The sequence below is a fragment of the Rothia sp. 11254D007BW genome (genome assembly GCF_053548195.1).
Genome location: NZ_JBPWPK010000001.1, coordinates 857,584 through 915,254, shown reverse-complemented (window position 1 = coordinate 915,254; position 57,671 = coordinate 857,584). Strand labels below are relative to the sequence as shown.

The window sequence follows — 57,671 nt, the reverse complement described above, 5'->3', positions numbered from 1 at the left end:
GGCAGGCCCGCCGCCCTAGGTAGAGCGGATAGACAGGACGCCGCAGGGCGGCTTCTAGTTCTTCCAGGAGCGCTTTCTGGGGTGAAGCTAGGGCTACCAGAAAGACAGCATCCGCCAGGTAGTAGCGGGTACTGAGCTGGGAATTTTTGTCCTTACCGAACCAGTTACGGGCCGTGTGATAGTCGCGAGTCAGCTGACCTGGGTGGTCTACCCGCACCGCGAATTCAAGCTGGGCCAGGTCGTCTACGGGCTCTTGACGGTCGCGCCCCAGGGCGGCGGAAAGAAGCCCAATAACTCCTGACTTTGTAGGCTCGTTGTTGGTATGGCGGACCTTGAACCGGCTCTCAGCTCCCCAGGCCTGTAGCGGCGCCTTGAATTTGAGGAGTAGCGAGTACATTAGTCTGCCAGCACCTCGGAAAGATCGCTTTCAACTGCGGAAAGGAGTTCCTTGAGGTTTACGCCCTGGCCAAGGTTTTCTAGGGCATCCTTGAGGTCTCCTACTGCAAGAAAGTAGCTCTTGACGGGCTCCAGACCGTATGTTTCTGCCAGCTCCTGTGCTTCATGGGCTAGGGCAGTGGCTGCCTGGTAACGGCGGCCCTTCTCCGCGCTCTCCTTGACAGGGGTTTCAAAGGCATTGACGTAGGAAACTGGGCGGTCATCACGCAGGGTAACCACTACTGCCTCGGGCAGGGTGCGGTTAGCAAAGCTGTTCTGCTTGCCGGTGGGCATAGCGGTGATGAAGCTCTTGATGAACTGGGTTGCGGCCTCTACAGCGGCCTCCTTGTCACCCAAGTTTGCCTGTAGGCCGGTGAAGTTGATGTTGGCGTAGCGGTAGAGGGTGGAGGACATCATCTCGACGGTGCCAATCATGCCTGCGCCGGTTTCGTCTGCGTCGCGGACAACGTCATCGACTGCGGTGAAGTAGTCGAATTCAGGCTCTGACTCATGAACGCCAATAGCGTGGGCTACCTGGCAGGAGGCATCAACGTTGAAGTCGGGGGCGTCAGCAAGCATACGGCCAAAGAGGGCAATGTCAACGCTGTGCTGTTCGTCCAGGATTTTTTCTACATCCGCTTTTTTCAGTTTGCTGCCTTCAGCATCGATGATTGCCTGGGCCAGGCGTGAAATCTGCTGGTTGCTGACCAGCAGAAGATAACCGGATTCCAGGGTCTTCGGCGCCTCTTCTTCTTTCTTCTTTTTGGGCTCAGCCAGGGAAATTTTTACTGTTTTGAAAGCTTCTGCAACCTCGGAAAGAGCCTGGTCATAGTCGTATCCTTCAGAAATTTCCTGAATTTTGGTAACGACTTTTTCGGCTACTCGCTTGGTGCGGATTCCCATCTTATCGGTGTCGAGGTTGGCGACGAAGTCCTGACGAATAGCAGACTTCCAAGCCTGGGAAGAAACACGCTGGCGGGGTACCCCGCCAAAAACAGCAGACTTGGGGGAGCCCGTATCGTCGCGGTTGATGTTGGAGGGGGGAAGGGTCTGTAGGGCGTGGATATCGATGTAGAAGCTCATGATTTCTCCTTTTAGTTTCTTGGGTTAGTTGTTGGTAGAGGTATTTGCTGGGCGGCGAGTGTAGCCGTAGGCAAAGTCTCGGCTCCAGCGGGTAATGACTTTTGCACGGTGCCTGGGGTGCTGGAGCCAGTAGAGGTCGGTAGTGAACCTTCCATAGTCGAAGGTTAGTTCTTCCTGTTTGAGGAGCTGAACCAGGGAACGAGCGTGGTAGACGATACCGCTAAAGTTCCTTGCCTGAAGTAGGGCATCAAAGCGTTTTTTGATGGAGGGGGTGCGCTTTGCAACAAGCTGTCCTATTGAGTAACCAAAGCTAATGTCTTTGGTGTGCATGTTTCTTTGCTCTGATTGCTGGTGGACAGCGTAGAGGGTGAGGGCCATGTAGGTGGCTAGTTCACCGTAGCTGGCTTCGTCTCCTCGGCCTCGGTAGTTATCTGGAAAGTCGATATTTTCATCGCCGGTGAGGACATACTGCCAGGCTAGCGGGTTTTTAGCAGGATCTTGACCTACTGCTTGACGAAGGTCGCTCAGCTCTTTTTTGGACGCTGAGGAACCTGCATTGTGTCCTCCGTAGAGGCGATGGATTTTGTGGGTGACAAAGTTATAGAGGGTAGGTGTCACCGTCTCAGAAGGATGAGACATCGTTGCCTTCTTTCTACTGGGTTTTGTCTTCGTAGGCTAGAGGAAAAATCTTTTTGAACTCGCGATGGCAGGCTCGTTGGGCTGTTGCTGCACTGATGAGTTTGTCATCCTTGATCCTGCCGATGAGGGCTTTCGAGCTTGCACCGATGAGCATATTTTCTACTTCCCGTTTGAAGAAGGAAGAGGCAAGTTTCTGCCAGCTTTCCTTAAGCTCTTGTGGATTTGCTTCGTGGGTAACCTGGGAAAGCCAGATGCGGAATTCCTTTTCGAGCCTGTGAAGTACAGCTTCGGTTGCCGCTGGCTGGAATTCGTAGCTTTGACCGGCAGCTTCCAGCAGACTTCCGGCGAAGCGTCCCAGCTGGATTGCAGCGTCCATACTCTTTTGGGAGTTTTCAAGGATGGCTGCTGTATGTTCTGGGAATTCATCGGTTAGCAGGGCTAGTTCTACGGGAATTGATTCATCGATGGTGGATTCGATAACAGCGTTTTGGTTGCCGTAGACAACTCCTACTAGCTGGACCTGTACCTTCATATTGTGAGGAAAGTAGCGGCTGAGGTCTTGTATAGTTTGAGGTTTTTTGGGCGCGTATTCGTCCCCGCCTTGGTTAGGACTTAAGACCAGGAGAGCATCTAAGCCTCGCCAGAAGGTACGCTCCTGGTTGTGCTGTAGAGGCATCCAGATTTCCTGTCCCTTTTTAGACTGGTTTTTGCTGTAGCGAAGGCCGGTCCAGGGGTCTTCACAGCCGATGCCGTCTTGGAATTTCTCAGAAGCCTTATCTCCATTGGAGACAAGAACTCCGGTAACTTGACCGTTCTTGGGGAACAGCCGGACGCGCCGGGATTGCCAGGTGAGGGTGTCACAAGGTCCGGTAGGAGTGGTTATCTCTTTGGGGTAGCTTCTGGGGGCAGCGCCATCAAAGGGTTCTCGTTCCCAAACGGGTAAGTCATTGGCGATTTTGAAATCTTCCTCCCCGTTCTCGTTAATGGTCGGCTCAAAGAGTCGGCTGATAGGCAGGTTGAGGAGGAGAGTCTCAAAGATGTTTTCTCCGTGAAGAATAACCCTTCCTGTGGCGCCTTGCCAACCAACACCAATGGGATATCCTCGGCCACCTTTGACGCGCGGGTCACCTACTGCACCGGATTTAATGCCGGAATAGTCGTAGGCCTGTACAGTGATAAGCTTTCGGGCTGCATCGGCATAGTCTAGGGTTCCTTTGCCACTAGCTGCGCGCATGGAAAAGTGATCTGAATCAGAGTCTAGGAGAATGCGGGAAACAGGGGAGAAAGTGCTCTTTTCAGTATGTAGGTCTGCTACCTGCATGAAGGGGTGCTCTGGATGGAAGAGTTCAAAGTAGGGTTTGATGTCTTCATGCTGGAGGTAGTCCAGTACGAAATCAAAGTTGCCTACTTTCTTCTCTCTGAGGGTGGCTATCCAATTTCGACGGGCTTCAGTTCCAAAGGCTGCTAGGTCAAAGTCTTCGGCGTCTGCGAAGTGGAAGAAGGACGAGCGTAGAAGAATGGGCTCTAAGAAAGCCAGCATAGCGGAGTCTTCTAGTGCGCTTTCATGAGCAAGCTTGGTAATGGAATAGCCTTCGCGGAAGAGCTGCTCTAAAGAAACAAGTTCTAGCTCACCGGCTGTCTTCTGAACCTTAATCCAGGGTGAATCTACGAGATTAAATTGGGGAATGGTGTCTTCGCTCACTCTATCCTCCTAAAATTTTGTCTAGGGGCTGTGTGGGCGAGTCTTGATGGCGTCATCGCCCTGCGTTCTTGAGTAAGAGCCTAATTCTGTCTAGAGCGGCATGTCAAGGGGTTCTAGATATTTAATTTACAAGTTCATTACTTTTTGCTCTTCGGGTAGGATAAGAGTATCTCGTCTTCGCGAGGAGCATGAGGTGATCCCTGGATAGATACTTCATCTACAAGGGGTCATCACCGTATAGGCGGTGCTTTTCTAGGTTACATGAGGATTTTGGGTGGGGCTGTCGTTCACCTGCAGATTTACCCCCCCGACTCGAAGGAATATTGTGATACATTAATGATGAAGGTAATTTTTCTTCCCAGCGCTTCCAAGCATGGCTACACGGAAGCAGATGCCCTGTGCGCTATAAAGAACTACCAGCACTATCTTTCAGCCTTTGAACCTTCGCGCATAGCGCATCTACCAGACCCGAATCTCTACATCGGCCCAGCGCTCAACGGTGATCTGCTAGAGGTCTTTACCTACGTGATAGACCCTCAAACCGTTATCTTCCACTGTATGAAGTTACGGGGGAAGACCTACATGCGTGCTGTGCAAAACTCTGAGGAAAGGAGCTACCAAGGTGACTAAGGAATACAGCCTGGAGGAACTAGAGGCTATTGGCCAGAAGCTATCTTCTTGGGTGGAGTCTGACGAATATTTTGAAACTTTAGAGAACGCCCAATTCCAGGGCCGCACCTCCGAGGGGGTTGCTCAAGCGGAGGCAATAGTGCAGGCTGCTACCCGAGGCCGTCCTTCTCTCGCCGCAGAGATAGATGGCAAGTCTCCCACTATCAATGCGCGAGTAACCCCAGACCTTAAAGAACGCCTAGCAGCCTACGCAAAAGAGCGGAAGGTTAAGCCCTCTGTTGTGGTGAGAGAAGCCCTAGAACAATATCTGCCCCGTTCTGCCTAGTAGTTGACGAGCGCCCCGAAAGGATAACGCCACTGTGAAGACTAACCCTATCGAATCCTTATCTGCTGGTGCTCAAACTTTTTGGGCCAAGACAGGGCAGGAAGAATCACCCGCAACAGGAATGAGCCTAGCCCAGCATATGCTGGATAGTTCCCAGGTGGCCCACTATCTGTGGGAGAACTGGCTATCCGACGGCAGCAAACAGTGGATTCAAAAAAGCCTGAACCTTGAAGAAGCTGAAGCCCAAGCCCTTGTTTCCTGGTTGGTGGGAACCCACGATATTGGTAAAGCTAGCCCAGAATTCGCTGGGCAGCTAGATGCGCGTCAAAATATTGACCTTCTGGTTTACCGCCAAAGGATTGAGGACGCTGGGTATGACTTTATGCTAGACCTCACCAAGGTAACAGACCGTTGCCCTCACTCCCGCTACAGCTATAGCATTATCAGGCACTGGCTGGCACAGAAGTACCCTGCTGTTTCTGAAACAAGCGTCAACAGTCTGGCCCAGGTGAGCGGCTCCCATCACGGCAAACCTGCGGCCGCCTACGCTGAGGGCAGGGACACCGAGCTTGTTCAACGCGTCCTGCAAGACACAAAATTTAAGAACTGGCTAGAAGCCTGGGACGAGTTGCTCAGCTTCATCGAAAGAACCACGGAGGCAGGCCACGCTATCCTAAAAGCCTTAGAAAACGGCGGCTTGAAACCTGACCTCCAATTCTTCATTACCGGGCTAACCATCATGTGCGACTGGATAGCTTCCAACCCCGACTACTTCCCCTACGGGCAGGTTACCCACCAGGAAACCCGACCCCAAGAGGCCTTTGAAAAGCTAAACCTTAGCCAGCCCTGGCAACCTGAAGACCTCAGCGCTTTGAGCCCAGAAGAAATCTATTCCAGCAGATTCTCCCTCCCACCAGGTGCTACCCTGCGTCCCATGCAAAAGGTCGTAGTGGAGGCCGCCCGCTCCCTCCAAAGCACCGGGCTTATGTGCATTGAAGCCCCCATGGGCCAGGGAAAAACAGAAGCAGGCCTGGTTGCCGCAGAGATCCTAGCTCACACCACCGGCAAAAACGGCCTGATGTTTGCCGCACCCACCCAAGCCACCGCGGATGCCCTCTTTGACCGTGTCGCGGACTGGGGGCGAAAAGCCGCCCACGGTAACGAGACAATCTCCATGTTCCTTGGGCATTCAAAAAGCAATCTCAACGAAAATTTTAGTCGTATGCGGTTTGCAGGTATCCACGCTGATGAGGGGCGTAAAGGCCACCAGGAAGAGGCTCGGGTTATTGCGCATCAGTGGTTTTCCCGCAAGAAAGGAGTGCTCTCTAATTTTGTAGTGGGCACTGTAGACCAGGTACTGATGATGGCGCTCGCCAGCAAACATGTGATGCTGCGGCACTTGGGGTTGGGCGAGAAAGTGTTGGTTATCGACGAGGTTCACGCCTACGACGCCTACATGAATGTTTATCTTGAAAATGCCTTGGAATGGTTGGGCAGGATGCAGGCCCCCGTGATTCTGATGTCTGCTACCTTGCCAGGGGTAGCTAGGCAGAAGCTGATGCAGGCTTACGCTCGGGGGCTGGGTTTCCGTAAGTCTAAGCCAGGTGTGGTGCCTGCTAGGAGAAGTAGGCGCGGGGGAGCTGCTAAAGTCTCTCAGCCTGTTGTGGAGAGCGTGGATCTTTCCTACCCCGTGATTCATACAGTCTCCATTGAAAACGCGGGTGAACCCAGGAAGTGGGAGATCGAACAGCCTAAGGAACAACAGGAATTTTCACTCAGGCTCATTGATGATTCCTTTGCTGAGCTAGATAGTGTGCTTGCGCCCCTCGAAAATAATGGGGGATGTGCCGCCATTATCTGTAATACGGTGAGCCGGGCCCAGGAAGTCTATGAACACTTGCAGGGGATCTTTGCTCCGCATGAGCTGATGCTGGTACATTCTCGTTTCATTGCGCGCGACCGCGTCAAAAATGAGAAGGTGCTTGTTGAAGCTTTGGGCAAAAAGAGCCGTGCTGGAGCCGGGCGTCCCGAGCGTTTTGTGGTCGTGGGGACGCAAGTCATTGAGCAGTCTCTAGACATTGACTTTGACGTGATGATTACGGACCACGCCCCGGTAGACCTTGTACTACAGCGTATGGGGCGTTTGCACCGTCATGACAGGGCAGGGGAGAGGGCACCCCACCATCTTGACCCGGTGTGCTACGTGCGCGGTGTTCAAGAACTTGGAACTGAAAATGCCGCCCCTGTCTTTACTGAATCTGCTGAAAAAATTTATGACAGGTCGATTCTGCTATCAAGCTATGCCCAGCTGATGCCTTATTTTGAGGGTAAGAAACTTCAGATTCCTGCTGATATAAGCGCACTGGTGCAGGGCGCTTACTCTGCTCAGGCATCTGTTCCTGAGGGCTGGGCTGAAACCTACGCGGAGGCCGTCCAGGAATGGAAGAGCAAGGAAGCAGAGAGCCGGAGAAAAGCAGGCGCGTACTCTATGCGCCCTGGCTCAGGCATCGACTATTTGTGTGATTTCTTTGGTGAAAAGGGTGTAATGGGCGATGCCGATGAGCTGAAATCTCAGGCTAAAGTGCGTGATACGGACGATACCTTGGAAGTGCTGGTGGTGCAGTCGGACGATGGTGGCCAGACCTACCGGCCACTGGGTGATGAATACGTGGATCTAATGTTTGAGGCTGACGCTTTAGAGAAACCTGATTGGAAACTGGCGAACGTGCTCGCAGGGTCTTCTATCCGTTTGCCCTACCAGTTTGCGGATAAGGGGTGGGCACCTAACAAGAATCCTTTTGACCTGGCCCTTAAGGCTTTAGAAACGAATCAATTTTCTGCCTGGCAACAGCATCACCTACTGAAAGGGGAGCTGGTGCTTCTGCTAGATACCAATATGGAATGTTCCTTAGCCGGGTACAGGTTGCGCTATTCGCAGGAACTGGGCTTGGAAGTTCTTCGGGAAGCAGATTCGGGTATGATTATCGAGGGCTAGCCGGCTAAAAGTAAAGTAAATTTCCTTGTTGTCTCGGTGTTCTACCATGTCAGCAAGTGTGCTCCCCGCGTAGACGGGGATGAGCCGAACTACACCCCATTAATAACGCGCACGCGCACGTGCTCCCCGCGTAGACGGGGATGAGCCGAAATCCGGCATCAGCTGGATTAGCTCTTCAGGGTGCTCCCCGCGTAGACGGGGATGAGCCGTAGAACGTATCGAGGCCGCGTTGAAGGAGAACGTGCTCCCCGCGTAGACGGGGATGAGCCGGCAACCTGTTCAACGCTCAACCCCAGTAGCTCGTGCTCCCCGCGTAGACGGGGATGAGCCCACGATGTGCACCCCGGCTTCGGTAAGTTCCCCGTGCTCCCCGCGTAGACGGGGATGAGCCGGCGAGCGTGCGTGGATTTCAGCTAAGACCATTGTGCTCCCCGCGTAGACGGGGATGAGCCGATATTGCTGTAATCAATCGCCTCACCGGTATCGTGCTCCCCGCGTAGACGGGGATGAGCCGGACTGGCTCTATGACCGAACCCATCGTGAAGCGTGCTCCCCGCGTAGACGGGGATGAGCCGGAAGGTATCAGCGTTGTGCTGCTGGCCCCACTGTGCTCCCCGCGTAGACGGGGATGAGCCGCCCTCGCCTACGAGGTAGACCGGGATATCCGGGTGCTCCCCGCGTAGACGGGGATGAGCCGAAGTTGGGGACGTCGTCAAGGGAGAGCGGCTGGTGCTCCCCGCGTAGACGGGGATGAGCCGATGCTCGTTCGAAGCCATAAGAGTATTACCTCGTGCTCCCCGCGTAGACGGGGATGAGCCCGCCCCCACCGGAAGACGGTGAAGGCGTTGCTGGTGCTCCCCGCGTAGACGGGGATGAGCCGTGGACGCTCAAGTTCACCCGCTACCAGGACTAGTGCTCCCCGCGTAGACGGGGATGAGCCCGACGGCATGATCGCCGGGTACAACAAGCTCAAGTGCTCCCCGCGTAGACGGGGATGAGCCTGAGGGGTGAGGCAACTGTTCAATTTGGAACAGGTGCTCCCCGCGTAGACGGGGATGAGCCGATTTACCTGCATAAGGACTGGACGGCGACCGCGTGCTCCCCGCGTAGACGGGGATGAGCCGTCCGGTATCGACGGGTACTCCACCACCGCCCTGTGCTCCCCGCGTAGACGGGGATGAGCCGTAAGAATTTCCCACATTGCGGTAGAGGCCGGAGTGCTCCCCGCGTAGACGGGGATGAGCCGTAAGAATTTCCCACATTGCGGTAGAGGCCGGAGTGCTCCCCGCGTAGACGGGGATGAGCCGAAGCAGCAGAAGCGGCAGGCTGAAAAACGCCGGTGCTCCCCGCGTAGACGGGGATGAGCCGACGCCACCGCTCAGCGGTATCAGCGTCAGGGGGTGCTCCCCGCGTAGACGGGGATGAGCCGCTCTTCCATTCCGTAGATCCGGTCAGCAGCCAGTGCTCCCCGCGTAGACGGGGATGAGCCGGGTAAATCACCGCTTCGCCTGGATATCCAGACGTGCTCCCCGCGTAGACGGGGATGAGCCGGTGAAGAATTGCGGCACGCTCGGAGTCCGTGAGTGCTCCCCGCGTAGACGGGGATGAGCCGGACGGCAAGCACACCATCAAAATGGGCTGCTGGTGCTCCCCGCGTAGACGGGGATGAGCCGGCTTTGGCACAGTGGCCTATCCCTGACCAGGGGTGCTCCCCGCGTAGACGGGGATGAGCCGTCGAGGAGTAGCTGCCAGCGGCGCTTGGGGCCGTGCTCCCCGCGTAGACGGGGATGAGCCTACTCCCGCATGATACCGGTAGCCACATCATAAGTGCTCCCCGCGTAGACGGGGATGAGCCGGAGGTTGGTTTCTACCACCTGCTGACTGTTGAGTGCTCCCCGCGTAGACGGGGATGAGCCAGGGTGCAGCTTCAAAACCCTTACGGGGTCTTTGGTGCTCCCCGCGTAGACGGGGATGAGCCTGGTCGATGCATTCGAGTTGGCAATCAGTGTGAGTGCTCCCCGCGTAGACGGGGATGAGCCGAGGTTGAGATTCCGCTCGGGCATGAGCATGAAGTGCTCCCCGCGTAGACGGGGATGAGCCGACAGACCACGGTAGGCGAGGGTCTGCCAGACCGTGCTCCCCGCGTAGACGGGGATGAGCCGTACATGGAGGCCATCTAAATGCTGACCGTCTGGTGCTCCCCGCGTAGACGGGGATGAGCCGCTGCAAGCCACCGCTGAGAAAGCCGCCAAAGGGTGCTCCCCGCGTAGACGGGGATGAGCCGATAGCACCAGCCCCCAGCGCGAGAGCTAGCAAGTGCTCCCCGCGTAGACGGGGATGAGCCGGCTGAAGAATATCTCAATCAAAAAGGACGGTAGTGCTCCCCGCGTAGACGGGGATGAGCCGGCCACAGGGGTATCGACAGGCACCGTGACCAGGTGCTCCCCGCGTAGACGGGGATGAGCCGGTTGTGCGCGGTCAGAGCACTGTGATTGACCCGTGCTCCCCGCGTAGACGGGGATGAGCCCACGGATATGAAGTGGGCCCTGGATTATGACTAGTGCTCCCCGCGTAGACGGGGATGAGCCGATACCCGCCGGGTGCGTGAAGCGCTGGATGAGGTGCTCCCCGCGTAGACGGGGATGAACCGGCAACGTGGGTCATAATGACGGCATCCCAGTCGTGCTCCCCGCGTAGACGGGGATGAGCCCAAGGAAACCGGCACCATCATCACCACAGATCAGTGCTCCCCGTGTAGACGGGGATGAGCCGGCGGCGTCAACGTTTTTCATACCGTTCTCAGCGTGCTCCCCGCGTAGACGGGGATGAGCCTGCTTGCGGTGCCCTGGGGAATAGCTGCTGCGAGTGCTCCCCGTGTAGACGGGGATGAGCCGCGTCGTCATTCACGTACCCGGTGAGAGGGTCTGCGCTCCCCGTGTAGACGGGGATGAGCCGCCGTAGGTTCCTGCGCCGCCTTGGGCGAAGGAGTGCTCCCCGCGTAGACGGGGATGAGCCCATGTAGGGCTGGAAGTCGAAGATGTCCTTGTTGTGCTCCCCGCGTAGACGGGGATGAGCCGGACAATCTTGAAATGACCCCCGATGAACTGACGTGCTCCCCGCGTAGACGGGGATGAGCCGACCCATTGACCAGCAGACGAGTCCAAGTCTGGGGGATGAGCCGGAAGAAGTCTCTACGTCATTACCGTCAGAATCGTGCTCCCCGCGTAGACGGGGATGAGCTAGAACGTGAATCCTACCTACGGCTTATCTCAAGAGTGCCACCCGCGCGGACTGGGAAAGCCAGTAAGCAGGCTGGTTAGCCTAGCGGGCGCGGGCGGGTGCAAAAAGCCCGTAGATACCCAGCGCCCCGAGAGCTAGGACGGCCACACCGAATGGAACAGCTGTGGGGGAGTGGTCAGCACCGCTGGTCATAAAGGTATCAGCCAGCCCCATACCCATATGCCAGCCCCAGCCCAGAAAGAGCAGAAAGCAGGCGGTAGCTACTGCAAGAGAGCAGAAGCCGATAGCTCGCGTGGTGCTGTAAGAGGCCATGCCCCGTAACCACTCGTGCACGTTCGGTAGAGCGGCTAAAAGAAGCGCAACGATAAAGCCCCACACAATCACGACAAGGAGGCTAAACTGGTTAGCCTCGCTCAAGATGCTGTAAATCTCGCTGAGGGTGTAGCCTGGGGCTGTTGCTAGGGGGTTCCACCAAAAGACATGCAAACCGTAGTAGATAGCTAACACCAGCCCCAACCCGCAAAAGGAAAGAGGCAGACGGACGCCCGGGGTCGGCTTATCATGCACCCTGCTGGTTTTCGTTTCAGCGGATGTACTGTGAAAAATCTCGGTGATACCCACTCCCAATAGGGAAGCGGCACCTGCAAGGAAAGAAAGCACCGCCGCCCAGCTGATCATCGACTCAAGCTGAACTGAGGTCGGGTGGGGGAGCGTTATTGCTACCGAGGTGGCCAGCATAAACACCGCAGCGCTACCGATAAGAAACCACCGAAAGGCTACATTGAGTGTGTTTGCCACAGGCCTAGTTTGTGCCCGGTGCAGGCGTCCAGGGGAAACCGTCATGCCCCTATTGTGGCACGAGAACGCAATATATTAACGGCACATTTTCCTTGCCAAAGCCGAAAAGTCGCGCCCGAGCTGGGGTGGGCGTCCGCTCCCTGAAACATGCAGACGAAACATTTGCTTACGAACCGTCTTCAAAATATGTGAACAACGTGATACGCGGTACACTAAAAAGCAGTGGCCTCGTGCCCACCGGCTCAACAGCGAGCATCACACACCCGTCGCGCAGACGCGACGGTGCCCACAGGCGCACGAGCCAATCGCAAGACAGTGTCGAGAGGAGTCCCACATATGAGCACTGTGGATAGCTTCGGTTCAAAGGGCGTACTTTCCGTCAACGGAACCGACTATGAAATTTTCCGTCTAAAGGCAGTAGAAGGCTCACAGAAGCTGCCTTACTCCCTGAAGGTTCTACTCGAAAACCTTCTGCGCACCGAAGACGGTGCCAACATCACCGAAGGCCACATCAAGGCACTCGCCAACTGGGATCCCTCAGCGGAACCCGACACCGAAATCCAGTTCACCCCCGCCCGCGTCATCATGCAGGACTTCACCGGCGTACCCTGTGTCGTTGACCTTGCCACCATGCGCGAGGCCGTGAAGGAACTGGGCGGCGACCCCTCCAAGATCAACCCCCTGGCACCTGCCGAACTGGTCATCGACCACTCCGTGCAGATCGATACCTTCGGCACTGCCGACGCTATCACCCGCAACATGGACATCGAATACCAGCGCAACGGTGAACGCTACAAGTTCCTGCGCTGGGGTCAGACCGCCTTCGACGACTTCAAGGTCGTCCCCCCGGGCATGGGCATCGTGCACCAGGTCAACATTGAATACCTGGCCCGCACTATCATGGCCCGCGAAGTCGGCGGCGTACTGCGCGCCTACCCCGACACCGTCGTAGGTACCGACTCCCACACCACCATGGTCAACGGTCTGGGCGTGCTCGGCTGGGGCGTTGGCGGCATCGAAGCTGAAGCAGCAATGCTCGGCCAGCCCGTCTCCATGCTGATTCCCCGCGTCGTCGGCTTCAAGCTCACCGGCTCCATCCCCTCCGGTGCCACCGCAACCGATGTCGTCCTTACCATCACCGAAATGCTGCGCGAACACGGCGTCGTCGGCAAGTTCGTTGAATTCTACGGCGAAGGCGTAGGCCAGGTGCCCCTGGCAAACCGTGCAACTATCGGTAACATGAGCCCCGAATTTGGCTCCACCGCCGCTATGTTCCCCATCGATGAAAAGACCCTCGAGTACCTGCGCCTGACCGGCCGTAGTGAAGAGCAGGTCGCCCTGGTCGAGGCCTACACCAAGGAACAGGGCCTCTGGCACGACCCCTCCGTCGACGTCGAATACTCCGAGTACCTGGAACTGGACCTCTCCACCGTGGTTCCCTCCATCGCAGGCCCCAAGCGTCCCCAGGACCGCATCCTGCTCTCAGAGTCCAAGAGCCAGTTCGAATCAGACATCAAGAACTACGCCAAGGACGGCGAAACCGACAAGTCAGCCCAGGTCTCCATGGCAGACGGTCGCGAGTTCGAGCTCAAGAACGGTGCAGTGTCCATCGCCTCGATTACCTCCTGCACCAACACCTCAAACCCCTCGGTCATGATGGCAGCAGGCGTGCTCGCCCGCAACGCCGCAGCCAAGGGCCTGACCGCCAAGCCCTGGGTCAAGACCTCCATCGCCCCCGGCTCAAAGGTCGTCACCGACTACTACGAGAAGGCAGGCCTGCTGCCTGACCTCGAGAAGCTGGGCTTCTACGTTGTTGGTTACGGTTGCGCCACCTGCATCGGTAACTCCGGCCCCCTGGAACCCGAGATTTCAGAAGCCATCCAGAGCGAAGACCTCTCCGTCACCGCGGTTCTCTCAGGTAACCGCAACTTCGAAGGCCGTATCTCACCGGACGTTAAGATGAACTACCTGGCCTCACCGCCGCTGGTTATCGCCTACGCCCTGGCCGGTACCATGGACTTCGATTTCGAGAAGGACTCCCTGGGCACCGACGCCGATGGCAACGAGGTCTACCTCAAGGACATCTGGCCCGACCCCGAAGAAGTCCAGAAGATCATCGACGAGTCCCTCGACACCGAGATGTACAACAAGGAATACGGCACCATCTTCGACGGTGACGAGCGCTGGCAGGCCCTGGAGACCCCCACCGGCTCCACCTTCGAGTGGGACGAAAAGTCCACCTACGTGCGTAAGCCCCCGTACTTCGAGGGCATGACCATGGAAACCAGCCCCGTTGAGGACATCAAGGGCGCCCGTGTGCTGCTCAAGCTGGGCGACTCGGTCACCACCGACCACATCTCACCGGCTGGTTCCTTCAAGTCAGACACCCCCGCAGGTAAGTACCTGATCGAAAACGGTGTAGAACGCAAGGACTTCAACTCCTACGGCTCCCGCCGCGGTAACCACGAGGTCATGATTCGCGGTACCTTCGCCAACATCCGCATCAAGAACCAGCTTCTGGACGGCGTTGAAGGCGGCTTTACCCGCGACTTCACCCAGGGCGGCGAGCAGTCCACCGTCTACGATGCCTCCATGAACTACCAGGCAGCTGGCATTCCGCTGGTTGTTCTGGGCGGTAAGGAATACGGCACCGGTTCATCCCGTGACTGGGCTGCTAAGGGCACCACCCTGCTGGGCGTCAAGGCAGTTATCGCTGAGTCCTTCGAGCGTATCCACCGTTCAAACCTGATTGGTATGGGCGTTGTGCCCCTGCAGTTCCCCGCCGGTGAGTCCCACGAGTCACTCGGCCTGACCGGTACCGAAACCTTCGATATCACCGGCCTGACCGAACTGAACGAGGGCACCACCCCCAAGACCCTCAAGGTCACCGCCACCGCTGAAGACGGCAAGGTTACCGAGTTCGATGCTGTAGTTCGCATCGACACCCCCGGTGAAGCTGACTACTACCGCAACGGCGGCATCCTGCAGTACGTTCTGCGTAACCTGGTCCGCGGCTCCTAAGCTTTAGACCTAAGCCCTAGACCGCCTGCCGGTTCAAGACCTGTGGCCCCCACTTTCGAGTGGGGGCCACAGGCCTTTTTTGTCTGTTTTCTATAGAGTTGGGACCAGATAACTGTTCGAAGTATCGGTAGGCATTGAGGGTTTCGGGAGGAATCTGGTCCCTTGTGTGTGGCGGCGGGGACGGCGGCAGGGGCGGGGGTGGCTAGGTGAGCGGCTGAGTGGAGTTCCAGACCTGCCGCCACTTATCCGCTAGAGAATCAATATTTTCGTGGGCGTTCAAACCACTAGGCTGAGGCACGACCCAGAGCTGGCTCACCGGGTTCCACCCCTTGATCTGGGAGGTTTCCTGCTGCCCCAACTGAGCCTTCCTGTCACCAAAGGCCGTGCGGAAGGCTGTTATGCCAGCAATGGCTACAGCCTGGGGGCTATAGGTGTGGGTGAGTTCGATCAGCCGGGGGAGGGCGTCCTGCAGTTCCTGGGAGGTGAGCTCGTCGGCTCTTGCTGTTGCCCGGTCAACCAGATTGGTGATACCAATTCCCAGGTGGGCTAGCTGTTCCTCTACCTCGTCGCTCAAGCCGCGTGAAGCGTCCACCCTAGGAGTGACGATTCCGGCGCGATCCAGCGACGGCCAAAAGCGGTTACCGGGAAAGGCAAAGGGGGCGTTGACGGCGGACGTCCACAGCCCGGGATTGATGCCCACAATCAGCAGACGGAGGGGAGTGCCAGCTACGGGCAATCTGTCATCTAGGGTTCCGTTGACAAAGTTCTGGAGTTGCTCTCGAGTAGGGCGCTGGTCGCCTAGAGGTGAGGGGTGAAGAGTGCTCATGCCCTTACCCTACACGTACAAACGCCCCGCACAATCGTTGACTGTGCGGGGCGCTAGAGTAGCTAAAGCCTAGTTCGTCTTACTTGATGTCTTGAACCGGGATAGCACCGGTCTTTACATCGTAGTAGGTCTCCCAGAAATCAGCGTTCTTGATGCCGAGGGGTCGGGGGTCGAACATGGGGTCAAGGCCCTGCTTCTTCTGCTGCTCGTAGTCCTTGAGTACCTGTAGAGCGGGCTTCTGAATGACCAGAATACCCACGATGTTCAGCCAGGCCATCAGACCTACGCCGATATCGCCAAGGGCCCAGGCGGCACCTGCGGTGCTGACGCAGCCAATAACGGTTGCGGTCAGAATCAGCAGCTGCAGCAAACGCAACAGGGCATTGCCCAGGGTCTTGTTCTGCAGGTTACGGGTCAGGTAACGCAGGTTGGTTTCTGCCATGTAGTAGTAGGCCACGATGGTGGTGAAGGCGAAGAAGCCCAGTGAAACCGCAATGAAGATAGGGCCTGCACCGGGAATCAGAGTATCGAAGGCGGACTGTGCAAATGCCGGACCAACGGTGGCGCCTTCGGCTAGGTTACCCGAGCCTTCTGCCAGGACCGGGGTATCGGCTGAGCCGCCCTCATAGACGCGGTACATGCCGGTTGAAAGAATCAGGAAGGCAGTAGCGGAGCAGACGAAGAGGGTGTCGATGTAGACAGCCATAGCCTGCACGAAGCCCTGGGCTGCAGGGTGCTTAACCTCAGCGGCTGCAGCAGCGTGGGGGCCGGTGCCCTGGCCAGCTTCGTTGGAGTAGATACCGCGCTTGACGCCCCATTCAACGGCGGTGCCGATGATGGCGCCGAAGGTGGCGTGCAGACCAAAAGCTGATGAGAAAATCAGGTTAATAACCTCACCCAGCATATTGATGTTGACAAAGGCAACGATCATGGCCAGCACAATGTAGATGATGGCCATGAAGGGAACAACAACTGAGGCAAAGGTTGCGATACGCTTGACGCCACCTACGACGATGAAGGCCAGCAGGATGGTGATACCGGTGGCAGTCATCCAGGGGTGAACAGCGGGGAAGGCCCCCTGCATGGAGGTAGCAATACCGTTAGCCTGAACGCCGGGCAGGAAGAAGCCGCAGGCCAGGACCGTGGCAAAAGCGAAGATGGAGGCGTACACCTTGAAAAGCCCGGAGTACTTGGTGTGGCGGTAGGCCTTTTCGAAGTAGTAGGCCGGGCCACCACGGTATTCGCCGGTGACCTTATCGCGTTCCTTGTAAATCTGGCCCAGGGTGGACTCGATGAAGGAGGTGGAGGAGCCCAGGAAGGCCACGGTCCACATCCAGAAAACTGCACCGGGGCCGCCGAAAGCGATAGCGGTGGCTACACCTGCGATATTACCGGTACCTACGCGGCCGGCGAGTGACATGGCCAAGGCCTGGAAGGACGAGACGCCGTCCTTTGATGATTCGCCCTTGAAGGTTGCGCGAATCATGGTGGGAATCTGACGTATCTGGAGCAGGCGGGTGCGGATGGTGAAGTACACGCCAACAGCCAGGCAAAGATATACCAGAACGGGTGACCAGATAATGCTGTTCGCCCAATCGATTGCTGCGGTCATAGAAGAGATCCATTCGTGCGGGGCTAGTGGGGGAACTAGCCTGGTAATGATTCAGCGCCACTGTGACCTATAACTGTGTGCTGATGCACAGTGTGAGCTGTTGAACACTGATATTAGCGGCTCGTATATACATTTGAAAAGCGCCACGCGTAAGGAAACCTAACCGAAACACAAGCGCTACTTTTCTGCTCACACTATGAATCGCTAAACCTGCACTGAACGGGTAAAGTTACTTAATTGCAACACACTAGACTTTTGACCGGCTACCGCCGCCCACAGCTACAAGGACGTTGGGGCGAAGCTGGCCGGTGAACGGGGGAGTAATCGTGGGACTACTGAAAACTATTGGTGAGCCTAGCGACCTGAACGCTTTGAGCCCTGAACAGCTCACCGAGCTCGCCCAAGAGATTCGTGACTTCCTCGTTGCTAATGTCTCGCGGACCGGCGGGCACCTGGGCCCTAACCTGGGTGTTGTGGAACTAACCCTGGGAATCCACCGGGTTTTTAACTCCCCTCAGGACTCCATCGTCTTTGATACCGGCCACCAGTCCTACGTTCACAAGCTGGTCACCGGCCGTCAAAACTTTGAGACCCTGCGTCAAAAGGGAGGTATTGCTGGCTACCCCGAGCGCGCAGAATCTGACCACGACATTGTCGAGTCCTCGCACGCGTCCTCGTCCCTTTCCTGGGCAGACGGTATTTCCCGGGCCTATCAGCTCACCGGTCAGAAGGACCGCTACACCGTCGCCGTCATCGGTGACGGTGCGCTGACCGGCGGCATGGCCTGGGAAGCTGTCAATAACATTGCAGCAGATAAGAACCGCAAGGTCGTCATTGTGGTCAACGACAACGGCCGCTCCTATGCTCCTACCATCGGCGGTTTCGCCAACCACCTCGCTGCCCTGCAGCACGAACTGCAAAATAAGGTAGATAAGGTTCGCCTGGACTCCCGCTATGAGCGCACCCTGGCTGCTGCCCGCACCAAGCTACAAAACGGTGGTTCTGTGGGGCAGATGATCTATCGCGGTCTGCACGGCATGAAGGCCGGTATTAAGGACGTCATGGTGCCCGGCGGCATCTTTGAAGACCTGGGCATGAAGTATGTGGGCCCCATCAACGGGCACGACCTGGAAGCTGTAGAAACCGCTCTTGAATCCGCCAAAAACTTTGGCGGCCCCGTTATTGTGCACGCCATCACCGAAAAGGGTCACGGCTATGCGCCTGCCGTCAGCGATAAGGACGATATGTTCCACGCCGTCGGCGTCATCGACCCTGATACCGGTGAGGCCCTTGCTAAGTCGTCCGGAAAATCCTGGACCAGTGTTTTTGCCCAGGAAATCAAAGATATTGCCGATGAACGAGAGGACATCGTGGGCGTCACCGGCGCCATGCTGATTCCTGTTGGCCTCAAGCCTATGGCTGCCGCCCACCCCGACCGCGTCATCGACGTGGGTATCGCCGAACAGCACGCTATCGCTATGAGCGCGGGCCTGGCCTACGGCGGCCAGCACCCCGTGATCGCCCTCTACGCGACCTTCCTCAACCGCGGCTTCGACCAGCTGCTCATGGACGTTGCCCTGCACAAGGCCGGCGTAACCATCGTGCTGGACCGATCCGGCGTCACCGGCCCCGATGGAGCCTCCCACCACGGCATGTGGGACCTTGCCCTGCTGCAGTTCATCCCCGGCCTGCACCTAGCTGCCCCCCGCGACGCTGTAACCTTGCGCGAAGAACTCCGCGAAGCCGTCGCCATCGAGGACGCCCCCACCGTGGTGCGCTACCCCAAGGGCTCAGTGGGCGCCGACATCCCCGCACTTGAGCGTCTTGCAGACGGCACGGACGTCCTCGCCCGCCACGGCGAACCCAACCCTGAAAGCGGTCAGCGCGACGTGCTCCTCATCGGAGTCGGCGCCTTTGCCCGTCTCGCCCTCGACACCGCAGACCTACTCGCGGAGCAGGGCGTGAGCGTAACCGTCATCGACCCCCGCTGGGTCATGCCCGTACCCGCCAGCGTAGTAACCCTCGCCGGTGAACACCGCATCGTCGTTTCCATGGAGGACGGCGTGCGGGCCGGCGGCGTAGGCTCCCGCATCCGCCAAGAAATGCGAGCAGCTGGAATCGATACCGCCCTCAACGAACTCGGCCTACCCGCCGAATTCATCAAGCACGCCGAACGCGGCGAAATCCTCGAAGAAGTCGGGCTTACTCCCCAGAAAATTAGCGCCGATATTCTCGCGCAGCTCGCCGGGAACATGGTGCCCTTCGCCCGCACCGAAGGGGAGAAGCCGAAGCACACTAGCTAATCACTCGTGAATTATGTCGGGGTTTGCTTAAAAGGGAGGGGCGCAGGCTCACAGCGAAGCTGTTGGCTCGGGGCTGGCGTGAATCGCTTGTGAGCGTCAGCGAACCAGCGAGAGGGTCGACAGCGAGTGTGAGCCTGCGAACCCCAACCTTTTAGCTTAGGAAACCCAGATCCTTCCGTCCTTGACCTCCACCGTGAACTCGGGCAGGGCGGTTTCTGCCGGGCCGCCTTGGACCGAGCCGTCCTCCAGTGAGAATACTGAGGCGTGGCAGGGGCAGGCCATGGTCTTTTCTTTCTGCGCGTTCAGCTGGCAGCCCTGGTGGGTGCAGACCGAAGAGAAAGCGTGGAAGGTGCCCTCGGTCGGCTGGGTAATCATCACGGTCACCCCGTCGTTGTTGGCCTGGATGACGCCGCCTACGGGGACGTCCTCAACCGCAGCCATGTCGGTGGCCTGCGCCGGGCGGCCGTCGTTGGCGGTCAGGCTCTCAGACTCGCCAGAAGACCCGCAGGCAGTCAGCAGCGCGGCACCGGCGCCCAAACCCGCAGTTCCCGCTACCGCCTGGCGGCGGGTGAGCCCGCGCTCACCGGCCTCGACCTGCTCAGCGGGGGCGGGAGCGTCCTTGTTTTCCTTCTGACAACCACAGGTAGTGCACATAGTTGAACCTTACTTTGTAGATGAATGTCTAACCCGGGCAAAAACATCAGCCAGGTCAGGGGCTATAAGTTCAATCTGCCACTGGCGTGCCCCAAGTTCAAGCAGGGCTACCCTAAGTTCCTCAACGGACGACCCGGCAGGCGGGTCCCAGCACAGGCGGCGCAGCACATCGGGGGCAAGGACGTTCTCCTGCGGCATGTTTAGGCGCTCGCCCACAGCGAGTACCGCAGGTTTTGCCTCAGCAATGAGCAGGGCAGACTCGGGGCGCTTGACCTCCCACGCCTTCAGCGGCGGGGGGCCGGACGCCGGGGTCGTGAAGGGGACGGGCTCCGCCTCCTTCTTCGCGTCCGCCAGGGCCTTCAGCCAGCGCGGAGCCTCCCGTTTGAGAGCGCGGGTTTGAAAGCCGGGAATCTGCAAAATAGCCGGGACGGTGCGCGGCATCAGCCGGGCAGCAGTAATCAAGGAGGCGTCGGGCAGCAGGCGCTTGGGGGCAACGTCCTTCTTCTGCGCCAGGTGCTCACGCTCGTACCAGAGGTTCCGCAGGGCGGTGAGCTGGCGGCGGGTCTTCAAATCGCGAATGCCCTTAGTCTTGCGCCAGGGGTCGGGCTTCTCATCACGCTCAGGGTGCTCACACACGTAGCGGAACTCCTCAAGCGCGTAGGCCAGCTTGCCCTGGGCCCGCAGCTCATCTTCCACCGCATCGCGCAGATCAAGCAGAATGTCAACGTCGAGGGCAGCGTAGTTGAGCCAGGCTGCGGGAAGCGGGCGGTGGGACCAGTCCACCGCCGAGTGCTCCTTGGCCAGCTTGTAGCCCAGCAGGTTTTCCACCATGAAGCCCAAACCAACGCGCTCAAACCCGGCCAGGCGTCCGCCCAGCTCCGTATCAAAGAGAGCATCGGGGTACATGCCAAGGTCAGCCAGGCAGGGCAAATCCTGGGTCGCAGCGTGGAGCACCCACTCGGCCCCGGCCAGGGCGTCGTTAATCAGGGTGAGGTCATCAAAGCTCTCGGGATCAATCAGAATCACCCCGGAATTACCTCGCTTGAGCTGCACTAAAAAAGCCCGCTGACCATAGCGAATACCAGATGCGCGCTCGGTATCAACCGCCACGGGCCCGCTTTCTGCCGCCAGAATTTTAGCTACGCGGTGTAAGCCCCGCTCGGTATTAATGACGCTCGGGGTGCCTCCCTCAGGCTCATCGAGGTAGACCACATCGGGGATATTAATCCCCTCGGGTAAATCAAACTGAGAACCTGTTCCCCCTACAGGTTGCGCCACCATAAAACTCCCTCCCGGTGGAAAACTACCTCCCCATTATGCCAGGTTTTGCCCAGCCCTACCGGGGTGAGCGTTGTCCGCTCACCCATACCCCCCCGGGCAGAGAACCTACTCAGCTACCGGCTTCTCGTGCAGGGTCAGGCTGATGGAGTTAATGCAGTAGCGCAGATCGGTGGGGGTGTTATAGCCTTCCCCTTCAAAAACATGGCCCAGGTGCGAATCGCAGGCAGCGCAGCGCACCTCAACGCGCACCATGCCCAAGGAACGGTCCTCGATGTAGCGCACCCGGTCAGCGGCCAGTGGCTCAAAGAAAGAAGGCCAGCCGCAGTGGCTCTCAAACTTCTCGGTGGACCGGAACAGTTCTGTGCCACAGGCCCGGCAGGCATAGACGCCCTCGGTGGTGGTGTCCCAATATTCGCCGGTAAAGGCCCGCTCAGTACCGCCCTGGCGCAGTACGGCGTACTCGTCGGGCTTAAGGACCTCTTTCCAGTTCTTGGCGATAGCCCCAAGGCCGGGGAGTGCATCACTCATGGCGTGCTCACTTTCTTAACCGCGGTATTTCTTCACCAGTATAAGCGGGCGCTGGCCAGGCTTATTCCCGTAAACTAGGCACCATGGCTAGCACGCACGAATCTACCACCTCAGCTCGTACTCTCACCCTGGCCACCGTGGCTGGTGCCGCAGGGGCCGCCGGCGCAACCCTGGCCTTCGCTGCTGCCCTGGGTACCGCTGGGGTTGCCACCCACTTCGCCCGCAAAATTGTGGTTCCCCCCAAGGCCCCGGTGGAGGACGTCCGCGTGCACTCGGTGGGGTACAGCAGCGTTGAGATGAGCGAAGAACAGCCTCCCACCAGCATCCGTATCGACGCCACTGAACGCACAACAGCCCCCGGCCACTACGGCTTTTACTTCTCGGGTGGGGCGGGCTTTGCCCTACTGGGAGAGGTCATCTCTTACCTGCCCGCAGAAAACACGGTGGTACGGAGTATCGAAAAAATTTACCGGGGCGATATCGCAGGTATTAAGCGCGGACGCCTGACCGGCGTGGTTGCCACCGACCCCGCTATGGCCGGCTATCGGGCTGAAGATATTGAGCTGTCCCTGCCGGTAGGCCCCGCCCCTGCCTGGGTCGTACACCCCGGGGCGGCACTGGGCGAGCAAACAACGGAAGGCCAAGCAACTGACGAACCCGGTACCCCTGAACCGAGCGACACCTGGGCCATCATGGTGCACGGCATGGGAGCAACCCGCGCCGAAACCCTGCGCGCCCTCGACGCCACCCAGGCCCTGGGCCTCACCAGCCTGCACATGAGCTACCGCAACGACCGCGAAGCACCCGCCAGCGAAGACGGCCGATACGGTCTAGGCTTCACCGAATGGCGGGACGTCGAAGTCGCCATCGACTACGCCCTGGCCCACGGCGCTCGCAGCGTAGTGCTCTTTGGGTGGTCTATGGGCGGGTCAATCTGCATGCAGACCGCCGACCTGGCCCGTAACCGCCGGGCTATTCAAGCCCTGGTGCTGGACGGCCCTGCCCTGGACTGGCTTGAGCTCATCCAGTACCACACGCACCTGAACAAGATCCCGCTGCGCATCGGTCAGCTGGGTGTACAGATGATCACCCATCCCGCCCTCAGCACCCTCACCGGCCTGAAAGAACCCATCAGCCTGCAGCAGATTTCCTGGCCTCACCGGGCAAGCGACATCACTGTGCCCACCCTGATCATGCACTCGGTCGATGACACTTATGTGCCCTACCAGCCCTCACAGGCTCTGGCAGAGCTATCGCCCCTAGTGGACTTTGTACCCTTCGACAAGGCCCCCCACACCAGGGAGTGGAACGTAGACCCCCAGCTCTGGTTCGATACCGTCACCGGCTGGCTAAGCAGCCGCAATATCGGCGTAAGCCCCCTGCGTCAGCGCAACCAGGTCATCGGCAGCTAGCTCCACATCCAGGCCGCGCCGCCCTCCCGACACCAAAATCGTGTCAAAAAGCTGGGCAGTTTCGTCCACCAGGGTAGGGTGAGCCGTCTTCTGCCCCAGGGGAGAAATACCGCCCACCACATACCCGGTGCGCTTCTCCGCCACATCAGGGGCAGCCATCTTCGCAGACTTCCAACCCAGCGCAGCCGCAGCAGCCTTCACATTCAGCTTGCCACCCACCGGCACCACACAGACCGCAAAATCCTTCTCGTGGGTAATCATCAGGGTCTTAAAAACCTGCTCGGGGGAGCGGCCCAGCTTTTCGGCAGCCTCCAGACCAAAGTTGGTTTCACCGTCCACATGCTCATACTCGCGCACCTCAAAAGCGGTACCGGTCTGCTGCAACAGAGCCAGAGCAGCCGTAGCCGCCCCCTTCTTCTTCGCCTTCGCCACCGTTTCTCTTCCCTTTCACTCACGTCAATAGGTATGCACCTACCAGCCTAAAACGAGAAGCCGCCCACCGGCGTCCGCCCAGGGGCTGACCAGCAAATCTGTGAACAAGCCAACCGGCTTAGAGTCAGCCCCGCACTAACCCCACCGCAACATTGGGCAACCTGCCCACCAGCTACTAGACTGTGGGTGTACGAATCACCAGCGCACCGTCGCGCCCAAGGGAAAGACCACACGTGGCAACTTACACCCACCTCACCGACCGCACCCCCCACGTCTCAGCCGACGAACTCCTCTCAGGGTTCAGGCCCTCAGAACGCTTCGGTGAAGTGTCTTTCAATACCTACCGCCCCGACCCTGCCCAGCCCTCCCAGCAGGCAGCAGTCGACGCCCTGCGCGCCTTCGGCGAAACCATCAACCGCGGCGGATCAACCAGCGGCGGCGGCTTCTTCGGCAAACTCTTCGGGGGCGGCAAAAAGAAGGACGACACCAAAGCCGGCCTCTACCTCGACGGCGGCTTCGGCGTGGGTAAAACCCACCTGCTCGCCTCCCTCTGGCACATGGTCGAAGGCCCCAAAGCCTTCGGCACCTTCGTCGAATACACCAACCTGGTCGGAGCCCTGACCTTCCGCAAAACCGTCGAAGCCCTCTCACACTACAAACTGGTCTGCATCGACGAATTCGAACTCGACGACCCCGGCGACACCGTACTCATGTCCCGCCTCATGCGCGAACTCGCCGAAGCAGGCGTCAAACTCGTCGCCACCTCCAACACCCTGCCCGGCGCCCTCGGCGAAGGCCGCTTCGCCGCAGCCGACTTCAAACGCGAAATCCAGGTACTCGCCGACCAGTTCGACGTGTTGCGCGTCGACGGCGAAGACTTCCGTCACCGCGGCCTACCCGCCGCCCCCGCACCCGTAGCAGAGACTGAATTCGACGCCCTCGTTGAAAACCGCTTCGGCTCCCTCAACACCGTCGCCATCGACGACTTCGAAGCCCTCATCGACCACCTCTCCCGCGTCCACCCCTCCCGCTACCGCCAATTCATCGACGGCCTCGACGCCATCGCCTGGCGCAACGTCACCACCATCACCCAACAAGCAGTAGCCCTGCGCTTCGTCGTCCTCGCCGACCGCCTCTACGACAAAGACCTCCCCATCATCGCCTCCGGCGTCCCCTTCGACCGGGTCTTCACCGAAGAAATGATGACCGGCGGCTACCAGAAAAAGTACTTCCGCGCGGTTTCACGCCTTACAGCCCTGGCGCGTGAAGGCATGCTAGACGAAACGGCGGCGTGAAACCACTCCGTTCGCTCTTGAGTGCTCGCGCGCTCGCACCCGCTCACTCCGTCTCGCCTGACCGCCCTGGCGCGTGAAGGCATGCTCGACGAAACGGCGGCGTGAAACCAGGACGCCGGGGCACACCAGCCTGCCTGCAGCAGGTAAGTGCGCCCCGGCGTCCTTGCGTAAAAACCGCCCTAGCCGGGGAAGCCCAGCTGTGCCCAGCGGTCGCGCGTCAGCTCAGCGGCGCGCATATCAAGCAGGGGAGTGGAACCGTCCTCAAGCGGGCGGCCCGGTTCGCTTTTCACTAACGTACGGAAATCGGTAAATCCAACCCTGCGAGCCACCCGCTCAGAGGCATCGTTATCAGCAAGCGCCTTCCAACTCACCCGATCAAGGCCAAGCCCCTGGGGGTCCAGGGCAAAGCCCACCATCATGCCTAGCGCCTCGGTCAGTAAGCCCTGACCACGGCTACCCGGTGCTAACCAGTAGCCGACCTCAGCCGAAGAACCCGTGATGTTAAAGAGACTCACTACACCTGCGAAAACCCCGCTCGCGTCGATGCCCCAGACCAGCTCATGCCCACTCTCGCTTGCCTGATGGGTGTAGGCAACGAAATCGCGGGCAGTCTCTTCCGTATAGTTCAGGGGCACGGATAGGCAAAAACGAATAATGTCCGGGTCCTGGCAAGCCTGAGCCATCGCCGCTGCATCGGCCTCACGCAAGGGGCGCAGGGTAAAACGTTCGGTGAGAAGCTGGGGGTGCATGAAAACTCCACGATGAATAGAAATGTTTTTTACAGTGTACGCGCTCAAAGATGTGTCGCAGGGCATAGAAGAAAAATTTTGAACTGGGCGGGGTTGCGGCGGTAAAAACCGCGAAAACACGCGGCAAAAAAGGGTTTACGCGAAGGTGCGTGTTGATTTGGCAGGAGCCAGAAAAGTGTGTAAAGTATTTACTCGTTGGTTCGGTTCCCCAAAGGAATTGAAACACAATGCGGTTGTAGCTCAGTTGGTAGAGCACCACCTTGCCAAGGTGGATGTCGCGAGTTCAAGTCTCGTCAACCGCTCGCAACACTCCTCGCGAGTGTCTAGCGCGATTGGCGCAGCGGTAGCGCACTTCCTTGACATGGAAGGGGTCACTGGTTCGATCCCAGTATCGCGCACTGGATGAAAATCCATTGCAAATAATTGCATATGCGGTTGTAGCTCAGTTGGTAGAGCACCACCTTGCCAAGGTGGATGTCGCGAGTTCAAGTCTCGTCAACCGCTCCACGTAAGCCCCGGTTCTAAGAGCCGGGGCTTTTGCATCGATATCTACCACTTGATAGAGTGTTCACCATGTATTTCGCAGCAGCTATCGCTAAGCCCTGGACCCGCCGCTAAAGGCGGCTTACACCTAGGGTTCAATCTCTTCAGCCGCCGTTCCATCACCCCAGATGAACGGGTACATAGTCGTACCCTCAACGGACTAGAGAGAATATGCGAAACAACAAACGTCACCCCGAAGAACCTCAAACATTAGGCTTTGTTACTCACCAGAGCGGAACATCCGCCACTGCACACATCAAGGCAGAAAACATCTCCGCCACTAGAGGCGGAAAATTACTGTTCTCAGATTTAAACCTGACAATATCGGCACATACCAAGATGGCGGTCGTTGGAGAGAACGGTACAGGGAAAAGCACCCTGCTCAAAATACTGTCAGGCCTAGAAAACCCCGACCTGGGTGAAGTGGCATCTCAGGGGACAATCGCTTTTGTTGGGCAGGATATGGCATTGACTGACCATCAAACTGTAGGCGAGCTCATCAAACTATCCACTCAGCATGCACACGCAGCACTTGCAGACCTCGACAGGGCATCAGAATTACTCGCGCTTGGGCATGCGGGTGCAGAGGCTGCCTACGCTCAAGCGCTAGAAAAAGCTAGTGCACTGGAAGCATGGGATATTGACAGAAAAATCGATCAAGCGCTCCACGGACTAAAAGCGTGTACAGACCGATCCCGAAACCTTAGCACCCTGTCGGTGGGCCAAAGGTACAGGGTGAGGCTTGCTGTGCTTCTCGGCGCAGGGGCAGATGTACTTCTACTCGATGAGCCAACTAATCATTTAGATAGAGAGTCGATTGAATTCCTGACTCAGTCCCTGAAGGAGCTAAAGAGCGGATTTGCGGTCGTCAGCCATGACCGGCAACTCCTGGTTGACGTTGCGCAGACTTTCTGCGATCTTGACCCGTCATTACAAGGGGTGCCCCAGGTCTACTCTGGTGGCTACAAAGGATGGCAGAAGGGAAAACGAAAAGACCGTATTGCGTGGGAGAAAACCTATCAAGACCACATCAACCGCACAGAAGAACTGAAACAGGCGGTTGAAGAGGCAGGGGCTAGGTTGCACACAGGGTGGCGGCCGCCCAAGGGGACGGGAAAGCATCAGCGAGCTACGCGAGCTGCTAATCATGTCAAAGCGTTCAAGCAACGTCTTAACGAGCTGGAAAGCTATCGCATTGAAGTTCCTGAGCCCCCGAGTATTCTGCAGTATCCAGAGGTGCGAATTGAGAAAGAAAAGCTACTGCTTGAAGCTAGCGATATCGCATATCTGGGGCGCAGTGCCCATGGCGTTAGCTTATCGCTAAGGTCCGGGCAAAAAATCGTGGTGACCGGTGGAAACGGGACCGGTAAATCAACTTTGATTTCCATGCTGGCAGGGGAGCTGTCCCCCACAAGCGGCAGTGTGACCGTAGCTCCTGAGGTGAAGATAGCCCTGTTGTCGCAAGAGGTGCCCCAGTGGAACCCAGAGCTAACCCCAGAAGATGTGTATCGGCAGAGCCTCATTCAAACAGGTACCTACGCGGAGTATTCGGACACACCGACTCTAGAAAGCCTGGGTTTACTGGCCACCGAAGCGCGTACCACCCGTGTTGGGCAGCTTTCCGCTGGCCAGCAAAGGAGACTCCACCTGGCAGTCACTATAGCTCAACGTCCTCACGTCCTGCTGCTCGATGAGCCGACCAACCACCTATCAATGACCCTGCTCGACCAACTTATACCCCATCTCAGGGGAACCCAGTCGGGTGTTGTTGTCGCAACTCATGACAGGTACCTTCTTTCCAAGGTAAGTGACTGGCAAGAAGTGCACCTGCAATAGTCTCGCCAGGTTGAAAGACCACCTACCCTTGTGTATAGTTATTCGAGTTGCGGTTGTAGCTCAGTTGGTAGAGCACCACCTTGCCAAGGTGGATGTCGCGAGTTCAAGTCTCGTCAACCGCTCTCTCGAAAACAACTCGTTTTCGCAACTCAGACCACGGTCTGAGCGTGTGGTGGGGTGGTCGAGTGGTTAGGCAACGGTCTGCAAAACCGTGTACGCGGGTTCGAATCCCGTCCTCACCTCCACGCGCGATTGGCGCAGCGGTAGCGCACTTCCTTGACATGGAAGGGGTCACTGGTTCGATCCCAGTATCGCGCACAAAGAAAGGCTCCCCGGCTTCGGCTAGGGAGCCTTTTGCTTACCCCGTATCATCAGAACATGCTGTGCAAGACTAGAACCATGCACCTGACCGTTACCCACTTCGGCTATAGCCCCCTCAAAGGTGCCCGCCATCAGGCACGCATTACAGCCGAGTTCAGCGCGTCCGGCCCTACCTTCAATCGCCGCTGGGCCCTCGTCTCACCCGCTGACCGCACAGTGCTCCGCACCGTTGCCCACCCGACCCTGATGGGAATTACCACCGATCTGACCGCCCGCGACGGAAAGACAGACCTCACCCTGCACATGCCCGGTGCAGGCAGCTACACCGTCCCTGCCCTCAACGAAGCTGCCACCTGCACCTTCACTTCCTGGGGTGCCGAGAAACAGCTTGCGGTCTACAAGCACCGGGTCAATGATGCCCTGAGCACCTACCTGGGCAAGCCCGTGGCCCTGGCTTTTGCTCCTCGGCAGAACCTGGTCTACGACGGCGCCCTATCACTTGTCGGCAGTGCGACCTTGGACGACATAGCCGCGCGGCTCAACCCCGAGAGCCCTCCGACCGCGGACGAGTTAGCTGCCAGATTGCGCTGCAACCTGGTGGTCGAGACCTCAACGCCCTACATCGAAGATAGGTGGCAGGGGACAACGCTGACCCTCCAGGCAGGATGCGGCCTGCCGGCTGAGCTGCACGATCTGCAGCTGGTTGCCGGCGAAGGTATCGGCAGATGCGCTGTGATTGACTACCAGCCAGAAACCGGTCAGCGCACAGCCAGACTTCTCAAGCTCTTGGCCTCCTACCGGCCCAGAAATCAGCGCGGTGAACCAACGATGGGTATATACGCGAGTCTCACATCTGTCTGACCCTACCCAATGAGCTGCATGGTGCTACAGAAACGTCCATTGAGTTGCAGGGCGGGGAATCAACCTACGCTCTGGCCGGTGTGGACACCTGGTAACAATCTGTGCCTTAGGGCACTTTTGGGTAGGGTGGTGTTGGTAACAACCCGCTGAAAGGACCCCACCGTGCATCGTCGCCTCTTTGCCTTCCTCTCCCTAAGCGCCCTGGCCCTGGCAGGCTGTAGCTCGCAGACTACGGAAAGTAGCGGGGCGGACGCCACCAGCCCGCAGAGTGAGCAAGGGCAGGTAGCCCCCGGGGAAGCGGGGCAGACGAGCGAATCGGGTACCCTGACTACGTCGGCAGCAGGTGGAGCCTGCGGCGAGGCAGACTGCGTCTCCCTGCTCTTCACCGGTGATTTTCTCATGCACAACATGCTCTGGGATCAGGCTGAAGCTGATGCAGCCGCAGCCGGGGCCACCGGATTAGATTTTAGGCCCCTCATCAGCGAGCAGAAGCCCTACCTGGATCGCGCAGACCTAGCGGTCTGCCAGATGGAAACAGCGGTTGCCACCGAAGACGGCCCCTTTTCTGGCTACCCCAACTTCAATGTGCCGCCCCAGATTCTGACCGCTGCCGCTGAAACCGGGTGGGATGTCTGCATGACGGCCTCTAACCATTCGTTCGACCAGGGTACTGAGGGGCTAGAGCGTACCTACCGTGCGGTTGAGGCAGCAGGTATGGGTGTTACTGGCACCTCGCTGACCGAAGAAGAAGCTGAACAACCCGATATCTTCACTACTGCCAACGGTGCGAAGGTAGCCATGATTACCGGCACCTACGGGCTTAATGGAAATGTGCCTGAACACTCCTGGCAGGTTGATATGCTCGACCCCCAAGCCATGATTGCCAAGGCAACCCGTGCTCGGGAGGAGGGGGCTGACCTGGTTATTGCCAATATGCACGCCGGTGATGAGTACGTGCATGAACCCTCCGAGCAGCAGGTCGAGGTGGCGCATGCTCTCGTTGATTCAGGGCAGTTTGACCTGATTGTGGGCCAGCACGCCCACGCCGTCCAGCCCATCGAGCACTACAAGGACACCTGGATTGTCTACGGCATGGGGAACAACCTCACCGAACTCTCACCCTCCTACGTAGCCAATAACGAAGGCATCATGGTTAACCCTATTTTTGAGCGAGGGGAGGACGGCACCTGGCAGGTGCGCGACCTGCGCTGGGTCTCTAGCACCATGGTTGATTCCCCGTCCTACCGCTACTGCATCACTTCACCCAGCCGCCCCGCTAGTGACTGCGTTGACGAAACCTACGCCCAGCAGTCCAACGCCCGTGTTCAGCAGATTGTTGAGTCCATGGGGGCGGCTGAGGCTGGCGCTCGCCAATGGAGCTAGGGTAAGCGGTCTAACCTATCGGCCCTCTCGTACTTGGCAGAGCAGACGCGTATAATCGATAGAGCGCCAAATAGAGCTGAGAAGGCTGGGCGTTTTTTCGATTTTTCCCCGACGTCAGGACGGCCGCGTGACCACACCCATGCTAGCGTCAGCAACCGACCACGGTCGCATGTACGCGCGCGCGGTTGGCGGGGAGCTACTGGTTCCATCTATCACTACGGTCATTGGGCAGCAAGCGAACGACCTCTCGGGCTGGCACGGCTATATGGCGGCCAAGGCCGCCCTCGAAGATCAGCGGTCCTACCGGGCCACTAGCTCAGCCGGGCTTAAGTTCGCGGTGATTCGGGACGCCGCAGCCGCCTCGGAGCGCTACCGCGACGCAGCGGCGGCGCGGGGGGACCGCGTGCACAACTATGCAGAGCAGGTTGCCCTGCGCGCCATGGGGCTGCCCCACGAAGTCGAGGGTTACCGGGAGAACCTCATTGCCCACGGCGAGCAGGCCTACGCCGACCGCTTCGATGAGTGGTGGGAACTCTACCGGCCCAAGCCCCTGGCTACCGAAGTCACCATTTGGAACGAGACGGTTGGTTACGCGGGCACCCTCGACCTGGTAGCCGAGATAGCCGGGCACACCTGCATCATTGATTACAAGACCAAGGGAACCGACCGGAAGGGGCGGGTGAAGCCGCTCGACGATAAGGTCGTCATGCAGTTGGTTGCCGGTGTTAAGGCTGAAGAAGCCCTCATCGACGCCGAGCACGGCACCTGGGAACCCTGGAAGCACGGGGGCGCAAGCATTTTGATGGGCGTGGCCCTGGGTGAGACCCAGGTGGTACCCCAGCAGGCCAACCCCCAGGTGCTAGAGCGCAACTGGTACAAGTTCTGCGCCCTCAAACGGGTCTGGGATCTCAACCGCGACCTCTCAGAAACCCCCGAAGATTCCCTCATGCCGGTGGTGCCGCCCCCGATTGCTGCCGGTACAGATTTACCCGACGCAGCGGCGTCCTAACCTCACCGACGAGAAAGAGAAGCATGACTATTCTGCCCATTCGCACTGTAGGCGACCCCGTGCTACGCACCGAGTGCGACGACATCACCGTATTTGACGCCGACCTGGAAAAACTGGTGGCTGACATGCTCGAAACCATGTACGACGTTGAGGGAGTAGGTCTAGCTGGGCCCCAGGTGGGTATCTCCAAGCGTATCTTCACCTTCGGCAACATTGATGGTCGCGAGGGGCACATCATTAACCCCGTGCTTGAGGTGGGGGACGAGCCCCAGGAGGGCGGCGAGGGCTGCCTGTCGGTACCGGGCCTGTCGGCTGCCACTCCGCGCAAGAACTGGGCTCGCGTGACCGGCGTGAACTGCAAGGGCGAGCCGGTGGTCTACGAGGGTGAGGGCCTCTTTGCCCGCATGCTACAGCACGAAACCGACCACCTCTACGGCACCATGTTCATCGACCGGGTTGAGGGCGAAGACAAGAAAAATATCTGGCGCAAGATTCGCCAGGCCGACTACAACCAGGTAGCCGCCGCTGTTCAGGGTGAACGAGCTGCCAAGACGTCATCGGGCTTTGGTGCCCTGGGCGGTTCCTTCGGTGTGGCTAGCCCGACCGGCGGGGCCCAGCAACCTGCCGCCAAAAAGCCCGGCGCTTTTGGTATCTAAACCTGCTGGTTCTTAAGTTTAAGTGGAAAGGTAAGCATGAAGGTTCTCTACGCCGGTACCCCGGAGGTCGCCGTCGCGCCTCTGAACGGCCTGCTTGAGGCGGGCTATGAGGTGGTGGGGGTGCTCACCCGCGAGGACGCCCCCGTGGGGCGCAAACGGGTGTTGACCCCGTCCCCGGTGGCAGCCCGCGCCCAGGAGCTGGGCCTGCCTATCATCAAGGCTAACCGCTGGTCCGATGAGGTTGCGGACGCCGTTGCGCAGCTGGGTGCCGATATTGCGGCGGTGGTGGCCTTTGGCGTCCTGCTGCCGCAGAGCGCCCTCGACCTGCTGCCCCAGGGCTGGATTAACCTGCACTTCTCGCAGCTACCTGCCTGGCGCGGGGCAGCTCCTGTGCAGCGGGCCCTAATGGCGGGGGAGACCGAGATTTTCTCCAACACCTTCCGTATTGATGCCGGTCTCGATACCGGCCCGGTTTTCCGGTCCGAATCGGCCACGGTGGGGGAACTCGATACTGCCGGGGATATGCTCAACCGCCTGGCTTCGACCGGCGGCGCCCTGCTGGCTGCTACCTTTGACGATATTGCCGCCGGTGCTACCGGCACCCCCCAGGCCGGGGAAGCTACCCACGCAGCTAAGCTCACCATTGCAGATGGCAAGGTGGATTTTGCCCGTTCCTGCGCTGATATTATTGCCCAGCTGCGCGGTGTGACCCCCGAACCCGGGGCCTGGGCAGAACTCGACGGGGCCCGCTTCAAACTCGGCATGGCCAAGACCAGCCAGGCGCAGCCTGTGGGAGAGCCCGGAACCCTCTTCTGGGCCGGTAAAAAGGTGGCCGTCACCTGCGCCGACGGTGCTCTAGAACTGACCCAGGTGCAACCTGCAGGCAAGAAAATGATGAACGCCGCCGACTGGGCGCGCGGTCAGGGCTCGGCCCTGGCAGAAGGGAAAGTGGTGCTGGCATGAGCATGAACGCAGGTGGACGCGGAGCAGGCGGACGCTCAAACGGCGGCAAGGGCCGGGCGGGGGCTAACCGATCCGGTGCTAACCGGGCTGGCCAGGGCCGTAGCGGGGCCCGCAAGCGCGATGACCGCACCCAGCAGGGGCAGGCCGGGGGCACTCCGAACCCCCGTGGCTCGCGCGGTAACCGCAACCCCGGTGGCGAACCCCAGGCCAAGCGCGGCGGCGGGGGAGAGACTCGTCGTAATGCTAAGGGGCACGAGCGCAACCGCAAGGCGGTCAAGGACCGGGCGTTTTCGGCGTCCGCCCCCTCACAGCGCGCCCGCACAGCAGATAGGGCCCGCGCCGTGGCCTTTGAGGTGCTGAGCGCTGTTGCCCTGGACGACTCCTACGCGAACCTGGTGCTGCCCAAGGCGATTCGTTCTGCCCGGCTTGATGCCCGCGACGCTGGCTTTGCCACCGAGCTGACCTACGGCACCCTGCGCAACCAGGGCACCTACGATGCGATCTTGGCTCACTGCGTTGACCGCCCGGTGGAGAAAATCGGTACCAAGATTCTGCTGGTGCTGCGCCTGGGCGTCCACCAGCTGGTGGCCATGCGCGTGCCCGACCACGCCGCCCTCAACCAGACGGTTGCCCTGGCCCGCGCCGAGATTGGCACCGGCCCGGCTAACTTTGTGAACGCGGTACTGCGCAGGGTCTCTGAGCGAACCCCCGAAGACTGGTACGCCCTCATCGCCGAAGAAGCCCCCGACGAGCTCACCCGCCTGGCCCTTGAGAAGTCTCACCCTGCCTGGGTGGTGCGCTCCTTCCGCCAGGCTCTGGCTGCTCACGGCCGTAACCCCGGTGAGGTTGAGGCCCTACTGGATGCCGATAATGCCTCACCCGTGGTCAACCTGGTTGCCCTGCCTGGCCTGGGAACCCTGCACGAAGCCCGCGCCGCCGGTGCCGAGGACGGTCCTCTGGTCGAGGGCTCCGCCCTCTACTCGGCAGGCGACCTTGCCCGCCTTGAATCGGTGCGGGAGGGGGTTGTGCGAGCCCAGGACGCCGGCTCCCAGCTGGTTGCCCGCGCCCTGGCTGACGCCCCCCTTGAGGGCAGCGACAGCAACTGGCTTGACCTCTGCGCCGGCCCCGGCGGTAAGGCTGCCCTGCTCGGTGCCCTGGGCGCCCAGCGCGGGGCCCGCCTGTTAGCCAATGAAGCTGCCGAGCACCGGGCCGAGCTGGTGCGCCGCTCCCTGGCCCCGCTGCCGTCCGCCTTCTACTCGGTAGTGGCCGGTGACGGCCGCCAGATTGAGCGCACCGTCGCTGCGGGTACCAACCTGCCAGAGGGAATGCCCAGCGATGTGCGCTTTGACCGCGTGATGGTCGATGTGCCTTGCTCCGGTCTGGGCGCCCTGCGCCGCCGCCCCGAAGCCCGCTGGCGCAAGAGCCCCCGCGACATCGCTGAACTGCTGCCCCTGCAACTCGACCTGTTTAAGGCAGCAGCATCAGTTACCCGCCCCGGCGGCCTGATTGCCTATGTAACCTGCTCACCCCACACGGCTGAAACCCAGAGTATTGTTCACGATATTCTGCGCAAGGTCGATGTAACCCTGCTGGACTCCGGTGCTGCCCTGCGGGCCGTTGCCCGTACAGATGAGGCGGGGGCGTCCGTCCTTGCCGGGGAACTGGACCCGGCTTTCACCCCGGAGGCCCCCAAGGGCGCGACCCTAGCTGAGGGTGCTACGACCGCCCAGCTCTGGCCGCACATCCACGGCACCGACGCCATGTTCTTCGCCCTCTTCCGCAAGAACTAGGCTCCTGAGCTTTCACTGAACACAAGGGGACCGCAAAACCTAAAAAGGACCGCAAAACACGCGGTCCTTTTTAAGTTTTGCGGTCCCCTTAGGACACAGGACGACTAGAGAACCATCGCCGCTACCCAACCTGCAATCAGCAGGGGGATGTTGTAGTGGATGAAGGTGGGAATCACCGAATCGCGGATGTGGTCGTGCTGGCCGTCCACATTCAGACCTGCGGTGGGGCCCAGCGTAGAGTCAGAAGCGGGGGAGCCCGCGTCGCCCAGGGCACCTGCGGTACCGATAATGGAAACCGTAGCCAGGGGTGAGAAGCCCAGGGCCAGGCAGAGGGGCACGTAGATGGTGGTGATGATGGGCAGGGTAGAGAAGGACGAGCCGATACCCATCGTCACAATTAGGCCCACCACCAGCATGGCCATGGCAGCTGCTGCCTTGTTGCCCGCAAAGAGGTCAGCCACGGTGGTCACCAGGGGGTCAACGTCGCCGGTGGCATCCATGACCGCAGCGAAACCCTGGGCTGAAATCATGATGAAGCCAATCAGGGCCATCATGCGCATACCGGCGGTAAAGACGTCGTCGGCCTCCTTCCACTTGACCGCGCCGGTGACCATGAAGATGGTCAGACCGACCAGAGCACCGACCAGCAGGGAGTTGGCCTCGGTACCCATGGACTGCATGACTACCTGAACCACGAAGGTTGCAACAATAGCGATGATCGCAACGACCACGTTGAACTTCTTGACCTCGGTGGTCACGGTTTCAGTGGGCGCCAGCTCAATGGTCTGGTAGGTGCGGGGCTTGCGGTAGCTGAAGAAGACCGCAATCAGCAGGCCAACGACCATGCCCAGGGCGGGGATAGCCATGGCGGTCATGACGTTAATGCCGCTGGTATCCATACCGGCTAGTTTGATGTTGCCCAGCAGAATATCGTTGAGGAAGATCGCGCCGAAGCCTACGGGCACGTACATGTAGGTGGTGACCAAGCCGAAGGTGAGCACACAGGCAATGAGCCTGCGGTCTAGCTTCAGGCGGTTAAAGACAGCCAGCAGGGGCGGAATAATCAGCGGGATGAAGGCGATATGAACGGGAATCAGGTTCTGCGACATAATCGACATGGCCAGAATACCGGCCAGCAGTAGCCACTTGACGGTAAATTCGATGCGATGGTTGGTCTCTGAGCTTTCTGAGCCGACCTTGGCAATGATGCCGTTGGCGATGAGCTGGGGCAGGCCCGAGCTTGAAACCGCCATGGCGAAAGCACCGAGCAGGGCGTAGGAGAGCGCCAGCATAGCGCCGCCGGAGAGCCCCTCCTGGTAGGCGACCATGGTGCCGTCCAGTCCGAGCCCGCCGAGAAGACCACCCACGAGAGCTCCGATGAAGAGCGCCAGGACGACGTGTACGCGTGCTGCGGAGAGGACGAGCATGACCAGGACCGCAAGCAGAACCGAGTTCATATAATCCAAACCTTTGAATAAGTATGTAAAAGACCGTACAAAGTTTAGTCTGCCCGGCCTATTCGCTAGCCCTCAAAACCACCAGTTGGACTGTGACGGGCCTTGCTTTCTGTGCCCTGTGCCTTCTCGGCACTACGATGGGTATAAGACCGGCAACGAAAGGACCCCCATGACCTGCCTGATTAACCCTTCCATTTTGAGCGCTGACTTCTCCCGGCTGGGGGAGGAGCTCACCGCTATCTCGACCGCTGACGCCGCCCACATTGATGTGATGGATGGCCACTTCGTTCCCAATTTGACCTGGGGGCTGCCGGTCGTGAAGCGCCTCAAAGAGGTCTCGCCCATTCCCTTTGACGTACACCTGATGATTGAGGACGCTGACCGTTGGGCCCCTGCCTACGCTGAGGTTGGTTGCGAGTCGGTGACCTTCCACGCCGAGGCCGCTATCGCTCCCATCAAACTGGCCCGCACCCTGCGTGAAAGCGGTGCTAAGGCGGGCATGGCCCTGCGCCCTGCCACCGGCGTTGAACCCTACATGGATATGCTCAGTGAACTCGACATGCTCCTGATTATGACCGTTGAACCGGGCTTCGGCGGCCAGGCCTTCCTTGACGTCACCCTTCCCAAGATTAAGCGGGCGGCCGCCGCCATTGAGAGCTCAGGGGCTGAGGTGATTCTGCAGGTTGACGGTGGTATCACCGAAGAAACAATTGTGCGGGCGGCCGAGGCTGGTGCCACCTGCTTTGTTGCCGGTTCATCTGTCTACGGTGCGGACGACCTCGAAGCCGCTATCGCGGGCCTGCGCCGGGCTGCCGCGTCCGCCCATACCCACTAGGATGCCATGACCCAGAACCTTACTCCCCTTGAAGAAGCCGACCGCGAGCTGGCCCGTGCCCAGGAGCTCATCGCTGCCGGGCAATTGGCCGACGCCCTGCCCGCTCTGCAGGCCGCCGCCGGTGGTTTTGAGAGTGCTGGTGAAGTCTTCGGGCAGATTCTTGCCCTGAAAATTTTGAGCGAGGTCAACCGCGACCTGGGGAATCTCGCGCCAGCTCTCACAGAAGTCACCCGTGCCCACGCCCTGCTGGCCGATGCTAAACCTGATGCCGAGCAGTTGCCCGACTTCGCCACCGAGGTGGGTTCCCTGCATGCTGAACTGGGCGACTTTGAGCGCTCCAAGACCTGGTACGCCCAGGGGCTGCGCGGCTATGAAGCTCAGGGGAATGCCGAGGGTCAGGCCCATAACCTGGTGGCTCTGGCTGGGCTTGCCCGGCAGGCCCAGGATGAAGCTGGTGCCCAGGGCTATCTGGCCCAGGCGTACGGGCTGTACGCCGCGGGCAATCACACGGTGCAACTCATGCACGTGCGCAATGCCCAGGCTCAAGGGTTGCTGGCGGTGGGGGATACGGACGCTGCCCGCCCCCTGCTCACTGAAGCTCTTGATCTTGCTGAGGAGCTGGGCGACCAGGCTTTTCTCGCCGAGACCTACCAGCTGCTTGCCCTGGTCACAGCTCAAGAAGGGGACGCGGACGCCGCCCAGGGCTACTTGGAGCGGTCGGCGCAGCACTACGCCGCCGCTGGGGATACCGATAACGAGGCCTTTGTGAAGGAGCTGCTGAACCGGCTCCGCGGCAGCTAGTGAGCCTTAGGCCAGGTTCTTCTCGGCCCGCTCGGCAGCCTGCTCGTTGCCCATGGAGCGGTGGATGGTGGCCAGCATGGTGTAGTAGGCTGCGGCGTCCTCTGACCCGGCAACCAATACGGGCTTGGCTAGGGTCAGTACGTTCAGGGCCTGCTTGCCCTGGCCCTCGTCCAGCAGTTTCTGGGCGCCCTTCACAGCGCGGGCGACAGCCTGCTCGGGCTTGCGCTTGACCAGGTGCGCCACGGCACCGTGCTCCTGCTTGAAGGTGGTATCACGTTTTTGAATATTGGCGGGTTTCGCGTCAGACACAGCTCACCTAAGGTCGGGGTAGAAAACTTTATGCACCTCAAGTGTAGCGACTGATGACCATCTCGGGGTTAGACGAGCTGCCTACCGCGGGTTTCAGGCAGCAGGAAGGTTGCGCCAGCTGCCGTGCAGAAGGCTAGAGCAAACAGAACAAAGAGCCCCGAAATACCCACTAGCGGCAGCAGGGCGGGCACGAGTAGGGGAGCGGCGATAGAGGCTAAACGGCCGAACCCGGCAGCCGCACCCGTGCCGGAACCGCGCAGGTGGCCGGGGTAGAGTTCTGGCCCGATGGCGTAGAGGGCACCCCAGGCACCCAGGTTGAAGAAGGAGAGCATGCAGCCGCTAGCTACCAGTGCCCAGACCTCGTGCGATAGGCCGTAGGCCACCGCTGCCAGCGCTGAGCCCAGCAAGAAGGTAGCTAGGGTAGAACGCCTGCCCCAGCGCTCAATCAGCCAGGCGCTCACCGCATAGCCCGGTAGCTGGGCCAGAGTCATGATGAGGGTAAAGGTAAAGGAGCTGACCAGGCTAAAGCCCTGCTGAATCAGTAGCGAGGGAATCCAGATAAAAGCCCCGTAGTAGGCAAGATTGATGCAGAACCAGATGACCCAGAAGGCAAGGGTGCGGCGGCGCAGCGCCGCTGACCAGATGGAGGTTGCCCGAGCCAGCTCGGCCGAATCCTGCCCGGCAGCGGTAGCGGCAGGGGCGGACGGCGTCCGCGCAGCTTCTGCCCGCAAGGGCGGGGAGGCAGCGAAACCAGCGACCACGGACCTGGCGCGGGCCAGGTCGCCGCGTCGGGTGAGAAAGCGCACCGATTCGGGGAGTCCCCACCGCACCACCAGGGCGTAGAGGGCAGGGACGCAGCCGATGGCAAGAGCCCAGCGCCAGCCGTCCTCTGAGCGGCTCACGATAAAGGTTCCAATCAGGGCAGCGAGAATCCAGCCGACCGCCCAGAAGGCTTCAAGAACAACGACCATACGCCCGCGCACAGCCCGCGGGGCAAACTCAGAAATATAGGTGGAGGCTACCGGCAGCTCAGCGCCGAGCCCCAACCCCACGATGAAACGCAGCACCAGCAGAATGGTAAAGGTCGTAGCGAGGGCAGAAAAACCGGTAGCCAGCCCGTAGACCAGAAGCGTGCCGGCAAAGATTGCGCGCCGCCCAAACCTATCCGATAGACGCCCGCCCAGGGTGGCACCAATCGCCATGCCCAAAAACCCGATAGAGCCCAACAGCGATGCCTGCCCCGAGCTAATACCCCAGTGGGCAATCAGGGCAGCCATGACGAAGGAAATGAGGCCGATGTCCATGGCATCGAGCGCCCAACCAATACCGGTTACTCCCAGCAGGTGGGCGTGACGGTGGGTGACGGGCAGCTGGTCGAGGGTGGCGGTGAGCTGTTCGGCATTCAGGGAGTCGGTGTTGAGGGCGTCGGCAGTCGTGGCGGTAGCGCGGTGGCCGGGTGCGGACGCCCGGGGCTGGTTTTCGTGCGGGGAAGTCATGTTGCTCAGGGGGGGCAGGGAGTAAGGTCACACTGACGTTATCAGCAGGGGCTTCGGGGAAGGCCCCGCACCCGACCAGATAGCGGGAATAAGTCACAATATGACGGTTACAGACCCCAGCCGTGCTATAACTTGAAGTGTAAAAGAAAAATATCGTGCTCCGGGACCCGGTGAAAATCCGAACCTGCGGTGACAGCCCGCTAATTGACGGCACACATCAGTGCCTGATACCTGCAAGGTGGAATTCCTTGGCAGACAGTACAGTCTGGATGGAAGGTAGCACGAGCAAACCGTAAGGTACCCCTACCGGTACCTGCCGTACCCGCTTGCCCGGCCCACCGGCGTTCTCACCGACGCCCACCGAAGCCAGCCAACCCCGGGTACCCTCGATTTGTTCTCCCGGAGCCACTCGCTTTGGGAGTTTTTTATGGATTTCTTGCGGTGGCTCTTCGACGCTCAAATTGCGATTGGCGAAAACCAGTCCCTCTTGGTGCGCGAAGTCCTTGGCAACATCTTCGGCCTACTATCAGCCCTCGGCGGTATGCGCCGTAAGGTCTGGGCCTGGCCCGTCGGTATTCTCGGCAACCTGCTGCTGCTCACCGTTTTCTTGGGCACCGTGTTTGGTTCAACCTACGGTACCGCTAACCTGCTCGGCCAGGCAGGCCGTCAGGTCATGTTCATTGCTGTGTCCGTGTGGGGCTGGTACCGCTGGAACCAGACCCGCAAGACCGGCGAGGCCGGCCAGGCTGCGGTGGTTCCCCAGTGGGCCAGCTGGAAGGAACGCGCTTTCATGATCGCTTTCATGCTGATCGGCACCGGCGTGCTGACCCCGATTTTCCGCGCCCTGGGCTCCTATGAGCCGGTCTGGTCTGACGCCTGGATCTTCACCGGCTCCCTGCTGGCCACCTTTGGTATGGCTAAGGGCTGGGTGGAGTTCTGGCTGGTCTGGGTTGCTGTGGACGTCGTCGGCGTGCCCCTGCTCTGGTCAGCAGGCTACTACGCCAGCGCCTTCATGTACCTCTTCTACGGGGGCTTCACCCTGGTTGGTTTCTTCGTTTGGTGGCGCACCCGCAACCAGGAGGCCGCCAAGGTTGAGGTTGAAACCGCCTTCCCCGACCCCACCGTGGACGTGCGCTAGGCGGTAGCGTCCGTTAGTGACAGTGGCCCCTGGGCAGCTGAAAATGAACCTTCAGCTGCTCATGGGCCCTTTTGTGTCTAGGAACTGACTGTCGATTGTCATAGACAGGTAATTTTTAGCAGACAGGCATGTTTTTTCCTAAGCTTGATTGAGTCTTCTACGATCACAAATCATGCAGTTCAATGGAGAAAAAGCATATGCCCCAAAGACTCTTCCGTGCCCTGGGCACAGCCCTGCTAGCCACCTTGGCCCTTACCTCCTGCGGGGGCGGGGACACCGCTACCGTCAAGAGGGTTATCGACGGCGATACTATTGAGGTTGAATACCAGGGGAAGGAGGCCACCGTCCGCCTCCTCAATATCGACACCCCAGAAACTAAACACCCCAATAAGAATGTAGAATGCCTAGGGCCTGAAGCAAGCCAATTCCTGACCAACATGTTGCCCGAGGGAACACAAGTCACCCTTGAGTTTGATAAAGAAAAAACTGATAAATACGACCGTCTGCTCGCTGGAGTGTATAAAGAAGACGGAACCTTCGTCAACGAAACAATAGCCAAAAACGGTTTTGCCACAGCTATCAAAATTGCACCTAACGAGAAGTTCTATCCCCAAATCCTCAAAGCACAAGAAGAAGCCATGGAATACAATCGGGGAATTTTCGATCCCGCTAGTTCATGTGCACTGCCAGGAATGCTCAGAGAAGCTACCCAGGCTGTAGAAGAAGCTACAAGTCCTGAAGACCTCATAATAGCTGTTGAAGCAGCACTAAAAATACTTACAACGCTTGAAGAAATCAGTGCTGATGGATCGGAAGAGTATCTGAAGAACCTCCTTCAGGCCGAAACCATGTCTTCTCTTATTGGCTCACTCAAGTCCGCACTTGAATTAAGGAACCGTGACTATCTGAGGGCTGTGCAAACTGTTGAAAGTGAAGCGGCTGAAAAGGAAGAAGCCCAGCGCCAGGCTGAAGCTGAACGCAAGGCTGAGGAGGAGCGCCAGGCTGCTGAAGCTGCCGAAGCTCAGAGGCTAGAAGCAGAAAGGGCCGCTCAAGCTGAAGCTGAACGAGTAGCTGCTGAACAGGCAGCTGCGGCCCAGGCTGAAGCAGACCGGATTGCTGCCGAGCAGGCTGCTGAGGCTGAACGTCAACGTCAAGCCCAGCTAAACCAGCCGCCTGCACCTGCCCCAGCTCCTGTACCTGCCCCTGCGCCCGTCCCTAATCCGGCACCTGGCCAGAACCAGCCTGCCCCACCGCCGGCCCCTGCGCCTGCACCTGAGCCGGAATCTAACCCCTATCCCGGTTACACAGGTCCTCGCTGTTACGCTCCCGGCGGTAAGACCTGGACTCCCTGCCCTAACCGATAAGTAGCAACTCGGCAGAAAACCGACGCCCGCCCTCCTGCCCTGGCTTGGGGCAGGAGGGCTATTCTTTGTCTTCACCTATGCAATAGAACATATTTGTAGTACTCTAGTAGCATGCAAGGGTGGACGGTTGAAGTAAGTTTAGTTCAAGACTGGCTCATGGAACTGCCTAGCCAAGAGTATCTTCATGTGCTTGCAGCTCTTGAATATCTTGGGTCTGTAGGGCCTCCTGGTGGCAGGCCCTTTATTGATCGCATTACCGGTTCGTCTCTACACAACCTCAAAGAATTGAGGCCCCGAGGACATGCAAAAAATATTAGAATTCTATTTATCTTTGACCCAGAACAACAAGCAATTCTGTTGGTAGCTGGTGACAAAACCGGCCAATGGACCAAATGGTACAAACAGAACATCCCCCTTGCTGAGAAACGTTACGAAGAATACCTAAGGAAGCGCCGTGACAACGCTTGAAGAACTGAAACAAATGCGACCGGTTGATTCCCAGGAATTACAAGGCCTGGTTGATGTCATGCATGCTGAAGCCCATGTATACCAACTGCAAAAACTGCGTAAAGATCTAGGAATGACGCAGACCGATCTGGCTGAAAAAATCGGTGTCTCCCAAAAAAGAATTTCCCAAATGGAAAAGGGAGACATTGGGAGCGTGAGTCTCAAAACCCTCCATAAATACATCACAGCACTTGGAGCAGAACTTACTGTGTCGGCTAGTTTTCCGGTGGGTACGAGCCACACAATCTACAGCACCCGGTAAGTAGGCCCCGACGCCCGCCCTCCTGCCCTGGGGTAGGAGGGCGGGCGCGTCCTTACCGGGAAATGCAGGGCACATGACCGAAAGATGAAATCTCCACCTGCCCGGTAACGCCGCAGCTTCAAAGAGCGGTACTCTAGAAACCGTGAAGAACTTTGAAACCCTATTCGCAGAACTGGCCGAAAAGGCCGAAACCCGCCCCGAGGGCTCCGGAACCGTCGCTGAACTCGACAAGGGCGTCCACTTCATCGGCAAAAAAATCGTCGAAGAAGCAGCCGAAGTGTGGATGGCCGCCGAATTCCAGTCAGATGCCGAATTCGCAGAAGAGGCTTCACAACTGATTTACCATTTGCAGTGCATGATGATCGCCAAGGGACTGACTCCCGAAGATATCTACAAGTACCTCTAAACCCCACTGCAAAGGAAAAATACTTATGCTGCGTGTTGCAGTCCCCAATAAGGGCATGCTGTCTCAGGCTGCCGTCACCATGCTCACCGAAGCTGGCTACCTCCAGCGCCGCGACTCCCGCGAACTCGTGCTCGTCGACCAGGAAAACGAGGTGGAGTTCTTCTACCTGCGCCCCCGCGATATCGCCGTGTACGTCGGCGAGGGTACTCTGGACGTCGGTATCACCGGCCGGGACCTGCTGCTGGACGCTGGAACCCACGCCGAAGAAGCTCTCTCCCTTGATTTTGCCCGCTCCACCTTCCGCCTGGCCGGGCCCGCCGGTACCTACACCGACCCGTCCGAACTTGAAGGTAAGCGCATCGCCACCAGCTACAAGCGCCTGCTGACCGACTACCTGGAACGCTCCGGCATCAACGCGTCGGTGGTGCGCCTGGATGGCGCTATTGAGTCCTCGATTCGTTTAGGCGTTGCGGACGCCATCGCCGACGTCGTAGAAACCGGCAACACCATGCGCGCAGCCGGTCTGGAACCTTTCGGTGACCCGATTATGCGCTCCGAGGCCCTGCTGATTAAGCGCCCCGGCGTTGAGGACCACGCCGGTCTTGAGCGCCTCCAGCGCCGCCTGCAGGGTGTGCTGATTGCCCGCCAGTACGTGATGATTGACTACAACATCGAAGAGGCTAACCTTAAGGCTGCCACCACTCTGACCCCCGGCCTTGAAGCCCCGACCATCTCGCCGCTCTCGCGCGAGGGCTGGGTTGCTGTGCGCTCCATGGTGCCGCGCAAGGCAGCGAATAATGTCATGGATTCCCTCTACGAGATCGGTGGCCGCGGCATCCTAGTCACCGCCATTCAGGCCGCGCGCCTGTAACTTTACCCGGCGGCGTCCTTGCCCCTGATATGGGCGGACGCCGCCGCTTCAGTTTTGCTTTCAAGGAAAGGGGGCGCGCCCGTGGGTGTTGCCATTCGTGTTATTCCGTGTCTTGATGTGGACGCCGGCCGCGTGGTCAAGGGCGTCAAGTTTGAGGGCCTGCGCGACGCTGGCGACCCGGTAGAACTCGCCAAGCGCTACAACGCTGAGGGCGCCGATGAGCTGACCTTCCTGGATGTCACCGCCTCTTCTTCTGACCGCCAGACCACCTTCGATGTGGTGTCATCGACCGCTGAGCAGGTCTTTATCCCGCTGACCGTGGGCGGGGGAGTGCGCACCGCTGAGGACGTCGACCGCCTGCTGCGCACCGGCGCCGATAAGGCCTCTATCAACACTGCCGCTATTGCCCGGCCCGAGGTGATTAACGAGATTACCGAGCGGTTTGGCTCCCAGGTGCTGGTGCTCTCGGCGGACGCCAAGAGGTCGGACGCTACTCCGTCTGGCTATGAGGTGACTACCCATGGCGGCCGCACATCCACCGGGCTTGACCTGCTTGAATGGGTTGCTGAGGCCCAGGAACGCGGCGTGGGCGAGATCCTGCTGAACTCCATTGACGCCGACGGCACCAAGGCCGGCTTTGACCTGCCCATGATTCGGGCGGTGCGCTCTGTCGTCACCGTACCCCTGATTGCCTCCGGCGGCGCAGGCGCAGCCGAGCACTTCCCACCCGCCATCGAAGCAGGCGCGGACGCCGTCCTCGCCGCTTCGATCTTCCACTTCGGCGAGGTCAGCATTGGGGAAGTGAAGGACGCAATCCGAGCGGCGGGGTACGAAGTACGGTAGGGAAAGACAAGTAAGGCGCACCAGGCTCACGCTCGCTGCCGACCCTCTCGCCTGGTTCGCTTCGCTCACGAGGCGATTCACGCCAGCCCCGAGCCAACAGCTTCGCTGTGAGCCTGGCTTGCCTAACCTCTGCCAGCTGGCTTGAGTATAATTTATTTGTTCTTATCGTCTTGAAGGTTCAGGATTCTATTCTTCATAGAATTAAAATCATTTCTACTCTTTAATCATTTTTTGCAAGCGGTAAATCTTTGAGTTTTTCAGAGCTCCAAAAAAGTAAAGAGGCTTATTCAAAAGTAGGCACGCACCCCACACCCACCAACTAGACAACGGCCCCACCCGCGGCAAAAATATGAGCGTTAAATCTCTACAAATAACCTCAAGCCATACCGGACAAGACCGTTGCTACACCAGCGTACAACCGGCCTCACAGCCACGCAATTCGCCACACTACACACAGCCCTCACCCATCACCTCACCTGGTCAAAACCAGGCGGAAGACCACCAGCGCTAACCCTCACCCAAGCCCTCAAAATCACCCTGCTCTACCACCGCCACAACCTCACCGAAGAACTCCTCGCAGAACTTTTTGCTGTCTCTCAATCGACAGTCTCACGAGCTATCAACATCATCGAAAAGGCCCTGGAGAAGATTCTCACTCCGCTGACTCAGCCTTTGAAAGAAAGCCTCAAAGCACCCGGGTCCTTAGTAGTTGACGGGACTCTGATACCCACGTGGAATTGGCGTTCACTTGGTAAAACAAATTTCTCTGGAAAGCACAAACGAGCCGGATTCAACCACCAAGTCATTTGCACCTTGGATGGAAAGTTGCTGGCTATCACAGACCCGGTGCCCGGGGCCAGGCATGATGCTTACGCCTTCAAACATCATGGCTTGGAAAGATATCTTGATGAGAGCACTGTGGCTGATAAGGGCTATATCGGGTTGGGGTTGGCTACCCCGGCCAGGCGCAAGCCGGGTCAGCGGCTGAGTCGGGAGCAGAGGCGGAATAATCGGGTGCTGAATCGGCTGCGGTCGGTGGTGGAGCGGGTTATCGCTCACATCAAGACTTGGCGGATTCTTCATACGGGGTTTAGGCGGCCGTTGGGGTTGTATGGGCGGGTGTTTGCGGTGGTGCGGGGGTTGGTGTTTTTGGCTGCGGGTGGGACTTTTGAATAAGCCTCAAAGTCGCGCTTACGTCGCTTAACTCTTCTAGAAAACTCTCTTTATTATTTGTTGCTTTTGCTTCTAAAATTTGTCTTCGTCTTTCAAGGCACCATTCAGCCAACCTGGGAAAGCGGGGGTTTGCGGCAACTGCGAACTGTATTAAGAGGCTTATTCAAAAGTAGACACGCACCCCACACCCACCAACTAGACAACGACCCCACCCGCGGCAAAAATATGAGCGTTAAATCTCTACAAATAACCTCAAGCCATACCGGACAAGACCGTTGCCACACCAGCGTACAACCGGCCTCACAGCCACGCAATTCGCCACACTACACACAGCCCTCACCCATCACCTCACCTGGTCAAAACCAGGCGGAAGACCACCAGCGCTAACCCTCACCCAAGCCCTCAAAATCACCCTGCTCTACCACCGCCACAACCTCACCGAAGAACTCCTCGCAGAACTTTTTGCTGTCTCTCAATCGACAGTCTCACGAGCTATCAACACCATCGAAAAGGCCCTGGAGAAGATTCTCACTCCGCTGACTCAGCCTTTGAAAGAAAGCCTCAAAGCACCCGGGTCCTTAGTAGTTGACGGGACTCTGATACCCACGTGGAATTGGCGTTCACTTGGTAAAACAAATTTCTCTGGAAAGCACAAACGAGCCGGATTCAACCACCAAGTCATTTGCACCTTGGATGGAAAGTTGCTGGCTATCACAGACCCGGTGCCCGGGGCCAGGCATGATGCTTACGCCTTCAAACATCATGGCTTGGAAAGATATCTTGATGAGAGCACTGTGGCTGATAAGGGCTATATCGGGTTGGGGTTGGCTACCCCGGCCAGGCGCAAGCCGGGTCAGCGGCTGAGTCGGGAGCAGAGGCGGAATAATCGGGTGCTGAATCGGCTGCGGTCGGTGGTGGAGCGGGTTATCGCTCACATCAAGACTTGGCGGATTCTTCATACGGGGTTTAGGCGGCCGTTGGGGTTGTATGGGCGGGTGTTTGCGGTGGTGCGGGGGTTGGTGTTTTTGGCTGCGGGTGGGACTTTTGAATAAGCCTCTAAGCCTATGTTGAATTCTCGAGGTGAGTCTTCGAACTGGATATTGAAAACCAAAGCAGCAAGCTCTCCAGCCTGCTGTCTGAGTTGAGTTTCTTTTTCGTGCCTACGTTCTAGCCATCGACCTATAAACACTGCAATGACTGCGCCAATTAATCCAACTACTGAACCGGCAAATCCACTAAAGAGAATTTTTATCCACTCAGTCCAATACATTCATTTCTCCTCGTTCATTTATGTGTCGGGTAGGGCGGTTCCACTTTAGTAGGTGCACACTTTTCTAGCGTTTCTCTGAAGCTAGACGGCTAAATGTTTTTTCGAGGTCTTTGATGGGCAGGCTGTTGTGCAGAGACTTTGCCTGTAGAGCATAGATACTCCGTTCTGCGTCTGTTGGCCCATCTGTGCCACGCGTATGCTCGGTGCGTGAACGATAAGTTGTGGTTTTACTATTGGTCTTTAGTGCCTTTTTAGCTTTCCTGACTGCTCTATACATCGCAGAACTCACAGCGCTAATAGTCATTTCCTACCCTCCTATCCCTTGAAGATGACTACTGAGGTGAACTGCTTAATTCACCTAGTACTTTACCAACTTGTACATCGGATGTACAAAATTTTGTGCATTGAATGTACAATTTGACCTATGACGTTCTATCCCAGATTCCTTGAGCCCAAGATACTTGACCTGCTTGCTGTTGCGCCTGTCGTGATTATCGAAGGCGCTCGTGCAGTGGGGAAGACAAGCTTGGTGAACAAGCTGGCTCATGAGGGGTATCTTAAGGCAGTTTATTCGATGGCTGATACCGGCCTGCGAGCAGTGGTTGAGGCTGATACAGTGGGTTGGCTCCGTGGTCTAGAGTGGCCCTGCGCAATCGACGAAGCTCAGCTGGTTCCTGAGCTACCGGTTGCTGTGAAACAGGTTCTAGATGAGAACCAGGACTCAATTCGTCTAGTTCTTACCGGTTCTTCAAGCATCGGGCAAAGCGGCTTTGGCGGCACTGATCCTCTGGCACGCAGGGCTTTACGAGTATCATTAGAGCCTTTAAGCGAGGCAGAAATCAGCTCTCCCCATCAGCAGCCGTGGTCTGTGATAGATGCTCTATTTGATGCAAATCCGGTTACAGGGGAACAAACACAACCTCTGGATATTGAATCTGACGCGATTGTTTTAGGGGGTATGCCCCAGTATCGTCGGTTTGCTGGCAATTCAGTGACCTCAACGTTAGGCCTGGCTATTGACGAGGGGATAAGAAGCATCCTAACTCAGCGGGTAAAGCCAGGTGAGTCGTTTGATCAGGTACGTGCACACGAGATTTTGGCTTATGTTTTAAGGCACCCTGCTTCAGAGCTAAATATCTCTGAAATGGGCAGAGAACTCTCAATGGACCGCCGCACAGTTGATTCTTATCTCGACGCTCTCGAAAAACGTTTCTTGATATATGAGGTCCCCAACCTGCATCGGGCTTCAAAGAGGTCTTTGCGGTCTTCAGCAAAGTTTTTCCCCGCAGATGTGGCTTTATCCGCTCGGTCTTTGGTAAGTACGAGTGATGCACAGTTAGTTGATGCAGATGTACGAGGGCGTCTGATTGAGACGCTGGTGATGCAGCAGATACGTGCCCATGCTGGATGGGCTGAGCGTAGTGTGGATATATTCCATTGGCGACAGCGGATTAAGAATAAGGACGTTGAGGTCGATGTAGTCTTGCGTGATTCTGCGGGTTCTCTCATCGCACTGGAAGTGAAAGCTTCTGCGCGTGTAAAGCCTGAATTCTTGAAGGGGTTGAAGAGCTTTCAAGAATTGTATGGTGACAGGGTTACACGGGGCTTCGTCGTTTGTAACGTGGCTCGGCCTGTGCCTTTAGGCGAGAAAATTTGGGCTCTTCCCTTGGCCGCCTTGTGGGACGCTAGTTTGTGGCAGGGGTTGATGAACAGAGCGCGCGCAACTGCGATAGAGCCACGAGCAGAGCTTGAGCCCTCTAAGAAAACTGGCGATGTTGATGTGCGTGTCGTTGCTAGTTTCGCTGCGGCTGATGAGGGCTCTGCGTTAGCAGGGAATATTCGTGGCTTTGCTGAAGATGTTGCTGATGCTGTTGAGGGTCTGTCTGGTTTGAGCGTTGAGCTTGTTTTGGATGATGATCCGGCACATTTTACTCATACGCTGGGCGCGGACGCTGACGAGCAGGTACCCCTTGTTGGCTTGGCTTTGGTGACGCCTCGCTGGGTCAAGCAAATAGGTGACTTGTCTGTGTTAGACGGCAAGAATATTGTGCCGGTTCTGTGGATTGCTAACTCTAAGATTCCAGAGGAACAGAGTAGGGCTGTTCTTGATTTAACGGATGTGCGTCGTGCAGATCGTGATTCCGCACAGTACCGCCTGGGCGTGGAGCAGGTGGCGGAGAGCTTGCTCTCTAAGATGTCCCACAATATCTAGTGGCTCAGCTCCTCCACCTTCTCGCCGCGCAGCAGTTCGTACAGGCCCATGTCGAGCATGAACTCTACGAACTGCTCCGCGGGTAGCTTGCGCACGTGGTCAATCAGGTCAGCTGTATCTGAGCTGTAGTCCCAGAGCTTATTCGCCAGGCCAACGCGCACATTCTTCGAATGGTAGAAGTCCACCTTGGTGTTGGCCATGGCGCTTTGTTTGAGCCCGGCGTCCTTGGCCGCCTCAGCCACGAAGGTAGTAGCAAAGCCCACCTGGTGCTCGTCACTCAGGTCAAGGCCGTGGAAGTACTTATTAATCTTCTCAATCAGTTCAGAGCGGGCTTTGCGCTCGCGCTCCTGGATACTGGCGAGGCCGGCCTCCGTCATGCCCTGCAGCCCAGCCGCCTGGGAGGACGCGAGCTTCAAGTCTTCCTCTTCGCGCAGCTTTTCGAGGCGGTAGTGGGTGAGGACGATGTCGTCCACGTTCACGACCTCCGGGGATACTTCATCGAGGGTAAAGCGGCGTAGCTTGCGCGAGAGCAGGTCGGCAAAGGCTGAGAGCTTCTCGTAGTAGGGGTCACCGAAGTTGAAGATTTGTGAGAAGAAGGCGTAGGACTTCACATATTGGGCCAGGGTTGAGCGGAACTCCAGCAGTACTTCAAGGGCGGCTCGGTCTGCAGAACCGTCAATCCCTTCCTGCGCTGCCCGCCAGCGCGTCACAAACCGCTGCACGGGTATGGAGATGAGCGAGTCAAAGGACGCCTGCCGGGCACCGGGGCTAACCCATTTTTCCCAAAACTGTTCCACATCGGCCCGGTTGTAGATACTTGCTGCCTCTAGCTTGTCCACCTGCTTGGCAACCAGGTCGAGATCTGATTCAGTCTCAATGCGGGCGTCCTCGTAGTACTCGGCGAAGGCGGCGCGAATCTGCTCGGGGTCGTTGACGAAGTCCAGAATGTAGGTGTTCTCTTTGCCGTCAGCCCGGCGGTTGAGGCGGGAGAGGGTCTGCACGGCGGTGATTCCCGAGAGTTTCTTATCCACATACATAGCGACCAGAAGGGGCTGGTCGAAGCCGGTCTGGTACTTGTTGGCCACAATTAGAATGTGCTGGCCGTCCTGGTTGAAGACCTCAGCTAGGTTCCTGCCCTTGAGCTCTGGGTTCATGGACGCTTCGGTCACGGTGGGCGTATCAACCCCGGGCACTACCTCGACGTCTGGGTCGGGCAGTTCACCGGAGAAAGCAACTAGGGTCTTCAGGGGCAGGGCTCTCTCTGCGATAGCTTTTTCAAAAGCCCGCTGGTAGCGCACGGCAGCTGCCCGGGAGGACGTCACCACCATGGCTTTGGCTTTTCCGCCCAGCTCCTGCTTGACCCGGCCCTCAAAGTGTTCAAGAATCACCGCAACCTTGGAGGCAACATTGGTGGGGTGTAGCTCCACAAAGTTGATCAGGCTCTTGGTGCCCTTGCGGATGTCGATTTCTTCATCGGCTCCGCTGTCTTCATTTTTCTGGGCGATTTTGGCGGCCATTTGGTAGGTGGTGTAGTTTTTGAGCACATCAAGAATGAAGCCCTCTTCAATGGCCTGCTTCATGGGGTAGAGGTCGAAGGGCTGGTGGGGGCCGGTTCCATCGGCCCGGCGGCCAAAGACTTCCAGGGTTTTTGCCTTGGGGGTGGCGGTGAAGGCAAAGAAGGAGACCTGGTGGCCTTCACCGACTACCCGCTGGGCCATTTTGGTGAGGGCAACCTGGTCGGCTTCGGGGTCTGACTCTTCAATACCGGCGTCAATCTCGGTGTTGAGCATTTCCTTAATAGAGTCGGTTGCCTTGCCCGACTGGGAGGAGTGGGCTTCGTCAGCAATAATCGCAAAGTGCTTACCGGCCAGCTGGCCGCCTTCCTTGGTCATTTCTGCCAGGGCAAAGGGAAAAGTTTGTAGGGTCACGCCGATGATGGGCACGCCGGTGGTCAGGGCTTCAACCAGTTGCTTAGATTTGGAGTCGCCACTGCCTCGGGTAATGGGCTGGAAGGTTCCGGCGGTGGTGACGAGCTGGTCGATAGCGTCCTGGAGCTGCTGGTCGAGCACCTGCCGGTCGGCTATGACGATGACGGAGTCGAAGACGCGCTCGCCCTCTGGGGTGTGCAGGTTGGAGAGCCGGTGGGCCGTCCAGGCGATGGAGTCGGTTTTGCCGGAGCCCGCCGAGTGCTGCACCAGGTATTTTTGCCCGGCTCCTTCGGTGCGGGCTGCTTGGACGAGTTTGGTGACGGCCCGCCACTGGTGGTAGCGGGGGAATCTGATGTGGCTCTTATGGGTGGTTTTGCCGGTGAGGGGGTCGGTGATTTTTTGGTGGTTGGTGTAGATGAATTTGGTGAGGATGGTGATCCAGGTGTTGGGTTCGAGGATTTCTTCCCAGAAGTAGCTGGTGGCTAGTTTGCCGTCGATGATGGGGTTGCCTGCCCCGCCGTTGGCTCCGCGGTTGAAGGGGAGAAAGCTGGTGGCTTTGCCTGCCAGTTTGGTGGTCATGGCGATTTCGTCTTGGGTGAGGGCGAAGTGCACCAGGGCGCCACGGTGTTCTTGGAGCAGGGGTGAGGTTTTGGGGTCGCGGTCGGTGCGGTACTGCTTGATGGCCTCTTGCAGGGTTTGGGTGTATTCGCTTTTGAGTTCGATGGTGGCTACGGGTAGGCCGTTAATGAAGAGGACCAGGTCGATGCGGGCGGTTTCGTCTGCTGGGTTGTAGCGGACTTCTTCGACCACGCGCAGGATGTTCTTATGGTAGAGGGCGGTGAGGTCGGGGTTGCGGTTGTCTTGGGGCGGGTAGGCGATTAGCTGGAAGGGGCGGCGTGCCCCGGGCACGCTGAAGCCTTTGCGCAGGACGTTGAGGGTTCCGCCGCCTTGTTCTTCTGGGGCTGAGAGTTTGGTGACGAGCCGGTCGAGCAGGCGGTTTTCTTGGGCCTGCTGGGCGGCGGCGGGGTCTGCGCCGGGTTTAATGAGGGAGGCGTAGTTTTTGGGGTCGCTGGTTTTGAGCCAGGTGAGGACGTCTGCGGGGTAGAGGGCGCGCCTGGCGTCGTAGCCTGTGGAGTTGGGGGAGTGCACCCACCCGTGAGTAGCCAGGTAGGCGCAGATGTCTTGCTGGAGGGGACGTTCGAGGTGGGTGCGGGGCATGAACAATACTCCTATTCGGCGTGAAAACTAAAAATAAAATTATTAATTACATCAGACATAATTGGTATTTGGTGAAATATTCATTTTTTAAATCTAGGAATTTTCAAATTAATACAAAATGTGAAACAAGTGTTTGAAAATATATTAACTGTCCAGTTTTAAAGTAGAAATATTTTATATCTGAAAGATTGAGTAGAATAAACATTCAGGACAGTAATTAACATTGGGTGTTGTCAAACAAAAACTAGGATACATTACAAGTAATGGGTAGCTGATTCTAAGCACTGCGCTGCTTTTTAGCGTAAATAATACCCGCGTATTTTATTCTGTTTTTCATCTCCCTAAAGGTGACTATGCGAATATCATCTATCTTAAAATTAGATCGTTCCGTTCCATCAACTTTTAAGTCTTTAAATACAATGTCAGACCTTTTTTGACTCGTTTTCTTTGTCTCAAAGTAAGAATCCATTGCATTTATCGTTTTGATAATATTATCGGAATCCTTATTTTTTATATACTTTTCTAAACTTTCTGCATGATTCTTTTTAACAACTTTTGCAGCTACCTCCGCAGATATGGTTGGTTTCAGTACCTGGTTTGACGTAGGGCGCGCTAAGTACCTTTGCTCAGTCTCATCTTTATTGTCGGATATAAGGCCTGCAAGAGTAGAAAATGTTATGAACTCTAATGGATTTAATAGATTAATAATTAGCTCAATATTTGAAGAAGATGTGAAGTCATTTTTAATAATATGTGGACGTGATATGTGAATACAGTAGTCAGGTCCAGAAGGTTCATCTTCTTTTTCTGTAAAATGTATTTGAATTTTTTTCAGATACCGGATTAAATTTTCGTAAGGATCATGTCTATCCTGATTTTTTTCATTGAAACAACCAGCCAGTAAGCATATTAAGGGCGTAGAATATTCGTTAAATTTTTTAAAAAAATTACTTTCATCATATTTATCAGATTCGTTCATTAACACTTCAATTGAGCTTAAATTAATAATTCTCAATGTAGAGTTAAAATTTTTAGCGTGGTCCGCACAGGAAGCATTAAATTTGTTATCATGAGGACCCTGTGATTTAATATAAAATAGGTAGAATCCTGTACGCTCGTTGTCTGCACAAGCCTTCTTGATTGTGTTAAACTGCTTTTCATCTTTGTATTTTACACTTTTTAGAAATGATTTTTTTAAATTGTTTAAATCTTCAATTTTTTTAGCTTGGAATAAAATTTCAATTCGGCGGAAGTGGTCTGGATGCTTGTAAACCCAGAATCCCAAATCTGATCCAGTCTTTTGACTTTCAACATGTTTTGTAAATGTAAACACATTCCCGTAGGGATTTAGCGTGCCTTTATCGGAATCATGCCACTCACATCCTGGTTCGTCTCCATGATCTGGGCAAGCAGCTTCGATAGTATAGTGCCCCCCGGCTATTTGGCTTTTAAGAATATCAGTAATGGTTTCTTCACCCCAGGTGAATGAGGTTTTCTCTAAATGCAAAAGTTTATATACCGAGAAAGCGCCAAAATTTAACGGTTGCTGAACAAGAAGTTCTGTTTTCCATTTTTTTTCATTTGATTTCATCAAAAATCCTTGTTATATTGAGTAGTTTTTAATGTTTTTTGTTGTGCATTACATTATTTTGATGGTTTAGTCCCAAAAAGTGGTGATATATATTGTCTTATTATCGAATAAACACTTCAGTTTCGGTGAAAAATTCTTCTCCGTTTGGGGATTCCCACTTTACTTTACATACCGCAGAATTGGATGATGCTAATACCTGTAGGATATTAAATTCTGATTGTCCACCAGGCTTTAAGGAGCCAGCTGGTTGTGGCTCTCCATGGGAAATTACATCAAATAGTTCGTCTGGTTTTCCATTTGAATCTATGAACTGATATCTTACATTTTTTACAGGGACTCCAGTTAGGTTTTCAAGATTAAGTAAGTTTTTTGTCTTTGTTCTCAAACGACCTTTGCTATCGGTCTCCTGATATGATTCTTTTGTTATTGACGCCCAAACACCAATCGATGGGTTATCCATATCTAGTTTTTTAGAATCTGATATTTTTGATTCAGATGAAAATTTAGTTGAATGCGAGAAAGCAATTGATTGTAGAAATGCGTTAATGGCTTGAGTAAGTTCGTCAGTATCTGAATATTGCTTGTATAAACATTTAGTTTGAATTGATTCTAAATATTTTTCAAGTCTTAGCTTTTCTTCAGCTTCATGAACTCCGTTGGAGATAGATGGGACACGATTTACAAAAACTGCAACCTGTTTTCCCGCTTGTGCCAGGCGCTCAATTTCTTCCACCGTCCCAGATTCAAAGTTTTCAGTTTGAGTTCCAAGTTTTCCTGAAAATACTACGATTGCTAAATCAGAAGAGTCTACAATGGTTTCATTGATGATTTGCTGCGGATGCATGCCGAAAGTGGGGGAGACGCCTATTTTCCAATCAGTGGCTGCGAAATGTATCTTAGACATCCGTCCTGTCGTGGCATTCCACATGTGCATTGCATTAGTGATAATTTCACGGTGCTGAGGTGGTAGGTCAGAGGGTGAAGATAGGAGTACCTGTAAGATGTTGGCTTGATAAGGCATCGCTATTACCATTCCTTATTTATTTTTGCTTTTTTTAATTCAACGAGTAAATCGATAGAGGTTTGAATTTGTTGTTTTGTTTCTATTATTTCACCTAGTTTGTTAATGAGGGTTTGCGATGTTGCTATCTGATTTTGGTGGCTAAAATCAGGTATTTTAGCTTGAGCTAATTTTTCTGCAGTCAGGTGGGGGATTGTTGATTGGCTCGTCAGGTTCTCAAGCTCGCCAGAAAGCAACTTAGCTCGAATGCAAAAGTCAATAAAATGCGGATCAGCTAAACCTGGCTTAACTCGTACACGATTAATCGAATTCTGGAAACCCCATCCAGGTAAGTCTTCGGTCAGGACGGCGCTTCGGCCAAATCCAGCCCCACCCTCTACTACCAGAACATCACCCTTTTTCAAATCCAAATGCGCTAACTCGTCAGAAGAAAACCACATCTTCTTATAGTCCGACTGGTAAGTGAAAACACCGCCAGGCTGGATATTAGCTGCCCTGATATAGGGTGCCAATTCCATGCCACCTTTATTTGAAGGTGTAATCATCTTACCCAGCGTAATCTGAGCAAACCGTTTCAAAGGAACAGTTGGTGCATTGGTGGGAAACGTTAGCTGACGTAGTTCAGCATTGAACTTCTCAGTAGCCAGTTCAAGAAGACGTTGCTGGTCAGCGATGAACTCATCAATCTCCGCCAGCTCCCGGTCAAGCTTATCTGCGATTTTCTTTTGCTCTTCAAGCGGGGGTAGCGGTAGCCATGTCAGGTTGAACTCGTTAAATCGCATAGTCTGACCGTCTCTAAGCTGGTCAGTGACAGATGCGATTTGAGAAATATAGCTGGGAGATTTCAAAACATGCTTGAAAAATCCAGGATAAACGGCTTCAGACGGACGCAAAACGGTATATGCAGGACTAACTTTTCCTGGCATAGTTGCTAGTTCAAGACCGCCCTGAAAAGTGCGCAAATGGCTAATGAAATCGCCTGGTTCGACATGTTGCATCTGAGTTCCAGAAAGATTCTGAACAACCCTTGCACCAGTAATCTTCATGTATTCTTCTTGCGGCAGAACGCCATATCTCTGTGAGGGCGTTAGATGGATATCGCCAGGGCGTTCTGGTTCTTTGACCAGTTTGAAGATCCTACGGGGTTCAACAATCTTCCAATGGTTAGGGACCCCACCAGAAAGCCAACGAACCTTAAACGGTACTTTGTTACTCATTAACCCAGCACCTCTTCCAGCCTCTTCTTGATTCGGCCCAGTACCTCGTTGAGGTCGCGGTCAATCTCCTCCAGGGAGCGGGGCGGAACATACTCGTAGAAGTGACGGGTAAAAGGAATCTCCGCGCCCTCCTTGGTCTTAGACTCATCAATCCAGGCATCAGGCACAAAGGGTTTAACCTCACGCTCCAGGTACTCGTGAATATCCTCGCCCCAGTGCACATTCTCAGTATCGCGCAGGCTAGCGTCAGCCACCGGCTTCTTAGCCTTCAACACCACTTCGGCAGACTCATCGCGTTCAGCCAACTCATCCACCAACTTAGCCAAAGCCGCAGGCTTCACCAGGGCACCGGCGTCCGCAAACACCTGCAAAAGCTCAGCCTTCACACTAGCCACATCAGCACCAACGGCACCCGCTGTGCTCTCAACCA

45 protein-coding genes, 6 tRNA genes, 1 CRISPR repeat array and 1 riboswitch (2 of these 53 only partly in view) are annotated in these 57,671 nt (G+C 57.1%); of the genes, 31 read left to right on the top strand and 20 right to left on the bottom strand.

What is annotated here, in order from left to right; all coding sequences use genetic code 11:
- The 4 genes in view from cas5e to casA are tightly spaced (at most 24 nt apart) and all read right to left on the bottom strand, a layout consistent with a single transcriptional unit that may run on beyond the window.
- Positions 1-397, bottom strand: partial view of a type I-E CRISPR-associated protein Cas5/CasD gene (gene cas5e, locus ACEE43_RS04095; protein ID WP_185173074.1) — the 5' portion only. The gene continues 311 nt to the left of window position 1, outside the view; only the first 397 of its 708 coding nucleotides appear in the window; the start codon lies at positions 395-397; its stop codon lies off the left edge, out of view.
- On the bottom strand, positions 397-1,518 hold the full coding sequence (gene cas7e / locus ACEE43_RS04090; protein WP_237185353.1) for a type I-E CRISPR-associated protein Cas7/Cse4/CasC: 1,122 nt from the start codon (positions 1,516-1,518) through the stop codon (positions 397-399). The genes cas5e and cas7e overlap by 1 nt, the downstream gene beginning before the upstream one ends.
- Before the next feature lie 24 nt (positions 1,519-1,542).
- A complete protein-coding gene (gene casB, locus ACEE43_RS04085; protein ID WP_237199526.1) occupies positions 1,543-2,157 on the bottom strand; it encodes a type I-E CRISPR-associated protein Cse2/CasB in 615 nt (204 codons plus the stop codon).
- A 13-nt stretch (positions 2,158-2,170) separates the two neighbouring features.
- Positions 2,171-3,859 carry a type I-E CRISPR-associated protein Cse1/CasA gene (gene casA, locus ACEE43_RS04080; RefSeq protein WP_185173071.1) on the bottom strand — a complete coding sequence of 563 codons (1,689 nt, stop codon included), beginning with the start codon at positions 3,857-3,859 and terminating at the stop codon, positions 2,171-2,173.
- Between the two features lie 622 nt (positions 3,860-4,481).
- Between casA and ACEE43_RS04075 the strand changes: the two genes are divergently transcribed.
- Together ACEE43_RS04075 and cas3 are read left to right on the top strand one after the other, a co-directional pair.
- The gene (locus tag ACEE43_RS04075) at positions 4,482-4,814 is read left to right on the top strand and encodes a hypothetical protein (protein WP_185173070.1); all 333 of its coding nucleotides are present in this window, start codon (positions 4,482-4,484) and stop codon (positions 4,812-4,814) included.
- Positions 4,815-4,848: 34 nt separating this feature from the next.
- Complete coding sequence (cas3, locus tag ACEE43_RS04070) at positions 4,849-7,809, top strand: CRISPR-associated helicase Cas3' (protein ID WP_449107380.1); 2,961 nt, start codon at positions 4,849-4,851, stop codon at positions 7,807-7,809.
- A 58-nt stretch (positions 7,810-7,867) separates the two neighbouring features.
- Positions 7,868-10,947: direct repeats of the CRISPR family, unit length 29 nt; unit sequence GTGCTCCCCGCGTAGACGGGGATGAGCCG.
- 183 nt (positions 10,948-11,130) lie between these two features.
- Here cas3 and ACEE43_RS04065 read toward each other — a convergent pair.
- A complete protein-coding gene (locus ACEE43_RS04065; protein WP_449122296.1) occupies positions 11,131-11,847 on the bottom strand; it encodes a hypothetical protein in 717 nt (238 codons plus the stop codon).
- 336 nt (positions 11,848-12,183) lie between these two features.
- On the opposite strand from ACEE43_RS04065, the gene acnA reads away from it, so the two are divergent.
- Entirely contained in the window at positions 12,184-14,868 is a 2,685-nt protein-coding gene (acnA, locus tag ACEE43_RS04060; protein WP_449107382.1) for an aconitate hydratase AcnA, read from the top strand.
- Positions 14,869-15,070: 202 nt separating this feature from the next.
- On the opposite strand, the gene ACEE43_RS04055 is transcribed toward acnA, so the two are convergent.
- Positions 15,071-15,694, bottom strand: coding sequence for a mismatch-specific DNA-glycosylase (locus ACEE43_RS04055; protein ID WP_449107383.1), 624 nt, complete (start codon positions 15,692-15,694; stop codon positions 15,071-15,073).
- Between the two features lie 79 nt (positions 15,695-15,773).
- A complete protein-coding gene (locus ACEE43_RS04050) occupies positions 15,774-17,306 on the bottom strand; it encodes an alanine/glycine:cation symporter family protein (RefSeq protein ID WP_449107384.1) in 1,533 nt (510 codons plus the stop codon).
- Positions 17,307-17,632: 326 nt separating this feature from the next.
- Here ACEE43_RS04050 and dxs point away from each other — a divergent pair, with 326 nt between their 5' ends.
- Positions 17,633-19,609, top strand: coding sequence for a 1-deoxy-D-xylulose-5-phosphate synthase (dxs, locus tag ACEE43_RS04045; protein WP_449107385.1), 1,977 nt, complete (start codon positions 17,633-17,635; stop codon positions 19,607-19,609).
- 156 nt (positions 19,610-19,765) lie between these two features.
- Here dxs and ACEE43_RS04040 read toward each other — a convergent pair whose 3' ends face one another.
- From ACEE43_RS04040 to msrB, 3 genes are all read right to left on the bottom strand, one after another.
- On the bottom strand, positions 19,766-20,263 hold the full coding sequence (locus tag ACEE43_RS04040) for a Rieske (2Fe-2S) protein (protein WP_449107386.1): 498 nt from the start codon (positions 20,261-20,263) through the stop codon (positions 19,766-19,768).
- 9 nt (positions 20,264-20,272) lie between these two features.
- Positions 20,273-21,544, bottom strand: a complete 1,272-nt coding sequence (locus tag ACEE43_RS04035; protein ID WP_449107387.1) for an HRDC domain-containing protein — start codon at positions 21,542-21,544, stop codon at positions 20,273-20,275.
- Positions 21,545-21,649: 105 nt separating this feature from the next.
- Complete coding sequence (gene msrB, locus ACEE43_RS04030; RefSeq protein WP_449107388.1) at positions 21,650-22,072, bottom strand: peptide-methionine (R)-S-oxide reductase MsrB; 423 nt, start codon at positions 22,070-22,072, stop codon at positions 21,650-21,652.
- A gap of 83 nt (positions 22,073-22,155) precedes the next feature.
- Here msrB and ACEE43_RS04025 point away from each other — a divergent pair, with 83 nt between their 5' ends.
- Positions 22,156-23,484, top strand: a complete 1,329-nt coding sequence (locus ACEE43_RS04025; RefSeq protein ID WP_449107389.1) for an alpha/beta hydrolase family protein — start codon at positions 22,156-22,158, stop codon at positions 23,482-23,484.
- On the opposite strand, the gene ybaK is transcribed toward ACEE43_RS04025, so the two are convergent.
- On the bottom strand, positions 23,422-23,916 hold the full coding sequence (ybaK, locus tag ACEE43_RS04020) for a Cys-tRNA(Pro) deacylase (RefSeq protein WP_185173059.1): 495 nt from the start codon (positions 23,914-23,916) through the stop codon (positions 23,422-23,424). The two genes, ACEE43_RS04025 and ybaK, sit on opposite strands and share 63 nt — an antisense overlap.
- A 233-nt stretch (positions 23,917-24,149) precedes the next feature.
- On the opposite strand from ybaK, the gene zapE reads away from it, so the two are divergent.
- Positions 24,150-25,211 (top strand): cell division protein ZapE, encoded by a 1,062-nt coding sequence (gene zapE / locus ACEE43_RS04015; RefSeq protein ID WP_449107390.1) that lies wholly within the window; start codon positions 24,150-24,152, stop codon positions 25,209-25,211.
- Positions 25,212-25,390: 179 nt separating this feature from the next.
- Here the strand turns inward: zapE and ACEE43_RS04010 are convergent, their stop codons facing one another.
- On the bottom strand, positions 25,391-25,960 hold the full coding sequence (locus ACEE43_RS04010) for a GNAT family N-acetyltransferase (protein WP_237236219.1): 570 nt from the start codon (positions 25,958-25,960) through the stop codon (positions 25,391-25,393).
- A 229-nt stretch (positions 25,961-26,189) separates the two neighbouring features.
- Here ACEE43_RS04010 and ACEE43_RS04005 point away from each other — a divergent pair.
- From ACEE43_RS04005 to ACEE43_RS03945, 13 genes are all read left to right on the top strand, one after another.
- Positions 26,190-26,262 (top strand) — tRNA-Gly (locus ACEE43_RS04005).
- 24 nt (positions 26,263-26,286) lie between these two features.
- Positions 26,287-26,358: transfer RNA gene (locus tag ACEE43_RS04000), tRNA-Val, on the top strand.
- A 33-nt stretch (positions 26,359-26,391) separates the two neighbouring features.
- Positions 26,392-26,467, top strand: a tRNA-Gly gene (locus tag ACEE43_RS03995).
- A 207-nt stretch (positions 26,468-26,674) separates the two neighbouring features.
- A complete protein-coding gene (locus tag ACEE43_RS03990) occupies positions 26,675-28,339 on the top strand; it encodes an ABC-F family ATP-binding cassette domain-containing protein (protein WP_449107391.1) in 1,665 nt (554 codons plus the stop codon).
- A gap of 49 nt (positions 28,340-28,388) precedes the next feature.
- A tRNA-Gly gene (locus tag ACEE43_RS03985) sits at positions 28,389-28,461 on the top strand.
- 49 nt (positions 28,462-28,510) lie between these two features.
- Positions 28,511-28,584: transfer RNA gene (locus tag ACEE43_RS03980), tRNA-Cys, on the top strand.
- Position 28,585: 1 nt separating this feature from the next.
- Positions 28,586-28,657: transfer RNA gene (locus tag ACEE43_RS03975), tRNA-Val, on the top strand.
- Between the two features lie 81 nt (positions 28,658-28,738).
- Complete coding sequence (locus ACEE43_RS03970; protein WP_449107392.1) at positions 28,739-29,521, top strand: MOSC N-terminal beta barrel domain-containing protein; 783 nt, start codon at positions 28,739-28,741, stop codon at positions 29,519-29,521.
- Positions 29,522-29,683: 162 nt separating this feature from the next.
- The gene (locus ACEE43_RS03965; protein ID WP_449107393.1) at positions 29,684-30,904 is read left to right on the top strand and encodes a CapA family protein; all 1,221 of its coding nucleotides are present in this window, start codon (positions 29,684-29,686) and stop codon (positions 30,902-30,904) included.
- A 127-nt stretch (positions 30,905-31,031) separates the two neighbouring features.
- Positions 31,032-31,913 (top strand): cytochrome, encoded by an 882-nt coding sequence (locus ACEE43_RS03960; protein WP_449107394.1) that lies wholly within the window; start codon positions 31,032-31,034, stop codon positions 31,911-31,913.
- 23 nt (positions 31,914-31,936) lie between these two features.
- Positions 31,937-32,569 carry a peptide deformylase gene (def, locus tag ACEE43_RS03955; protein ID WP_449107395.1) on the top strand — a complete coding sequence of 211 codons (633 nt, stop codon included), beginning with the start codon at positions 31,937-31,939 and terminating at the stop codon, positions 32,567-32,569.
- Between the two features lie 36 nt (positions 32,570-32,605).
- Positions 32,606-33,532, top strand: a complete 927-nt coding sequence (gene fmt, locus ACEE43_RS03950; RefSeq protein ID WP_449107396.1) for a methionyl-tRNA formyltransferase — start codon at positions 32,606-32,608, stop codon at positions 33,530-33,532.
- 2 nt (positions 33,533-33,534) lie between these two features.
- On the top strand, positions 33,535-35,322 hold the full coding sequence (locus tag ACEE43_RS03945) for an RsmB/NOP family class I SAM-dependent RNA methyltransferase (protein WP_449107406.1): 1,788 nt from the start codon (positions 33,535-33,537) through the stop codon (positions 35,320-35,322).
- A 104-nt stretch (positions 35,323-35,426) separates the two neighbouring features.
- Here the strand turns inward: ACEE43_RS03945 and ACEE43_RS03940 are convergent, their stop codons facing one another.
- The gene (locus ACEE43_RS03940; protein ID WP_449107397.1) at positions 35,427-36,779 is read right to left on the bottom strand and encodes a Na+/H+ antiporter family protein; all 1,353 of its coding nucleotides are present in this window, start codon (positions 36,777-36,779) and stop codon (positions 35,427-35,429) included.
- Between the two features lie 169 nt (positions 36,780-36,948).
- Here ACEE43_RS03940 and rpe point away from each other — a divergent pair, with 169 nt between their 5' ends.
- Positions 36,949-37,614 (top strand): ribulose-phosphate 3-epimerase, encoded by a 666-nt coding sequence (rpe, locus tag ACEE43_RS03935; RefSeq protein ID WP_237204836.1) that lies wholly within the window; start codon positions 36,949-36,951, stop codon positions 37,612-37,614.
- Between the two features lie 6 nt (positions 37,615-37,620).
- On the top strand, positions 37,621-38,415 hold the full coding sequence (locus ACEE43_RS03930) for a hypothetical protein (RefSeq protein WP_449107398.1): 795 nt from the start codon (positions 37,621-37,623) through the stop codon (positions 38,413-38,415).
- 6 nt (positions 38,416-38,421) lie between these two features.
- On the opposite strand, the gene ACEE43_RS03925 is transcribed toward ACEE43_RS03930, so the two are convergent.
- The gene (locus ACEE43_RS03925) at positions 38,422-38,724 is read right to left on the bottom strand and encodes a hypothetical protein (RefSeq protein ID WP_237195670.1); all 303 of its coding nucleotides are present in this window, start codon (positions 38,722-38,724) and stop codon (positions 38,422-38,424) included.
- Between the two features lie 68 nt (positions 38,725-38,792).
- Positions 38,793-40,220 (bottom strand): MFS transporter, encoded by a 1,428-nt coding sequence (locus ACEE43_RS03920; protein ID WP_449107399.1) that lies wholly within the window; start codon positions 40,218-40,220, stop codon positions 38,793-38,795.
- Between the two features lie 152 nt (positions 40,221-40,372).
- Positions 40,373-40,506, top strand: a riboswitch (FMN riboswitch).
- A 141-nt stretch (positions 40,507-40,647) separates the two neighbouring features.
- Here ACEE43_RS03920 and pnuC point away from each other — a divergent pair.
- The 10 genes from pnuC to ACEE43_RS03870 all read left to right on the top strand — a co-directional run bounded on the left by pnuC (position 40,648) and on the right by ACEE43_RS03870 (position 50,266).
- Entirely contained in the window at positions 40,648-41,358 is a 711-nt protein-coding gene (gene pnuC / locus ACEE43_RS03915) for a nicotinamide riboside transporter PnuC (RefSeq protein WP_449107400.1), read from the top strand.
- A 197-nt stretch (positions 41,359-41,555) separates the two neighbouring features.
- Positions 41,556-42,722, top strand: coding sequence for a thermonuclease family protein (locus tag ACEE43_RS03910; protein WP_449107401.1), 1,167 nt, complete (start codon positions 41,556-41,558; stop codon positions 42,720-42,722).
- Positions 42,723-42,878: 156 nt separating this feature from the next.
- On the top strand, positions 42,879-43,190 hold the full coding sequence (locus ACEE43_RS03905) for a type II toxin-antitoxin system RelE/ParE family toxin (protein ID WP_237218410.1): 312 nt from the start codon (positions 42,879-42,881) through the stop codon (positions 43,188-43,190).
- Entirely contained in the window at positions 43,177-43,491 is a 315-nt protein-coding gene (locus tag ACEE43_RS03900; RefSeq protein ID WP_237201042.1) for a helix-turn-helix domain-containing protein, read from the top strand. The genes ACEE43_RS03905 and ACEE43_RS03900 overlap by 14 nt, the downstream gene beginning before the upstream one ends.
- 142 nt (positions 43,492-43,633) lie before the next feature.
- Positions 43,634-43,897 carry a phosphoribosyl-ATP diphosphatase gene (locus ACEE43_RS03895; RefSeq protein WP_135012131.1) on the top strand — a complete coding sequence of 88 codons (264 nt, stop codon included), beginning with the start codon at positions 43,634-43,636 and terminating at the stop codon, positions 43,895-43,897.
- Positions 43,898-43,922: 25 nt separating this feature from the next.
- The gene (gene hisG / locus ACEE43_RS03890) at positions 43,923-44,768 is read left to right on the top strand and encodes an ATP phosphoribosyltransferase (protein ID WP_449107402.1); all 846 of its coding nucleotides are present in this window, start codon (positions 43,923-43,925) and stop codon (positions 44,766-44,768) included.
- An 81-nt stretch (positions 44,769-44,849) separates the two neighbouring features.
- Positions 44,850-45,611 (top strand): imidazole glycerol phosphate synthase subunit HisF, encoded by a 762-nt coding sequence (gene hisF / locus ACEE43_RS03885; RefSeq protein WP_449107403.1) that lies wholly within the window; start codon positions 44,850-44,852, stop codon positions 45,609-45,611.
- Positions 45,612-46,010: 399 nt separating this feature from the next.
- Positions 46,011-46,787 (top strand): transposase family protein, encoded by a 777-nt coding sequence (locus tag ACEE43_RS03880; RefSeq protein ID WP_449122295.1) that lies wholly within the window; start codon positions 46,011-46,013, stop codon positions 46,785-46,787.
- A 272-nt stretch (positions 46,788-47,059) separates the two neighbouring features.
- Complete coding sequence (locus tag ACEE43_RS03875) at positions 47,060-47,836, top strand: transposase family protein (RefSeq protein WP_449122291.1); 777 nt, start codon at positions 47,060-47,062, stop codon at positions 47,834-47,836.
- 642 nt (positions 47,837-48,478) lie between these two features.
- Positions 48,479-50,266 (top strand): ATP-binding protein, encoded by a 1,788-nt coding sequence (locus tag ACEE43_RS03870; RefSeq protein WP_449106971.1) that lies wholly within the window; start codon positions 48,479-48,481, stop codon positions 50,264-50,266.
- Here the strand turns inward: ACEE43_RS03870 and ACEE43_RS03865 are convergent.
- The 5 genes from ACEE43_RS03865 to ACEE43_RS03845 all read right to left on the bottom strand — a co-directional run.
- The gene (locus ACEE43_RS03865) at positions 50,263-53,412 is read right to left on the bottom strand and encodes a type I restriction endonuclease subunit R (RefSeq protein ID WP_449106970.1); all 3,150 of its coding nucleotides are present in this window, start codon (positions 53,410-53,412) and stop codon (positions 50,263-50,265) included. The genes ACEE43_RS03870 and ACEE43_RS03865 overlap by 4 nt on opposite strands.
- 277 nt (positions 53,413-53,689) lie before the next feature.
- Positions 53,690-55,003 carry a hypothetical protein gene (locus tag ACEE43_RS03860; protein ID WP_449106969.1) on the bottom strand — a complete coding sequence of 438 codons (1,314 nt, stop codon included), beginning with the start codon at positions 55,001-55,003 and terminating at the stop codon, positions 53,690-53,692.
- 100 nt (positions 55,004-55,103) lie between these two features.
- Positions 55,104-56,024, bottom strand: coding sequence for a hypothetical protein (locus ACEE43_RS03855; RefSeq protein WP_431464285.1), 921 nt, complete (start codon positions 56,022-56,024; stop codon positions 55,104-55,106).
- 5 nt (positions 56,025-56,029) lie between these two features.
- On the bottom strand, positions 56,030-57,241 hold the full coding sequence (locus tag ACEE43_RS03850) for a restriction endonuclease subunit S (protein ID WP_431464286.1): 1,212 nt from the start codon (positions 57,239-57,241) through the stop codon (positions 56,030-56,032).
- A protein-coding gene (locus ACEE43_RS03845; RefSeq protein ID WP_449106967.1) for a type I restriction-modification system subunit M crosses the window boundary here: on the bottom strand, positions 57,241-57,671 show its end. 1,561 nt of this gene lie beyond the right edge of the window; 431 of the gene's 1,992 nt are visible here — the last part of the coding sequence; its start codon lies off the right edge, out of view; the stop codon is at positions 57,241-57,243. The genes ACEE43_RS03850 and ACEE43_RS03845 overlap by 1 nt, the downstream gene beginning before the upstream one ends.

Excerpts from the sequence above, each read along its gene's own strand:
- pnuC (WP_449107400.1), top strand. The coding sequence starts at position 40,648 with ATGGATTTCTTGCGGTGGCTCTTCGACGCTCAAATTGCGATTGGCGAA.
- ACEE43_RS03920 (WP_449107399.1), bottom strand. The coding sequence starts at position 40,220 with ATGACTTCCCCGCACGAAAACCAGCCCCGGGCGTCCGCACCCGGCCAC.
- ACEE43_RS03850 (WP_431464286.1), bottom strand. The coding sequence starts at position 57,241 with ATGAGTAACAAAGTACCGTTTAAGGTTCGTTGGCTTTCTGGTGGGGTC.
- ACEE43_RS04035 (WP_449107387.1), bottom strand. The coding sequence starts at position 21,544 with ATGGTGGCGCAACCTGTAGGGGGAACAGGTTCTCAGTTTGATTTACCC.
- ACEE43_RS03910 (WP_449107401.1), top strand. The coding sequence starts at position 41,556 with ATGCCCCAAAGACTCTTCCGTGCCCTGGGCACAGCCCTGCTAGCCACC.
- rpe (WP_237204836.1), top strand. The coding sequence starts at position 36,949 with ATGACCTGCCTGATTAACCCTTCCATTTTGAGCGCTGACTTCTCCCGG.
- ACEE43_RS04010 (WP_237236219.1), bottom strand. The coding sequence starts at position 25,960 with ATGCACCCCCAGCTTCTCACCGAACGTTTTACCCTGCGCCCCTTGCGT.
- ACEE43_RS03945 (WP_449107406.1), top strand. The coding sequence starts at position 33,535 with ATGAACGCAGGTGGACGCGGAGCAGGCGGACGCTCAAACGGCGGCAAG.
- ACEE43_RS03930 (WP_449107398.1), top strand. The coding sequence starts at position 37,621 with ATGACCCAGAACCTTACTCCCCTTGAAGAAGCCGACCGCGAGCTGGCC.
- fmt (WP_449107396.1), top strand. The coding sequence starts at position 32,606 with ATGAAGGTTCTCTACGCCGGTACCCCGGAGGTCGCCGTCGCGCCTCTG.
- ACEE43_RS03905 (WP_237218410.1), top strand. The coding sequence starts at position 42,879 with ATGGAACTGCCTAGCCAAGAGTATCTTCATGTGCTTGCAGCTCTTGAA.
- hisG (WP_449107402.1), top strand. The coding sequence starts at position 43,923 with ATGCTGCGTGTTGCAGTCCCCAATAAGGGCATGCTGTCTCAGGCTGCC.
- ACEE43_RS03860 (WP_449106969.1), bottom strand. The coding sequence starts at position 55,003 with ATGAAATCAAATGAAAAAAAATGGAAAACAGAACTTCTTGTTCAGCAA.
- acnA (WP_449107382.1), top strand. The coding sequence starts at position 12,184 with ATGAGCACTGTGGATAGCTTCGGTTCAAAGGGCGTACTTTCCGTCAAC.
- def (WP_449107395.1), top strand. The coding sequence starts at position 31,937 with ATGACTATTCTGCCCATTCGCACTGTAGGCGACCCCGTGCTACGCACC.
- ACEE43_RS03865 (WP_449106970.1), bottom strand. The coding sequence starts at position 53,412 with ATGCCCCGCACCCACCTCGAACGTCCCCTCCAGCAAGACATCTGCGCC.
- ACEE43_RS03870 (WP_449106971.1), top strand. The coding sequence starts at position 48,479 with ATGACGTTCTATCCCAGATTCCTTGAGCCCAAGATACTTGACCTGCTT.
- ACEE43_RS04055 (WP_449107383.1), bottom strand. The coding sequence starts at position 15,694 with ATGAGCACTCTTCACCCCTCACCTCTAGGCGACCAGCGCCCTACTCGA.
- msrB (WP_449107388.1), bottom strand. The coding sequence starts at position 22,072 with ATGAGTGATGCACTCCCCGGCCTTGGGGCTATCGCCAAGAACTGGAAA.
- ACEE43_RS03855 (WP_431464285.1), bottom strand. The coding sequence starts at position 56,024 with ATGCCTTATCAAGCCAACATCTTACAGGTACTCCTATCTTCACCCTCT.
- ACEE43_RS04025 (WP_449107389.1), top strand. The coding sequence starts at position 22,156 with ATGGCTAGCACGCACGAATCTACCACCTCAGCTCGTACTCTCACCCTG.
- ACEE43_RS04050 (WP_449107384.1), bottom strand. The coding sequence starts at position 17,306 with ATGACCGCAGCAATCGATTGGGCGAACAGCATTATCTGGTCACCCGTT.
- ACEE43_RS03990 (WP_449107391.1), top strand. The coding sequence starts at position 26,675 with ATGCGAAACAACAAACGTCACCCCGAAGAACCTCAAACATTAGGCTTT.
- casB (WP_237199526.1), bottom strand. The coding sequence starts at position 2,157 with ATGTCTCATCCTTCTGAGACGGTGACACCTACCCTCTATAACTTTGTC.
- ACEE43_RS03970 (WP_449107392.1), top strand. The coding sequence starts at position 28,739 with ATGCACCTGACCGTTACCCACTTCGGCTATAGCCCCCTCAAAGGTGCC.
- ACEE43_RS04040 (WP_449107386.1), bottom strand. The coding sequence starts at position 20,263 with ATGTGCACTACCTGTGGTTGTCAGAAGGAAAACAAGGACGCTCCCGCC.
- ACEE43_RS03940 (WP_449107397.1), bottom strand. The coding sequence starts at position 36,779 with ATGAACTCGGTTCTGCTTGCGGTCCTGGTCATGCTCGTCCTCTCCGCA.
- cas7e (WP_237185353.1), bottom strand. The coding sequence starts at position 1,518 with ATGAGCTTCTACATCGATATCCACGCCCTACAGACCCTTCCCCCCTCC.